Here is a 57,250-nt window from a genome sequence, read left to right as displayed (position 1 = left end):
GTGTTCAGCACTTCTACCGTCTGGCCTGACATGGTGGTCAACACATCCCCCGGACGCATGGAACGGCCATCCGGCATGTTTTCACAGCCCGCCAGCACGCCCACCACGTTCAGCGGCAGATTCAGCTCCGCCACCATGCGCATCACGCCATAAACCGAGGCAGCGCCGCACATGTCGTACTTCATTTCGTCCATGGCTTCGGCGGGTTTGATCGAGATACCGCCGGAATCGAAGGTCAGACCTTTACCGACCAGCACAATCGGACGTTCGTCCGGATCGCTGCTGCCTTTGTATTCAATCACCGACATCAGCGATTCATTCTGCGAACCGGCACCGACGGCGAGATAGGCATTCATACCCAGCTCTTTCATCTGCTGTTCGCCAATCACCCGGGTGGTGACGTTTTTGCTGAAGGCATCCGCCAGCTGGCGCGCCTGCGACGCCAGATAAGCGGCGTTACAAATATTTGGCGGCATATTGCTGAGGTCTTTGGCGGCTTTCACGCCAGAGGCGACAGCCAGACCATGCTGAATGGCGCGTTCGCCACTGGTCAACTCACGACGCGTCGGCACGTTAAACACCAGCTTACGCAGCGGGCGACGAGGTTCGACTTTGTTGCTTTTCAGCTGATCGAAGTTGTACAGCGCCTCTTTGGAGGTTTCGACTGCCTGACGCACTTTCCAGTAGGTATTGCGGCCTTTGACGTGCAGTTCGGTCAGAAAGCATACCGCTTCCATCGAGCCGGTATCGTTCAGCGTGTTAATCGTTTTCTGAATAACCTGCTTATACTGACGCTCGTCCAGCTCGCGTTCTTTGCCGCAGCCGATCAGCAGGATGCGCTCGGAAAGAATATTTGGCACATGGTGCAGCAGCAGTGTCTGGCCCACTTTACCCTCAAGCTCACCGCGGCGCAGCAGGGCGCTGATGTAGCCGTCGCTGATCTTATCGAGTTGTTCGGCAATCGGTGACAGACGGCGCGGTTCGAAAACACCAACTACAATACAGGCGCTACGCTGTTTTTCCGGGCTACCGCTTTTTACACTGAACTCCATGCACTCTCCTGAATCTTAAAGACAACGGTCGAAGCTGTCGTTAGAATGTAGCGCGCTCGTAACGCATTAAATTTGTTGCGACGCCATGACATTTAAACGCCGGCGGTCATAATGAGTTAGGGTGGCAATGTGTTGTTTTTTCACCACCCGGACGCGTTTGTCATACTATTTTAGCTGCGATGACGGCCATTGATGAAGAAAAATGGCTGATAAGCGTTGAAACTAGCGATTTTCCTGCAAAAAGACAAGTTATCACAGGCGTACTAAGCGTGATCATCATTAGATATCTGGTTCGGGAAACGCTCAAAAGCCAGCTGGCTATCCTATTCATCCTGCTACTGATCTTCTTTTGTCAGAAGTTAGTGAGGATCCTGGGTGCCGCGGTGGATGGCGAAATCCCGACAAACCTGGTTCTGACATTGTTAGGACTTGGCGTGCCTGAAATGGCACAACTAATCCTGCCCCTAAGCCTGTTTCTGGCGATTTTAATGACCCTTGGGCGGCTGTACACCGAAAGTGAAATCACGGTGATGCATGCCTGTGGCCTGGGTAAAAGCGTGCTGGTGAAAGCAGCCATGATCCTGATGCTGCTCACTTCCATCGTGGCAACCATCAACGTGGTGTGGCTGGGTCCCTGGTCCTCGCGTTATCAGGATGAGGTGACGCAGAACGCGAAAGCCAACCCTGGTGCGGCGGCGCTGGCGGCAGGTCAATTCCAGACCTCCAGCGACGGCAATGCGGTGTTGTTTGTTGAAGACGTAAAGGGCAATCAGTTCGGCAACGTCTTCCTCGCGCAGCTGCGTCCGAAGGGCAATGCGCGTCCTTCCGTGGTGCTGGCCGACAGCGGCCATATGCAGCAACGTCCGGATGGCTCGCAGGTGGTGACGCTGGATAAAGGTACTCGTTTTGAAGGCACGGCGATGCTGCGGGATTTCCGCATTACCGACTTCGTCAATTATCAGGCGGTAGTGGGTTACAAAGAAGCGGTGCTCGATCCTAACGATTCCAGCCAGGCCGATATGCTCACGCTGTGGCAAAGCAAAGATCCGTCGTTTAATGCAGAGTTAAACTGGCGTCTGACACTGGTGTTTGCGGTGCTGGTGATGGCGTTGATGGTGGTGCCGCTTAGCGTGGTAAACCCGCGACAGGGCCGTGTGCTGTCGATGCTGCCTGCCATGCTGCTGTATCTGATCTTCTTCCTATTGCAAAGCTCGCTGCGGTCGAATGCGGCAAAAGGCAAGTTCGATCCGGCGATTTGGATGTGGGTGGTTAACTTCGCGTATCTGGCGCTGGCGATCGGCCTGAACCTGTGGGATACGGTGCCGATGCGCCGCATCCGTGCCCGTTTTAGCCGTGGAGGGCCAGTGTGATGTTTAAGGTACTTGACCGCTACATCGGCAAAACCATCTTTAACACCATCATGATGACGCTGTTCATGCTGGTGTCACTGTCGGGCATCATCAAGTTTGTTGATCAGCTGCGTAAAACCGGGCAGGGCGTGTACACCGCGCTGGATGCGGGTTACTACACGCTGCTCAGCGTGCCGAAAGATATCGAGATTTTCTTCCCGATGGCCGCACTGCTCGGCGCGTTGCTGGGTCTGGGAACGCTGGCGCAGCGTAGTGAGCTGGTGGTGATGCAGGCATCGGGTTTTACCCGCATGCAGGTGGCACTGGCGGTGATGAAAACGGCGATTCCGTTGGTATTGCTGACCATGGCGATTGGTGAGTTTGTTGCGCCGCAGGGCGAACAGATGGCGCGTAACTACCGGGCGCAGCAGCTGTATGGCGGGGCGCTGGTCTCGACGCAAAATGGTCTGTGGGCGAAAGATGGTCGCAGCTTCATCTATATCGAACGCATCAAAGGCGATAACCAGATTGATGGTGTCAGCATCTACAACTTCAACGATCAACGTCGTCTGCTGAGCGTACGCTATGCGGCGACCGCCACCTGGGATAACGCGAAGAAGCTCTGGGTGCTGTCGCAGGTCGATGAGTCCGACCTGACAGATCCGAAGCAAATTACCGGTTCGCAGAGCCTGAGCGGTGAATGGAAAACCAACCTGACGCCAGATAAGCTGGGTGTGGTAGCGCTGGACCCGGATGCGCTGTCGATTCGCGGTCTCTACAACTACAGCAAATACCTCAAGCAAAGCGGGCAGGAAGCCGGTCGTTATCAGCTGAATATGTGGAGTAAAATCTTCCAGCCACTTTCCGTGGCGGTGATGATGCTGATGGCGCTGTCGTTTATCTTCGGCCCGTTACGTAGTGTGTCGATGGGGGTGCGTGTGGTAACGGGTATCAGCTTCGGCTTCCTGTTCTACGTGCTGGACCAGATTTTTGGCCCATTAAGCCTGGTGTATGGTATCCCGCCGATTCTCGGCGCGATTCTGCCGAGCGGTGCGTTCCTGCTGATTAGCCTGTTCCTGCTGTTTAAACGGCGCTGATAGCTGCATCATCCGTAACGGCGCGATAAATCGCGCCGTTACGGGGAATGGCTTAAATGCTCAATCAACATTGGTAGCTGCGACAGCAGATACAAGCCCAGCCCAATCGAACCGCCCACCAGCGTGCCGTTGATGCGGATAAACTGCAAATCACGGCCAATATTCAACTCAATCTGCTGCGACATCTCCCGGGCATCCCAGCTTTTTACCGTATCGCTGATATGGCGCGTCAGAAACTGTGCAAACTCGGGTGCAACGCTGCGCGCGGCATCTTCCAGATGCTGATTCATTGAGGTACGCAGCGCCTGATCGGCCGCTAGCGTTTCCCCCAGCCACAACGCCGCCAGCCGGACCCGTTCCTGCACGCGCGAGTTATCGCTACTCAGATCTTCCTTCAGCCAGCCGCGCAGATCCTGCCACAATTCTCCGATATAACGGTTCAGCGACTCATCTTCCTTTAACCAGCTTTTGATGACGTCGGCACGCTCCACCATGTCCGGATCGTTTTTCAGCTTTGCAATCAATCGTTCCACTGCGCGGTTAAAACCAAGGCGAAATTCGTGTCCCTGATCGAGTGCCACTTCGTCCAGAATCGAATCCACCGCGTTGGCCACCAAATCGGCGCTGTGCTCACCGAGCCACTCAGTCGGCAGCATTTTGGCTTTAATCGGATGCTCACGTTTCAGCCAGCGAACAATTTGCGTGGCGATAAATTCCCGCGTGCCCGGTTTATGCAGCAGGCGCAGCAGTTGTTGTACTGCGGCATCCAGCAGTTCCTGATGACGATTGTTTTTGGTCAGGCTCTCCAGCAGCAGCGCGCCGGATTGCGTGAGATCCACTTTGTCGAGAGCGCGATGCACCGCCCGACGCAGAAACTGCTGAATTCGTGCATCGTCAGTAAGATCGAGAAAGCCGCGCATCACCTGCAACAGATGGCGGCCAATGCGATCGGCGTTACCCGGCGCATTCAGCCACTGCGCCAGCATTTGGGACGGATCATGACGCCGAATCAGCGCCAGCAGAGAATCGGTATCGAGGAATTTTTCCTGCACAAAGCGCCCAAGGTTTTCGCCGATGCGGTCCTTATTGCGGGGGATGATCGCGGTGTGGCGCGAAATAAACGGCACCGGTACGCGGCGGAATAGCGCGACCACCGCAAACCAGTCAGCCAGTGCGCCCACCATCGCCGCTTCCGCAATCGCCTTCACGCCACTCACCCAGAAGTTGGGCGGCAGAAACAAGGTGATGACAAAAATCGCTGCGGCAATCAGCAGCAACGACAATGCCAGACGCTTGCTCCGTTTGAGCTGTTGATGTTTATCCATATACCGCTCCCTAACGACGACGACCTCCCATCAGGCTGCCAAGCACGCCGCGAATAATTTGATTGGTAATTTGCCGTGTGGCGCTCTTCGCCATGGTTTGTACCACGCCATCACGTTTGCCGCCCCGAGGGCCGGTGCTGCCGAACAGGATATCTTTCAGACCACCGAGGATGCCATCATCGACCGATACGCTATTTCCTTTGGCTTCCGGCGCACGGGCCTGCTCAGTGGCAACCTGAAATCCTTGTTGCAGCATTTCAAAGGCAGATTCGCGATCAACTTCAGTATCGTATTTGCCATATAGCGGCGAATGGTTGATCAGCCCGTTACGTTCATCGCTGCTAACAGGACCCATCCGCGAACCCGGTGCAATCACCATTGCACGTTCGACTATCGACGGGCTGCCTTTTTCATCCAGGAAGGAAATCAGGGCTTCGCCGGTACCGAGCGCCTGAATGGCTTCGACGGTATTAAATGCCGGATTGGCGCGCATGGTTTCGGCAGCGGTTTTCACCGCTTTCTGATCTTTAGGGGTGAACGCGCGTAGCGCATGCTGTACCCGGTTCCCCAGCTGGCCCAGCACGCTGTCAGGAATATCGCCAGGATTCTGCGTGACAAAATAGACGCCGACGCCTTTGGAACGGATCAGGCGAATCACCTGTTCCACTTTTTCCAGCAGCACCGCAGGGGCGTCATTAAACAGCAGATGGGCTTCATCGAAGAAGAACACCATTTTCGGTTTATCGAGATCGCCCGCCTCCGGCAATTGTTCATACAACTCCGCCAGCAGCCACAGCAGGCTGGTCGCGTAGAGTTTGGGCATCTGATAGAGCTTTTCAGCGGAGAGGATGTTGATAAAGCCGTTGCCCTGGTCGTCGCAGCGCATCCAGTCGCGGATATCCAGCATCGGTTCGCCAAAGAAATGTTCTGCACCTTGCTGTTCCAGCGCCAGCAGACCGCGTTGGATAGCACCGACCGAGGCACTGTTGATGTTGCCGTATTGCGTCTGGAAGGATTTGGCGTTGTCGCCGATATATTGCGTCATGGCGCGCAGGTCTTTGAAATCCAGTAGCAACAAGCCCTGATCGTCGGCGATGCGGAAGATGATTTGCAGCACGCCACTCTGCACCTCATTAAGGTTAAGCAAACGCGCCAGCAGCAGCGGGCCGAGATCGGACACCGTCGCGCGTACCGGATGGCCTTTCTCGCCAAAGATATCCCACAGCATCACCGGATTACGTTGTGCCTGCCAGTCGGTAACCCCGATCTTCGCGAGGCGCGCCAGCAGCTTCTCCGAGCCTTCGCCTTCTGCGGCCACGCCGGTCAGATCGCCTTTCACATCGGCCATAAAGACCGGCACGCCAATCGAGGAGAACGACTCCGCCAGCTTTTGCAGCGTGACCGTTTTACCGGTACCGGTTGCACCGGTAATCAGGCCATGGCGGTTGGCCATCTGCGGTAACAGATGGAGTTTCACTTCCGGGGTTTGTGCAATCAGCAGCGGGCTGGTCATGATTTTTCTCTTTCAGGCAAATGGTTATGCCTGAAAGAATAGCAAAGGTGCGCCAGCCGCTACGTAACAGATTAGTGTTTTTCTACCGTATCGAAATACAGCAGGCTGACGCCGATCCCCTGTTGCACATGGTCGATATTGTTGCGCACCGCCACCTGCTGTGCCCCTTGCAAGGTGATGACAAACGGTGAGTTTTGCTGCAATGACTGCTGCAACTCGGTGTAAAGCTGACGGCGTTTGGCGGCATCGCTTTCTCCGGCTGCGGCACGGGTTTTGGCGCTTAAGTCCGGGATTTCCCAGCCAACGCGCCAGGCCAGGGTTTTGGAGCCGCCAGGAACGTTATAAGCAAAGGCGCTGGCGTTGGTATTGGGATCGACATAGTCCGCTCCCCAGTAGATAAAAATCGACTGGAAATCACGCCCACGCATTTTGCTCCACAGCTCCGATTCCGCCACCGGTTGTAGCTCAATCTGAATATCCGCTTTGGCAAAACTGGCCTGTAGCGCCTGGGCTACATCGATATACGGTGGCTGATTGATCACCGTCAGTGAGAATCGGGTGCCGGGCTGGATACCGCCCTGGCGCAGAATCTGTTTGGCTTTCGCCACATCGTAGTGGAACGGCTGGTTCTCCAGCGCGCCGTCAAAGCCCTGCGGCAGAAAGCTTTGATGAATTGCGTATTGGCCTTTTAACAATTGATCGGCGATGGCGTGATAATCCACCAGCCAGCGAGCGGCCTGCCACAGGGCCGGGTTGCCGAGCGCCGGTTGTGCTTTATTCTGCGTATTGAAACCGAGGTAGTACACCAGGCTGGAGGGGAAGGCATCGATACGCAGATTCTTATCACTTTTCAGGGCGGCGATCTGATCGGGGCCGAGCTGGTAGGCGACATCGACATCCCCCTGCTGAATCAGCAGACGACGCGCACCGGCATCAGCCACGCCTTTCAGCAGAATGCGTTGCAGATGTGGCTGGGATTGTGCCTGGGGGTTAGCGGTCAACACTAATGCCTGCTGTGGCACGTATTGCTGAATCACAAAGGCCGCGCTGCCGGCGGAATGGGTATGCAGCCAGCCATTACCGAGGTCGTTATTGCTGGCATGTTGCTGCACCGTTTTGTTGTCGACAATCGAAGCCACCGGCGCGGTCAGCAGGCGCAGCGCCAGGTCCTGACCAATCGCCGCTGGCCACTGAATTTCCAGCTGGTGGTCGTTCAGCACCTTAAACTGTCCGGCGATATTGTCCGGCGTCCAGCCAAATTCCGCGAGAATAAACGATGGCGCTTTGTTGAGTTGCACAGCCCGGGTGAGTGAGAACACCACATCCTGGGCGGTCACCGGATTGCCGCTGGAGAAATGCGCTCCCTGTTTCAGGTTGAATACCAGGCTGTGCGCATTGCTGCCCGGTTGCCAGGAGGTGGCCAGCAGTGGCGTGAGTTTCTGTGGTGTATCACGGTCCGCCTCAACCAACGTCTGATACAGATTACGCTGGACGCTGTTGCTGATGGTTTCAAAGCTTTCGGCGGGGTCGAAGCTGATAATGCCGTCGAGCGGTACCGCCACAACCAGCGTGTCTTTCGGCGTTGCCGCCTGTAAGGCAAAGGCGCTACCCATTAACGCCAGTAACAAAACGAATGATCGCATTATGGTTATCCTGAGTGATTGATTAACAGACTCTATCGCTGAGGTCGCCAGGGCAAAATGCCGGTTTGTTCTGAGCTGTACCAGAAATTAACAATTCGTTTCGGTGTTCAATTATTTCGCTTATTTTGTGCGCTGCCTGTCATTTTTCAGAAATAGATATGGAGGTGGTGTTTCTATTAAGTAAATAGAATGTTATTAATGAGAATAATTCTCTTGTATGGAAGTGTGATTTCTTTTTATCGATTAATTCACGGTATTATTACGATACGTAAATTGTTTTGGTCATTTGCACAGTCGATTCGTACAAAAACCTGACGTTTGTACGGATAAAACGGAAATTCCCGCCTCGAAAGCGCTTTACCAGCCCGTAACCAAAATTCAACATCATGATGGTTTCTCATCAAAACACATTTTTAATTTAACTCTTACACTTTGAAATATCTGTATGCCTAAGATTGCCAGGTTGTTTACCGATTAATTAAGCCATTAACAAAAATAATTATCTTTCTTAGCAAGTGAGAGTCGTCAGGCCATGCTTCTACAAAAACCGACCACCAGACGTAAATTTCTGCTTGGGTCGCTTTTGGCTTTGCCATTAAGTGACCTGGTATTTAAGGGATTAACTGCGGCCCAGGCTGCGGAAATGGCAGCACCGGAACTTGCCGACTATAAACCGATCTTTTTCAGCGCTGATGAGTGGCAATTTATCCTTGCCGCCACCGATCGCCTGATCCCCGCCGGGGGAAATGGCAAAGCACCCGGAGCACTGGAAACGAACGTACCGATCTTTATCGACCAGCAGCTGCACAGCCCGGAGTTTGGCGATGAAATCTACATGCAGGGTCCGTTTGACGTGCATGCGCCAGCCACCATGGGTTACCAGATCCCGTTCACACCGCAGCAGATGTACCACACCGGTATCAAGCTGGTGAATCAGTGGACGCAGAGCAGCTATCAGAAAGCGTTTCATGAGCTGACGCTGGAAGAGAAAGACGCGGTTCTCACCAAAGTTAACAAGAATGATGGTATCGACTTCGCTGCATTGGGCGAGCCGAACCTGAAAGCCTCCCAGTTCTTTAGCCAACTGCTTGCAGATACCAAACATGGCTACCTCGCTGATCCGATGTACGGCGGCAACAAGGGCATGAAAGCCTGGATTGCCATCGGCTTCCCTGGCGCACGCGCCAGCTTCACCGAGTGGGTTAAACAGCACAACGTACCGTACCCGCTTGGCCCGGTCAGCATTATGGGTGAGCGCGCGTAATTGCGTTTCGCATCAGGTATTTGAGACAGGAATAACATGGCACAGATTACTAAAAAAGAAGTCGACGTCGTTGTCTGCGGCCTCGGCTGGGCAGGCTCGTTAATGAGCATTGAACTGGCGCTGGCCGGTCTGGAAGTTCGCGCGCTGGAGCGCGGCGGTGAGCGCGATTATCCCGAATTCGCCTACCCGAAACCGGCCGATGAATACGCCTATAACGTACGTAACAAGGTATTTGCCACGCCAAAAGAAGTGGCGGTCACCGTGCGTTACAACATGGACCAAACGGCGCTACCGACCCGTAAATGGGGCGCGTTTGCACCGGGTACCGGGGTAGGTGGTGCGGGTATGCACTGGACGGCGGTATTGATTCGTCCGACCCCAACCGACATCAAACTGAAGACCTACGCCGATCAGGCCTACAAGCCGGGCATTCTTCAGGAAGATATGCGTGTAATGGACTTCCCGTTCACCTGGGACGAGATCGAGCCGTATTACACCAAATTTGAGAAGATCTGCGGCCAGTCCGGCAACACCGGTAACCTGCGCGGCCAGATCCTCGAAGGCGGTGACCCGTTTGAAGGTCCACGCTCTGAACCCTATCCGCTGCCAGCGCTGGAAGATACGCTGAACAACGTGATGTTCAAGGAAGCAGCCACCAAACTGGGCTACCATCCGTTCCCGAACCCGTCCGCTTGCGTGTCACGCGCGTGGAAAAACCCGTATGGCAATACCATCGCGCCTTGTAACTACTGCGGTTACTGCTCGAAATATCCGTGCCTGAACTACTCCAAAGCCTCACCGCAAACCGCCGTGATGGACGCACTGAAGCGTATGCCAAACTTCTCTTACGAAGTGCACGCCGAAGTGGTGAAGGTGGTACTGCATGATGATAAGAAAACCGCGAAAGGCGTGATTTACTACGATGTCGATGGCAACGAAGTATTCCAGCCAGCGAAGATCGTGGTGCTCTCCAGCTTCCAGCTCTACAACGTACGTCTGATGTTGCTGTCCGGTATCGGTAAACCGTACAACCCGATCACCGAGGAAGGCGTGGTGGGCCGTAACTATGCGTTCCTGTCCAACGGCGGCGCGACCCTGTTCTTCAAAGACAAAAACTTCAACTCATTCGCGACCGCAGGCGCGACTGGCCAGATGTTTAACGACATCTCCCCGGGTAACTTCGATGGCCCTGGCCTCGGCTTCCTCGGTGGTGCCAAGATCCACAGTTCGCAGGCGACCGGTACGCCAATCGCCACCTCGCTGCCGAAAGGTACGCCGAGCTGGGGTATGGGCTACAAGGAAGGTCTGGAACAGTGGTACAACCATTCGATGAAGATCAGCATCACCACGACCTGCCAGTCGTACCGTGATATCTACCTCGATCTGGATCCGCATTACACCGACCACCGTGGCAATCCGCTGCTGCGTATGACCTTCAACTGGAAAGAGAATGAGTTGAAGCTCCAGCAGCATCTGAAAGGCATCGTGGGCAACATCGCCAAAGAACTGAATCCGGATAGCATGAGCATGAGCTTCCTGCCAATGGGCGCTGACTTTGACCTGACCAAATACGTTTCCACCCACAACGTGGGCGGTGCGGTGATGGGCGACAACCCAAGAACCTCCGCGCTGAACAAGTACCTGCAAAGCTGGGACGTGCATAACGTGTTTGTACCGGGCGGAAACGCCTTCCCGCAGAACTTCCAGGCGAACCCGACCGATACCATCGGTGCGATCACCCTGATGGCGGCACAGGCAATCAAAGAACAGTATCTGAAAAACCCCGGTCCACTGGTACAGGCATAAGCGCATGAAATTAAAATCATTGTTAATTGCTAATGCCGTACTGCTGGGAAGTTTTGCAGTACAGGCGCACGCGGCAGATGATGCTCAACTGATCAAAAAGGGTGAATACCTGTCGCGCCTTGGCGACTGTATGGCCTGCCACTCGGTTGCGGGTAAGCCGGACTATGCCGGTGGCCTGGCGATTGAGTCGAATCTTGGCACCATCTACTCCACCAATATCACGCCGGATAAAGAGCACGGTATCGGTAACTATACCGAGCAGCAGTTCTCCGACGCGGTACGTAAAGGCGTGCTGCCGGATGGCTCGCGTCTCTACCCGGCGATGCCGTACCCGGATTACGCCAAAATCAGCGATGAAGATATGCACGCGTTGTATGTCTACTTTATGCAGGGCGTGAAACCGAGTGCCGAGCAACCGCCGGAAACCAAACTGAGCTTCCCGTTCAGCCAGCGCTGGGGCATGCGTTTCTGGAACTGGGCGTTCACTTCTGATAAGCCGTTCCAGCCGATTGGTGGCGCTTCGGAAGAGGTGAACCGTGGTGCGTACATCGTTGAGAGCCTCGGCCACTGCGGCAGCTGCCATACGCCGCGCGGCTTCGGTATGAACGAGAAAGCACTCGACAGCAGCGATGCGCAGTTCCTGGCGGGCGGTAGCCTGAACAACTGGGATGTGCCGTCCCTGCGTGGTCTGCCGCGCTGGAGTGAGCAGGAGATCGTTGATTACCTGCAAACTGGCCGTAACGATAAAGCGGCAGTGGGCGGCGAGATGAAGTCGGTGATTGAGCACAGCAGCTCGCACATGACCGATGCTGACCTGAAAGCCATCGCGGCGTACCTGAAGTTCCTGGGGGGTAACCCACCGTTGCAGGCGTATAACGTGCAGGCTCAGCAGGCGACGGAAGCGAAGTTGACCGCAGGGAAAAACCTGTCAGAAGGTGAGCGTCTGTATCTCGACAACTGTGGTGCGTGCCACTTTGTCACCGGTAAAGGTGCACCGGGTGTGTTCCCGGAACTGGATCAGGCCACTATCGTGAATGCCAAAGATCCAACCGGGCTGATCCATACCATTCTGGCCGGTGCGCAGCAGCCATCGACAGAGAAGACGGCGTCAACTTTGTTAATGCCTGGCTTCGCTAATCGTCTGAGTGATGATGAAGTGGCGCAGCTGGCAACCTTTATCCGTCAGGGCTGGAGCAACAACGCACCAGCAGTCACCAAAGATCAGGTGACTGAAGTGCGTAAGACGCTGAAGCACGAATAACCGTGTTCTAAACCGCACCTCATCGTAGCGGCGCGATTTATCGCGCAATTACGGTGTGGTGCGGAAATTCACTGATAGGTATGTATCACTTCCAGCACGCCGTTGATAATAAACTGCACGCCCATACACACCAGCAGGAAGCCCATCAGGCGTGAAATCGCCTCAATACCGCCTTTCCCCACCAGCTTCATAATCGCGCCAGAACTGCGCAGCGATATCCACAAAATCACCGAAACTAAAAAGAAGATCATCACCGGTGCCACGGCCACTACCCAGCCAGGGAAATCAACGCCGCTGCGTATCGTTGATGCTGAACTGATGATCATCGCAATGGTTCCCGGACCGGCGGTGCTGGGCATCGCCAGCGGCACAAAGGCGATATTCACGCTTTCGCTATGGCTGTCGCTGGAGTCCATTTCATCCTGTTTATGTTTGGCCTCCACCGAATGGCCAACGGGTTTGGCGGGAAACAGCATACGAAAGCCAATAAAGGCGACAATCAACCCACCGGCCATGCGCAAGCCAGGGATGGAGATGCCAAAGGTATGAAGTACCGCGGTACCGGCATACCAGGCCACCATCATAATCAGGAAAACATAGATGGAGGCCTGCATGGCCTGGCGGTTGCGTTCCTGAAAATTCATATCGCCAGCGAGGCCAAGAAACAGCGCCACGGTGGTGAGTGGGTTAGCGAGGGGCAGAATGACCACCAGCCCAAGGCCAATGGCTTTGAAAAGTTCCAGCATGTCGATTCCTTCTGATGTAGACGCGCCGATGACATATCAGCGCGTGGCACAGTTTACGGAGACAACGTGGCAAATCTTGTGCGGGCGTGTGATTAGTGTTTTGGACGATCCAGCGCTTCAATCAGCTCCGGGAAAAAGTCTTCCAGCAGCTCAGGCGTCATCAGGTCCGGGTATTGAATCAGATGCTCACGAATACGCTCGTTCACATCCGGTATCAGCCGTTGTGCTGCATCATTGGCGCTGATTTTTTTCTGCTTCATCAGGCGCAGGACATCATCCGGCAGGCTGTCCTCATCTTCCGCTTCTTCCACCGCTTCAAGTTCGTCCAGCTCATCCAGCATATCCATCAGTGCTTCAATCTGCGGTGTACGTGACTGGTATTCCTCTGGCTTTTCCTCCTCAAGATAACGCAGCAGAGCGCGTACCGGCGATCCATCTGGCGTGGAGGGTGGCTCGCTGGCAAACCAGTCCAGTAAATCATGCTGGCTCACCTGATGGACGTGATAACCGTTATCCACCAGCTCATCCGCAAGGATATCGGCAGTGTCATGCTCAATCAGGCAAATATGGGTGCGATTGGGGGTGAACTGCTCCAGCCACTGGTAAATCTCTTCAATTACGCTGTCTTCGTAATTGAAGTTGTGGCTCAGGTAGCTGCCGTCCTGCTGATGTACGCAAATGCGAATCAGGTCGGGATCGAAGTAAATCGCAATGTTGATGCCTTTCATGCGCGCTGTCCTATGTGATCCAAAACGCCACTATAACGTTAATGGTGTTGCGGGGAAATCACAGTGCGAGGGAAGGACGTGACAGGCAGCACGGACGTACGATTTTGCCGGGGAAGGGGAGAGCGCGATAAACGCACTGGCAAGGGACAGCTTGCCTGCGCGCCTCGCGCTGCCCCGGAATCAATTACATCCCGATATATTTTTTACCTTGCTTCAATACTACGTCACAGGCTTTGGTTTTCAGTTTCTCGCCCATGGTGGAATTGCTCAGGGTTTCGAGGTTGAGCTGCTGGCCGTTGCCGGCGTTCAGTAAGCCCTGCACGCCCTGCTGATAATCCGTGGTCTGTGCCTGCGCGGTGGTGCTGTTCAGGCCGAGCTTGCTCATTACCTGGTCTTTCACCGACTGCACATTGTTCTTCACCACGTTGTGTTCAACACAATACTGCATCACCCCGGCGGCATTGGTCATGCTGTTGGCGCTCACCGCTTTATCACCGCCGTTCAACAGGCCTGTGATGGAGGAGAGCGACATCCCGCCAGCCTGCGTACCGCTGGTGGTCGTGGTGCTATTCTGCTGGCTCAGCTGTGATGCAGCACTGCTCAGTTGATCCTGCCAGCTCGCCGCCGATGCGCTACCCGCCACCAGCGCCGCCGCCATACCCAATCCCCAAATCACACGTTGTGTTGTTGTATTCATCTCAACCTCATTTTTTCTTTAATGGCTGACTGATGTCAGTTTTGCTTAAGAAAGGGGAGAGCTAAGAAAGTTCCAGGATGCAGGGGAGATTGAGATTGTTCTGGGTTTTAAGCCGGGTGCGAGGGGGAGGAAGAAGGGAAACGCTGCTTTTTTCAACGCTTGGCGCACACTCCCATTGATTCCGGTTGCGTGCCTTGTCTGTAACGGTATAATCCCCAACGTTTTCCGCATCCTCTTCAGTGCCGAAGTGGCGAAATCGGTAGACGCAGTTGATTCAAAATCAACCGTAGAAATACGTGCCGGTTCGAGTCCGGCCTTCGGCACCATACGATGCAATCAAGTCGCTCACGAGCGGCTTTTTTTGTGTCTGGAATTCAGCCTTTGCCCCGCTTTTTCACTCAATCAGAGTCAACCCATATTACGTCGCTTGTGAGTATAGAACCGAGTACATGTGCGGGTTCGATAATGGTTTTATACGCACAGCGAGACATGGAAGGAGAACTATCGTTATCACCGAAGCAACAGGCGGTATGATGGCTGGTCTGGTCTGGTCTGGTCTGGTCTGGTCTGGTCTGGTCTGGTCTGGTCTGGTCTGGTCTGGTCTGGTCTGGTCTGTGGCCCAGGAGCACCAGTTTGTGTTCTGATTGGCGGATTCATTGGTGGTGCGCTTGCAGCATGGGAAATGGGATATTTTTGGAGATAATCATGCAACAGGTTAACGCATTATCATTAGTTGAAAATGTCAGGCAAACAGAGTTTTCTCAGGCGAGTTCTGAAGTCTATTTTGAAAATAAATCAACAGGGATACTTGTCCCTGGAAAGATATTAGAAACAGTTTTTCATATTGATAATGACAGATATCTTATTTTTACCACTGATGATGTTTTGTTTGAGGAATCGCTGACTATTACCCTGCTAAACCTTAATAAAGGCGTGATTGAAGTTGCCCATCTTGGAGGAGAATACACTTCAGGTACTTTTGAAAATGCGAAGGCAGATGAAGACAGCGTTCATTTTCAGTTCATTGATGATGTTAGATGGACGATCAAAATTTCGGAATCGGCTCGTTTTCGCATCCCCTTTCTGGCTGATCCTAAAGGCGTAATACGTTCTTCTGGATTAAAAACATATATGACTTTTTTGACTACCCCCGTGCCGGAAAAAGTGAAATAAACATCGGGATATCAGGACATGGCTTGCCTCCATCCTGCTATCCCCGTCATCCCACCAAAAACCCCATAGCAATCCCCGGCCACTGGTGGCACGATTCTCCCCATCTTCCCCGGCCACCTACCCAGGCAAAACAGGCAAAACCGTGACAACGCGTTCTCTCACGTTCGACTGGCGGATACCCGCCGCAGGATTATTAATCCTGACGTTACTGGCTATCGGCACCACGATGTACGCCCATTGGGGTGCATTTCTCCAGTGGAGCCTTGCCACGCAAATCTCCCTGCACCGCAGGCTGGTAACGTATCTGCTGCAACTCAACGGCCACGATTACAATGGCGGAGTCTGGCTGCTGGGTGGGGCGTTTATTTACGGCGTGCTGCATGCGGTGGGGCCAGGGCACGGAAAATTTATTATCACCACTTACCTCAGCACCAATAAAGAAAGCCTGCTTGCGGCGCGCGTGGTGCCGTTTCTCGGCAGCCTGATGCAGGGTGTCAGTGCCATCCTGTTTGTTTATATTCTGGCAGTGGGTTTCAACCTCGCAGCGGGGGATCTCAGCACCAGCCGCTGGTATGTGGAAAAAGTCAGTGCACTGCTGATTGGGGCTTTCGGCCTGTTTATGATTTATCAGACGCTAAAGCAGCTAAGCCCCCGGAAAATCGTCATTAATACGCTGAAGCCGCTGCATCAACACACTGAACACTGTGGCTGTGGGCAGCATGGGGTAGGAAAAGATCTGAGCCACGCTGACTGGAAAACCCGGTTGGGTGTGGTGCTGACGATTGGTGCCAGGCCTTGCAGCGGCGCGATCATGATTTTGCTGTTTGCCAATACGCTGGGGATTGTCAGCTGGGGCATTGCGGCGGTGATGACTATGTCCCTGGGCACGGCGTTATCCATTTTGTCATTGTCGCTGGCGGTACGTTACGCGCGTAACCGCACCGTTATGTTCTTCAACCGGGACAATGAAAATCTCAGCTGGATGGTCCCAGCGGCAAAAATCGTGGGAGGCCTGATTATCATCCTCTTTGGCACGGTTTTATTTCTTACCGTGGTTCCCATCAGTCCAAACGGAGATTACATCGCCGCCGGGTGCTGACCAATACATCCCCCCAACTCCGCAAGATCCGTCAGGCCAGGCGCTTCCCCGTTCAGGCATAGTCACCGGCAAGGAGAATGCCATGTCAGCCAATAAACCGGATGCTTACCGCCAGCGCTTCAATAAGGTGTTCGATTATATCGACCAACACCTGGATGATGCGCTGTTGCTGGAACAACTGAGCGAAGTTGCCCATTTTTCGCCGTACCATTTTCACCGCCAGTTTACTGGCTACTGTGGTATGACACCGGGGCGCTATATCCAGTTGATGCGTCTGAAACGCGCGTCGTATCGGCTGGCATTTAATTCTGCCGAGAAAATTATCGACATTGCACTGGATGCGGGATTTCAGCACGCCGAGTCGTTCAGCCGGGCTTTTAAACAGGTGTTTGCCATGACGCCGAGCGAATTCCGTCATCAGCCCGCCTGGGTGAGATGGCATCAGTGCATGCCGCCGCTACAGCCAAAACGGAGAGAGAGCATGCCCGTCACAATCATAGATTTTCCCGCCACCCCGGTGGCGATGTTGTCGCATTTCGGTCAGCCAGAGCGAATTATGGAGACCGCTGCGCGTTTTATCGCATGGCGTAAAACCACGGGGTTATCCCCTATTATCAGCAGCCAGACTTTTGGTATCGCGCCCCATGATCCCGCCACCACACCGCCGGAAACCTTCCGCTTTGATATCTGTGGATCGGTAAACTCACCGATTCCGGAAGACAATTCCTTCGGTGTGGTGAATGGGGTGATTCCCGCCGGGCGCTGTGCGCAGTTGCGTCATCTGGGTTCACACGATGCATTAGCAGAAAGTGCATGGACGCTCTATCGGGACTGGTTACCCGCCAGTGGCGAAGAGTTGCGTGATTTCCCGCTGTTCTTCCATTACCAGAATTTTATCCATGACGTCCCTGAGCACCAGCTCATCACTGACATCTATCTGCCATTGAAATGATCAACACTCCCGGCGGCGTGTGCTGTCGGGAGTTTATCGACACGTCCCGCCCATATCGTGGCAGAATAGCTGCCTGACTCATCGGAATTCGCAAGGGGAAAGACGCTATGTCAGATGACATCGAACAGCGCATCTACGAGCTTGTCCGCCGCTACGATGGCGTATATTTGTTTAAGCAAAGAACGCTGACACCGCAGATTGATATTGATAGCGATCTTAACTTTGAGGACGATGAAGCCGCTGCTTTGATGGAGGAGTTTTTTGCCGAATTCAATGTGGCACGCGGTACCTTTGCCATAGAAACCTATTACCCTCCTGAGTTATCCCTGAGCGAAATCCTCAATCCTTTTAATAAGCGTGCCGTGCCGGTGGTACCGGATTTCACGCTGGGTATGTTGATTGAATCGGCAAAGGCAGGACGCTGGTTATATGAATAGCGTTTCGATGATTTAGTCACATGTTCGCCAAAAATTCACTTCTCCCCGTCCAAAAAACTGCGCACACTAGCCACCTTTACCATTATGGAGAGATGGCATGACTTCCCGATACCTGCTGGCGCTCGCGCTGTTCGCCAGCATGGCTGCGCCGCTGTGGGCAGACGACAGCGGCGTTTCTTACAGTCATAAAGACTGGGAGCTGGCGTGCGACAACACGCTGACCTGCCGCGCGGCGGGCTATAGCACCGAGGAAGGTGCGGGTGGATCGGTATTGCTGACGCGTCAGGCGGGCCCGGGCACCTTGGTGAGCGGGGAAGTGGTGCTGGCCGATACCATGGATGAGGAGCCGAAGCCGGTAGCGGCGCTGTCGCTGTGGATCGACGACACTGCTCTCGGTGAGCTGCAAAAGACCGATAACGACGAATGGCGCTTAACCGAAGCACAGACACAGGCCGTGATCACTGCCGTCAAAGGCAGTGGCACCGTCGAGTTTCGCGGCGGCGTTGAACCGTTTGAGCTGTCTGGCAATGGCGCTTTTGCCACCCTGCTGAAAATGGATGATGCGCAGGGACGTATTGGTACGCCCGGTGCGATGATCAGAAAAGGCGATAAGCCGGAGAGCAGCACGCTGGTGGCGGTGGCGGCTCCGGTGATTCAGCAGGTGAAAGTCATCAAAGCCCAGCCGCGCCCGTTAAGCGCACAGGAGCTGTCATCGGTGAAGCCGCAGCTCATCGCTTCGCTTACTGATGATGACAGCTGCGATAATCTTGAGCCGTCTGACGATCAGCCAGAAGCTGGTGCTGAGCCCATCACGCTGACGCCGGTCGATGGCTCACATGTCCTGATTTCCGCCCTATGCTGGCGCGGTGCCTATAACGAAGGTTATGGCTACTGGCTGATGGATAAACGCCTGCAACAGAAACCCGAACTCATCACCGATTCCGCTTCAGACTACAGCGATGGGGTGATTTCGCTGGCACAAAAAGGGCGCGGGATCGGCGATTGCTGGAGTACGGCTGCCTGGGTGTGGGACGGTAAAGATTTCCAGCAAAGCAGTGAAGCCACCACGGGCATGTGTCGCGCTATTCGTGCGGGCGGCCCGTGGCAACTGCCGACGCTGGTGACCAACGTCAAACCTGCGCGATAAATCGCGCCGCTACACGATGTGTGATGATTAACGCTGTAATCCAATATCGCAATGGGCCGTAGCGGCGCAATTTATTGCGCACCTTAATAGTTGTTACTTCATGCAGCACTGCTTGTATTTTTTGCCGCTGCCGCACGGGCAGGGATCGTTACGGCCCACTTTCTCCCCGGCAAAATACGGCACCTGCGGCGCTGGCTCGGGTTGTGCAAGACGCTGTTCCTGCCAGTAATCATGCAGTTGCAACGCTGCCGGGAGAATCGCCTCGATGCTGGCCTCAAACTGTTCCGGTGAGAAGCCGTCGAGTTTGGCGAAATTTTCTTCGCTGCCATGCAAAGCGATGGCATCAAGCGCGGGCTGCTGCGCTTGCGGCAGGGCAGACCAGTCATCCAGCGCGACGCCGCGCATATAACCAAAGCACCACTCTTCCACCACGGTGAATTCCTGGCCTTCCATCTCCCGCGTGCCGAACAACGGATCGAACTGGTCCGGGAATTCGCTTAAACGCTCGGCGATATCGTTCATATGCTGGAACGTCAGGGTCATAAAGCGATCCATTTCGCGCTCGCTGGACCACTTCGGAATATATTTCTGGCCGCCCCACATCGCCACCAGCCATTCGCTCGGCTCGATGTCGTTCGGGCCAGAAAGCAGCGCTGTCAGCATGCCATCGAGTTCGGCGACATCCACCACGGAATGTTCATTGCCGTATTTCTCCAGCATCTCCTCCAGCCAGTTCAGTTCTTTCTCGGTTAACGGGCCCTGGTTCATACGGCATCTCCTGCGTCTGTGCTTATTGGCGGGCGCATTGCCCAACGTCGATAACGCGCGATTATAGCGGCAAGCATAGTGATTCAGCCATCAATTGCCACTTTATGACTATCCATTGCTGAACCTCTCCTAAAAATCATTTCCCATAACATATTGCTCAACATTATTGGCCCTGATTCGCGACCAATGTCAGCGTAAATACCGACACTTGCTGCACAAAGGACGCAACTATCATGGGCATAAGCACCTTGCCAGTACTGGATTTGGCTCTGCTCGAATTACCCACCGCTGAACAGGCAGAACATCTTGCCGGGTTACGGGAAACTGCGCGTGATATCGGTTTTTTCTACCTTGTTAATCACGGCATTAATCCGCAGCTGCTGCAAAATGTGCAGAGTCTCACCCGCGCCTTTTTCGCCTTAGCGGAGACGGAAAAACAGCGGGTGTCGATGATCCATTCGCCACATTTTCGCGGCTACAACCGGGCGGGCGTGGAATATACCCGCGATCAACGTGACCAGCGTGAGCAGTTTGATATTGGCGCTGAACGGGCTGCACTCACGCTGCTGCCGGGGGATCCCGCTTGGAAGCGCCTGCAGGGGCCGAATCTGTGGCCGGAGGCGCTGCCGCAGCTGCGTCCGGTAATTTATGCGTGGCAGCAGGCGATGACCGATGTGGCTCTGCGTTTGCTGCGTGCCTTCGCCAAATCGCTATCGCTGCCCGCCAATGCTTTTGATGCGCTGTACGGCACCCATCCCAATGAACACGTCAAACTGATCCGCTACCCCGGCCAGGAGGCGGAGGCGAGCCAGCAGGGAGTGGGTGCGCATAAAGACTCCGGCTTTCTCACCTTTTTGTTACAGGACGAACAGCCGGGGTTGCAGGTGGAAGTCACGCCCGGCAACTGGGTGGATGCGTTGCCGAAACCCGGTGCCTTTGTGGTGAACATTGGCGAATTGCTGGAACTGGCGACCAATGGCTATTTGCGCGCCACGGTACATCGTGTGGTGTCACCACCGCTGCGCAAGGAGCGTATCTCCGTGGCCTTTTTCCTCGGCGCACAGCTGGATGCCCAGGTGCCACTTTATCAATTGCCTGCCTCACTGGCGGCGGAGGCGCAGGGGCCGACCAGCGATCCTGCTAACCCGCTGATTCGCGAGGTGGGCTGGAATTACCTGAAAGGGCGTTTGCGATCGCATCGCGATGTCGCGCAGCGTTACTACGCCGACACTCTCAATACCGTTAAATCATAAGAACTAAGGAAAACATATGCATAAAAAGGTGATAGCTGGACTGGCGTTATTTTCGCTGATGACTACATGGGCCTCGGCTGCCGCATTACGCGTGGCAGCCGATCCGGTGCCACACAGCGAAATCCTTAACCAGATCAAACAGACGGATAAGCATCTCGATCTGAAGGTGATTGAACTGAACGGCAACCTCAATGCCAACGAGCTGCTGGCGCGTGGCGATGTTGATGCCAACTACTTCCAGCACGTGCCTTACTTGCGCGATCAGGAAAAAGCGCTGGGCGAGAAGTTTGTGGTGGTTGCGACGGTACATATTGAGCCGCTGGGGGTTTATTCGCACAAAATCAAATCGTTGAAGGATATCCCTGATGGTGCACAGGTTGCGGTGCCAAATAATGTCAGCAATCTGAGCCGCGCGCTATACCTGTTGCAGGCGAATGGGGTGATTAAACTGAAGGGGAATGGCGATGCCAGTACGCTGGTGACGACTGCCGACATCAGCGACAATCCGCATCATCTGAAGATTATTGAGATTGAAGCGCCACAGCTGCCGCGTGCGCTGGATGATGCCACGCTTGCGATCATCAACGGTAACTATGCTTTGCAGGCGGGTCTGGTGCCGTCGAAGGACGCGCTGGCGCTGGAACAGGCGAAGGGCAATCCCTATGCGAACGTATTGGTGACGACACCAAAACTGGCGCATGACCCGCGTATTCTGGAGCTGGCGAAAGATCTTGAGTCAAAACAAACAGCTGAATTTATCAACCAGCAGTACAAAGGGTCGGTGATTCCGGTACATCTTTAATTCCTGTCACCACCCGTATTCTGCGGGTGGTTCTGTGTTATATTTCGCCAGATACATCAGCGATGATTTCCCCAACCTGTTAATTTGACTTAAAAATACCTGTGATCTTCCCTTTTATCTCTGAGATGGCTTTGTGATGAGGCTGTTCACGCTACTGGTGATGGCGGTGTTGCTCAGTGCCTGTGGCACTCTGTCGCAAACGTCTGCCCCGGTGAGTGACGACGTTTATCTTTCGCACGTCACCCTCCATGAAAATGTCGATGATATGGTGCGGCATTACATGCAGCAGAAGCAGGTTTCCGGCATCAGCATTGCCATTATCCATCAACGAGGTGCGCCGCAGTTTTACAGCTTTGGCATCACTGACGCGGTGCATCGTTATCCGATCACCCCGGATACCTTGTTTGCGCTTGGATCGCTGAGTAAGGGGATGACGGCCGAAGTGATCATCGAGCTGGTCAATCGTGGCGAACTGCACTGGAATGATACGCTGGCGACTTTGCTACCTGCCTCGGTATCGCTCAGCGCCGATGCCAGACGCATTACGTTGCTTCAGCTGGTGACGCATACATCCGGTCTGCCGCGTCAGAATATGGATTTGCCGATGTTGATCAAATTCATGCGTTATCTTGCCAGCGGTGAAAATTTTTATGGCAACCTCGACAGCGATGCGGTGCTGGAGTATCTGGCCGATTTTCGCGCCCCCAGCCACCCGGCGGCACAATATTCCAATCTCGGCTACGCGTTGCTTGGCTACATTCTGCAACATCGTTTCCATCAGAACATTGAAAGCCTCGCGCAACGCAATCTGTTTATCCCGCTGGGGATGGCCAGCAGCAGTTTCGAAGCAACAACGCTGCGTAATTTCCCCTGGCGAGCGTTGGGTCACGCGGGTGACCAGCCGAAGTTGATTGCCCGTGGACAGCTGGCGCCGGACTGGCAATTTAACAACAACATGATGGCGGCAGCCAGTTTGTACAGTAACGCGCGTGACCTGATCCGTTATCTCGACGCGCATCTTAGCGCGACATCCGATCAGGCGATTAATCAGGCTTTCGCGCAGGTCGGGCAGGATTACCAGCAGCATGGCAACCAGTCGCAGAATATTGCCTGGGTTACCGATCATTATGGTGAGCAGAAAATCACTTATCAGGTCGGTTATATCGGTGGGTATTCCAGCTTTATCGGGTTTGATCAGCACAACGGCAACGCGATTGTGGTGCTGCAAAATGCGTTTAACTGGAGCAACTACCTTGGCATTGCCTTGCTCAGGGATTTGGCGCACAAGGATCGCCAGCCCTGATGTAACATGGTTGCTTGCAATTTTGCTTAGCGGAAAAGCGCATCGGCTGTTGTATGCTGTCGGGCGAAATTTGACGCGCAGGTTACGGGGTGCAAAACGCACCGGGGAACCTTCCGCGTTCTGCACTTGTCAGTACATTGAATCGGTAATAATCAACCAGAGTGGAAATCACCATGCGCAGGACTCACGCTGTACTTCTTTCTGCAGGACTTTTTCTGGGCTCGTTAACCCTGACGCCCGCCGTGCTGGCCGAAGGCGAGCAAACTGATAACGTACCCACGCCACCGCAGGTGGAACAAACCGCACCGGACGCGCAGGTCCAGACTCCGGTTACCGACGCTCCGGCGGCCGCTGCCCCAGCGCAGCCGCAGGACAATGCGGCACAACCCGCAGCACCGAATAATTACGATCTGACCACCATTGTCATCGACTATAAAGAATACAAAGTCGGCGATGTGGTGCCGGATCAGTATCGTGGTAAATCCTACATCATTGCTGAATGGCAGCCGCGTCATCTGCCGGCTCCGCAGGAAAATACCCATTGGGCGTATATCAACGCCAACTACATCCTGATTACCGACGATACTGGTAAAATCGTGATGGCAAAATCAGGTGATATCTTCTTCAAAGGCTAAGTAAGCGCGCTAACTGCGCCACTGCATTGCCAATCTGACTGGTGCTGGTGTTGCCATATCCCAGCACCAGTCCCTGCTGTTTCTCCTCCCCCAGATAAAACCCCGATAACGCACCCGGTGCATAACCCGTTTGTATCAGTTGATCGACCAGCGTGATATCCGCGAGGGATGCTGGTAGCTGCATCACCAGATGCATCCCACATTCTCCGCCGAGTAACGGCACCTTAGCGCCGAATTGTTGCATCAAGGCTGCACGAAGGGTGGCCTGGCGTTGGCGATACAGACGGCGCATTTTGCTCAGGTGACGGCTGAAATCGCCACTGCGCAGGAAGTGCGCCAGCGCCTGCTGCTCCGGACGGTTGCCGCCACGCAGCAGTTCATGCAGCGCCGGGCGTAAATGGGGGACCAGCTGTGCGGGCAGCACCATAAAACCCAGACGCAGGGCAGGAAACAGCGTTTTACTGAACGATCCTACGTAGATGACCGGTGTCTGCGGAGCCATACCCTGCATCGCTGCAATCGGTTCGCCGCTGTAACGAAAATCGCTGTCGTAGTCGTCCTCAATGATCCACGCCTGATGCTTTGTAGCGGCAGCCAGTAGCGTCAGACGGCGTGAGGCACTCATTACCACGCCGGTGGGATACTGGTGGGTCGGTGTGGTGTAGATCAGACGTGGCGGGCGCTGCTGCCAGTCCTCGGGTTGTGGTGCCAGCCCCAGGGCATCAACGGCGACCGGTTCGATACGCATATCACCCGCGCGCATGGCGGCTTTGGCCCCGCGATAGCCCGGTTCTTCTACCCAGCCAGTCTCACCCGGATTACTCAACAACAGTACGCACAATGACAGGGCCTGTTGTGCGCCTTCAGTGATAACAATTTGCTCGGGCGTGCAGCGTACACCCCGCGCCAGAGCGAGATGCTGTGCCAGCGCCTCACGTAATGTTCGCTCGCCGAGAGGATCACCATAGCCCATCAGGGCCTGCGGTTGATGCAGCATCACGCGATTGAAAGCTCGCCGCCACTGGGCCAGAGGGAAGTGTGATAACGCGGGGATACCGGGTCGCAGTGCCATCTCCTGGTTCAGGGTACGGTGAGAGGAACGCAACTGTGTCACGCGTGAGGCCACCCTTATTTCTGCGGCGTTTGCCGGGTCAGGGGAGGGCTGCGGTAACTGCGCGATGGGACTGACACGGCTGCCCTGGCGATCGCTGGTGAGAAAACCTTCTGCCTGTAGCTGCGCCCAGACGGCAATGACCGTGTTACGCGAAACCTGTAGTTCCGCCGCCAGCTGACGCGTGGCGGGCAGGCGTGTCCCTGCCGGCAGCTTACCGGCCAGAATTGCCTGGCGGATGCGCTGAAAAAGCTGTTGTTGCAGGGTTAAGGCATCATCGCAACGCAATGGGGCCAGGAGCAGGGTGCTGAGATCAAAGGTGTTCATGCTGCGCTCACGTGGATCTATCAATTAGTCTGATTGTGGTGCTTTTTAACGAGCCAGCAAAGTGGCAATCTGCTGTTCACACCTCATCCAGCGACAGGGAAAATATCATGTCTCAAAATACCAATGCTTACGGACAACCGGTGGGTTTTGCGTTGCCAGACTGGCAGCCGCGCCCGTGGCCGGAATTTACGACTTTTACCGGTGACTATTGCCGTCTCGAACCACTCAATGCGGAACGGCATGGCCAGGAGTTATATGCCGCCTATGCGCAAACCGGGGATGGCCGGGACTGGACTTATCTGTTTGCAGAACCCTTCGCCACTGAAGAGGCTTATCTGGCTTATGCGCGTCAGATTGAGAATGGACGCGATCCGATGCATTTTGCGGTGATTGACCGACAAACCAACCGGGCTGTGGGTACACTGGCGCTGATGCGTATCGAACCCAATCATGGTGTGCTTGAAATCGGGCATGTGGCGTTTTCCCCCTTGCTGAAGCAAACACGTATGGCGACCGAAGCGCATTTTTTACTGATGCGTTATGCGTTTGAGCAACTGGGTTACCGACGTTATGAGTGGAAATGTGATAGCTGTAATCAACCCTCACGCAAGGCGGCACTGCGGCTGGGCTTCCAGTCTGAAGGGATTTTCCGTCAGGCCATCGTCTACAAAGGCCGCAGCCGGGATACCTGCTGGTTTTCCATTATTGATAGTGAGTGGCCGCAGGTGAAACAGGGATTTGAACGCTGGCTGTCGGCGGATAACTTTACCCCTGAAGGTACGCAGCGCAACCGGCTGGAAGCGATGCGTCAGGCTAGCTGATAAAGATATATTTGCTGGCGGCAAGCACCACGGCACAGGTGGCCGCCATCATCACCCGCTTCAGCCATTGCAGTTCTTTCTTCATACCGATGATGTCCAGATGTAGGGTATGAATCTGGCCATCCGTTTTTTCAAACCGTGCGTCAATTTTATCGAAGCGTTTATCGACCTGGTCGAAACGTTTGTCCACCTGCTCAAAACGTTTATCAACCTGTTCGAAACGTTTATCAACCTGTATGAAACGTTTATCGACCTGATCGAAGCGTTCATTGACGTTTTTTTCAAACAGGTCAACGCGCTCTTCTAATCGGTCAACGCGTTGATTGAGGGCCTGCTGCCCCTGTACCACGCCCTCCATTGCCTGGGCGAGGTCGGCCTTCGTCAGTGAATGTTCCTGCTGCATTTCGGCAAAGATCTCGACCAGCACTTCTGCCTGCCGTTCTTCCACGCCTGCCTGCTGCAGAGATTTGTATGCTTTATGGGTGTTCATCATCGCCAGTGTCATCCATGTTCTCCCTGATCCGTTTCCTTGTGCGGAGGAAACTAACCAGGTTGTGATAATTACGCTATGCAACGATGTTTATTTTGCGCGCCGTCTCGAAAAAAATCAATTAGTACAACGAGTAACGCGATATGAGGCAGGGTTAGCCTGCACCGAAGTGCAGGCGGGAAAGGATTAATTGTGTGCGTATTTGCCGCGGACGCTATTGCCGGATGACGGCGTTTCATCCTCTTCATCGGTGATGGCGGGAACTGACAGGCTGGCTTTCACTCCCCAGAAATAGCAAACCAGTGAGGCGACAATCACCAGGACCATATCCAGTGGCGCGCTAATCACCCCACTGCCACCGTAAGTACCCAGCATGGAAATCACCATCACCGCAATGTAATAGGCCAGCAGCCACCAGGCGCATTGTAAATCACGGCTGAACTGGCTGTTTTTCTTGCCAAAAATGGCGTAACCAATCCAGGCAATAATCAGTATCGGGATGAGGATTTCATTCACCGACCAGCCACTCCAGTAAATCAGCAGGGTACTGGCAACAAACGCCAGCGGGCTGAGAATCGCGGCGACTGGCAGGCGGAATGGGCGCTGCATATCTGGCAGATGATTCCGGAAGGCGCCCAGCGTTACCGGACCGGGCATATAGGTGAAAACGGTCGCCGAGGTCACTGCGCCAATCAGACCACCCCACACCTGAAACTCTGATGGCAGCGTCCAGACGATAGCCAGCAGCAGCGATAACCACAACGCGCCACGCGGTACGCCAGATTTCGCATCCACTTCGCCAAACACCTTGAACAGGTGACCATTGCGCGCCCAGGCAAACAGCACGCGTGCGGCACCGGCCAGGTAGATGTTGCCGGTCCCGGCTGGTGAAATCACCGCATCAATCAGGATCAGGTTAATCAGCCAGGTCAGGCCAAGGCTGCGCGCCAGGTCAGCATAAGGAGACTGGAACACCTGCTTCAGGCCAGCCCAGCCATGTTGCGACAGTAAATCTGTGGGCACCGCACCCATAAAGGCGTATTGCAGTGCCAGATAAATCACGAAACTGACGGCAATCGCGATACCAATTGCCAGCGGTACGTTGCGCTGCGGGTTTTTGGCTTCACTGGCGAAATCCACCGCCTGGCGAAAACCGAGGTAGGCAAACACAATACCTGCGCCGGTCAGCGAGCTGAACACGCCATGCGCGCCGCCTGGGGGAGCCGGTGGAACATCGAGGTTGGGTGCATGGAAATAAAGCAGCAGCGTGCCGATGGTCAGCAGCGGCACGATGAATTTGAAAGTGGTCACAATGGTATTTACGCGACCAAAGAAGCTGACGCTCCAGTAGTTAAGCAGGAAAAATGCCACCAGCAGGCCAATCTGTACGGCAAAACCGAGTCCGGTTGGGCTGCCGTCAGCATGGCCGAGCGCGGGCCACCAGTAGATGGCGTATTGCCGAACCGCTTCCACTTCAACCCCGGCAGTACTGGTGTAGGCCAGCAGTGAGCTGACGCCAATAACAAAGCCGACGATGTTGCCATGGGAATAGTTGGGATAGCGTACAAAGCCACCCGCCCGTGGCAGAGCCGATGATAGCTCGGCGTAGACCAGGCCGATCATCAGCACAATGACCGCCCCTAACACCCATGCCCAACCGGTGTTACTGCCTGCATAACCGGAACTGTTTAGCGCCGCATACAGCCAGCCGGATCCGATCATCGATCCAATGCCAAGTAACGACAGATCGACCAGCCCCAATTTCTGTTTCAGTCCACTTGACGCCATATAATGCCCCTGTGATGTGTTTATCTGAATGGATTTCAGTTTTGCTTATTAAATGTTGTGGCAGGGGGATAAAGCATATCGCGTGCCAAAATTATTTTATTAACGTGATTGTTTTTTTGTGAAATAAACGCGGGTGGTGAATGGCTGAATAATTGGCTTTTGGCTTGATGAATGATGCTAAATAAACTTTCTGACGCAGGATGATGTGCCTGAAATAGCGGAAGCACGGTGCATGGCGCACCGTGATGATCCGAAATATATATTATGATTGTAGTTGAAACATTATGTCATCCCTGGTTGAGAAATGACATAATTCAATTTAACTCTGTGGCTGAGGAATGATTTTAATATCCACCATGCCGATGCCTAATTTACGCGGATCCTGGCCGATGATATTCCCCACATTGGACAGCTGCGGTTCCGGCGGTGAGATAATTAAATTATGGCTGCCACCGGGATTGGTGAAATGCAGGGTCGTAGTCGATACATCGTCCCCCAGGGTGATGTCCTGCTGTTGATCACCGACCCGCACCGGGATCGGCCGATGGGCATTCGGGCCAAAGGCGCGCGCGGTGATCACCACATCAAAACGGCCAGGTAACGGGTCAACATATTCAATGTTGACCTCAGGGGCCAGATTGGCGTTGGACCAGCGTCCCCACAGTTCCGGGCGCGAAATACCGGTAAAACTTTTTACGCTTAGCGGTGCACCGGGCACGTTGAGCATAAAGCTGTCGGCGCTGTAGCGGATAGCGTTGTCTTCGATACGAATTTGCTGCTCGTTTTGCTGATACTGCGCGTCGCTCAGCGGGGTTTTCGGGAAGGTGGCTTTGCCTTTCCACACCGGCTTATCGATACGGGTCACGCTCGGTTGGCCCCCCATTTGTCCCATCGCGACACAAAGATCGCCGGACAGCGCCAGCTGTGGTTGCCACAGACGCGCCATCTTAAAGCAGCGGTCAACCCAGACAAACTTATCGGCAGCGGCAAAGTCCGCCAGTTGATAGCGCAGCGGGGCGGAATATTCGCCTTCTGGCAGTGGCTCCACGCGTTTATCACCGACACGGAAGAGAATGGGCAGCCTGAAGGTGGTTCCGGAGAAACTAAAGGTCCCTTTCTGCTGATCGATGGTGAAAGCATCAAGCTTGCTGGGGAAATTCCACAGCTGAATGATATCCGGTTTCCACGCCAGCACCTTCTGCGCCATGTTATCAAACTGCGCAGACAATGAAGGGCTGCTGAGGCCACTACGACCCAGGCCAATGGCCTTATCGCCGCCGAGAATATCCAGCACGGTGGCACCGTTATCCAGCGTACTCCGTTTACCGTCGATCACTTTGGCCTCAGGCTGATCGCCACGAATCACCATAAACAGGTCATGACGAGGTTGCTTGATCAGATATTGATGGGCGGTGTTGTTCATAGCCAGGTGATCAGACGTCACCACAATGATGGTGTTCTTAAACCAGGGCGAGGCTTTGATGCGTGCAATCAGGCGTGCCACATGTTCCTGCGAACAGGCAACGGCGCTGAAAGACTGGTTAGGTTTACCGTCATAGCTATAGCTTTTATGTTCACAGGTACGGGAAATAAAGCCATCCGGGTGGTGTGTATCAACCGTCAGGGTAAAAAGTGCGAAGCGTTTTTGCTGGCTTGACAGCTCCTCAAACTTTTTAAATACCTCATCCATCACGGTGTCATCGTAATAACCCCAGTTATTACGATAGTTGGGATCGGTCACACGGTCTTTCAGTTCCTGCGCACCGTACATATGGGCCGGGTCAAAACCATGTGATTTCAGGAAGGTGTCTTTACCGGCGAAGCGTAAATCCGCCCCCTGAATAAACCAGTTCTCATAGCCTGAATTTTTCAGGATATCGCCGAGGCAAACATTCTGCGGGAAGAAACTGGAGAGCGCTGCGGAAGCGTTATCCTGGAATGGCGCAAACAGCGGGATACCACACTGTGAGCCGACCATCCCGGCAATGGTGTAATCAGTGCCTGGCAGTTGCTCGGTGTTGCTGAAATCCAGGCTTTGATCTTTTTCCCGGCTTAGTTCGGGAGCAAGACCTGGAAAAGTTTGTTCATTAAAGTAAGTCCGTTCCAGACTTTCGCCATAGATGTAGACCAGGTTGAGCTTTGGCTCGGCAATGACCGACTTGGGTGTTTTGTAATAGGTCTCGAAGTCAGAATCCGCCTGGCGGTTATGGGAGACGATCAAATCTTTGACCTGACGAAATGCCGGGGTGGTTTGTACCGAACCCGCAGCGCAGGCGATAGCCAGCAGACTCCAGCCAAGATGATGCTGCTGTTTACGGCGGCGCAACAGCCAGGAGAGCAGGCAGAACAGCAAAAACAGCGCAATGATAAGCCCGATGCCAGGCACCACGTATTTGCTGATACCCGCACCAGTCAGGCTGTTGGTCAGGGTATAGAGTACCGCGTCATTGATGCCGTCACCGGTAAAATAGTTGCTGGCATACAGCGTGGTATTCAGCACGATAAACAGGGTAAGCAAAACCAAAATCAATACGAACCAGAACTTATTTCGCCCGGCTTTGTAGGAATAGACTGCGATTGCAGCCAAAAAAAGTACAACCGATATGAGTTCGGACAAGATTCAGATCCTCAGGCTAATTGAATACGCATTCCGTGCGTAACGACCCTCTGCGGGGGTTTTCGCGTCAATCTATATTGGCTGTCACATGGCTGCAACATGACCAGTCAGATTTGTGCGGCTGATTTGAATTTGTTTAAAGCGGGTTTAGGCGGGCTATGGTTTGGGCTGGCAGCATAGGGTTGCTGCCAGCAGGGGAGCGGGGATGAGGATCAGAGTTTGCCAGTCAGATACTGTGCTTCGCCATCGGCAAAACTCCAGTCACCTTTGTTATTCGTGATAAAGCTGATCATCAGGTCGTTACCCTGCACGCCACAGTTTTCCTGCAACTCGCGTGCTAACTCTGCCATGAACAGCGTTTTCTGTTCTTCACTTCTTGGGCTGGTGTACACCCGCACCATCACCAGGTTGTCACTGCGTTCAAAGCCGAGGCCAGTGTCCTGGAAAATCATTTGGTATCTTTTATTTTCGTGAACAATCTGATAACGATCGCGTGCCGGGACTTTAAACGCGGTTAAGACGGCGCGGTGAGCGGCATCCAGCAGTGTACGTAATTCTGATTCAGAACGGCCCTGAATAACATCAAACTGGAGTAGCGGCATGATTAAACCCTCGTTTTTGCTCACATGAAAAGAGTAGGATGTGGGGCTATGCTGCCGCGTGCCGCGGCAAAGAAAAAGCGCGCTGCCTGAAATGATTATTTATTATTTTGAACAATCATGATGAAAGAGATAAAAACCGACGCACTTTGGGTGCATCTGCACTGGCTCACGGTGCTGGCCGAACTGGGGAGTTTTACCCGTGCGGCCGAACGCCTCGACGTTAGCAAGGCGGCGATGAGCCAAAAGATTAAAGAACTGGAAGAGATGGCGGGAGTGGCGCTGGTGCTGCGCACTACACGCAGCGTGCGCCTCACTTCTGCCGGGGAAAAGCTGGTGGGGGAGTTACGCGATCCCTTTGCGCGTATTGAGCAAAGTTTTTTCAGCGTGCGTGATGAAGCCGGTCCGGTGCGCGGGCTGGTACGCGTTAGCGCCCCTGTGGCTTTTGCCCGCCAGCAGCTGGTGCCAATTATCGGCGATTTTTTGCGGGAATACCCGCAGGTGCGTTTACAGCTGGATGTGACTGATCGGCTGGTATCGCTCGGTAGTGAGGGGTTCGATCTGGCGATTCGCCATAGTCAGCAGTTGCCGGAAACCCATGTCGCGTTGCCGCTATGTGAAACCCAGACCTTATTGGTGGCATCGCCCGCTTATCTGGCGGAGCACGGCACGCCAGAAACGCCAGAGGCGATGCAGCAACATAACTGCCTGTATTACCCGCGCGGGCTTGAGTCGCCTCAGTGGCGATTTCGCCAGCGCAGCGATGCCAGTGAAACCGTACAGGTCAGAATTCAGGGGAATTTTGCCACCAACAACAGCGAATCGATCCGTGATGCTGCGTTGCAGGGTTTGGGGATTGCCATGTTACCGGATTTTAGCGCCAGCGCGGCGCTGGCCGCCGGTACATTGCAGCAGGTGCTGCCGCAGTGGCAGTCGGTGGATGCGTTTGCCGATCGTTTGTGGGTGGTGCGCCCTTATGCGGCTCAGGTGCCACGGGCGGTCACCACCTTTATTCACTGGCTACGCGCGCACTTTGTTGATGGCTGAAGGGGACGTCAGCGTGACTGGCGCATGCGGTTGCATCAGCTCACCCAACAGGCTGGTGCGATTGTAGTTACCCAGACGCAGATTAAAGTCGAGGTGCAGGCGCTCATGACCGCTCAGTTTGATCACCGGCGGCGGGTTGTGTGGACGCTGCTGAAAGAGTACCGACCGGGCAAAGGCGGCGCTATTCCACCCGCTCAGGCGCTGATAGAAATACGCATTGGCCTGGCCTTTGCGCAAATAGACATTTGCCCGGCGGTATTCACGCATTGCGGCCTGCTGGGCCAGGGAACATAATTGCTGCTCCGGCTCGGCAATTTTTTGTGTCAGCAGATAATAGTCATCACGTTTATTCAGCTCGGCGAAGAAACGTGGCCCGCCGAGATGTTTAATCGGTGCATACTGCTTTTGCCACTCGCGGATATAGGGATTATTGGCGGCGGCGGCAATAAACCAGTTTTCCATCACCGGTGACAGATAATTCATGGTTGAGACTTCACAATAGAAGCCAATCACATCCATGCGCTGCTCCTGATGCACACGATGTACCCAGCTGAGATCTTCAAACAGCAAGGTGCTGCAATCAATGCTGATACCGCCGTAGCGCAACAATAATTCCAGCCGAATCGCTTCACTCTTTTGTTGCAGGGTTAATTCAGAGGAAGTAAAGACAAAATCCGGCAGCACTTCATCAACGTTTTGACGATGTAACAGGTGCACCTGGTGATCAGGATTATCCTTACGGATTTTTTGAATATTTAACATCATCGATGTTGGCAAATATTCATCTTCCCAATACATCCAGACTATTTTTGGTATTTCCGGCAGATCTTTCTTACCGGAAATTAACACCACATTATCCTCTTCGCTCGGATCGTATTCCGGTGCGGGTACGGTATTAAGCTGCTTTTTTTGCAGTAACATCTGGCTGGTAAAGGCAATTTTTTGCCAGTTTTGCCACAGCATACGGGCAGGTTGTAGGCGTTTAGTTGTCATGGTGCACCTGATTATTGTGATTATAGTGGTTGGGGTTTCCCTGATGCTGGCGCCTGGAGCGCTCTTGTTTCCTCACGGCTGTGTGTAAAATACTACACTTGCTTAATAAAACATTCAGGCGTGAGAGGCTATCGTTTTTTTTCTTTTTCAGATAAACCGGAAAATGAATGAACCGCTGCTGATAAAATGAGTGTGAAATAGATCAATTAATGCAGGTTGATTTAATTAAAATTGGATTAAGATTATTCCTAATAAAATAGATTTCCCACCTGACAGAATGCGAGGAAATTAAAAATCCCGTGTCAGGTGAGGTATCAACCCTGTGGTTTTTGTAACGGCCCTGGCCTTAAATAAACGGTCGGTGATAAATGGCACTGCTCCAGTGACGGCTGCTGGCATGTTTTTCGGCCTGCCAGCCGCGCTTACGCAGTTCGCGGGCAATCAACTTATTCATAATGCCGTGGCCAACCAGCAACACAGTGCCGCTATCCGCCAGGGCGATCAGCTTGTCCGCCGCCTGGCAGGCGCGCAGACGGGCACGTTGCACCGATTCCACATGTCCGGCGTAGCCACACAACCACAGCAGGCGTAGCAGCGCCAGCCAGACGTTAAGCGGCAGATGTAATCGCTCAAACGGCAGCAGGGGGATGGCGACTTCGCTAAATACTGCATCTACCGCATGGGGCTGTAATCCCAGCCGCGCCAGCGACGAGCGTGCACGCGGCAGCGGGCTGGAAGCGATCACGTTGGCGAGGCTGGCAATCGCCTGGCTGCGCGGTGGCGGTGAATCGCAGATATCAGCCTGATCATAACCTTCGCACCAGTCGGCCAGCGCGCGCGCCGTAAAGCGCCCGCTCACCGGATGGTCGGGTTTACCGTGTCGCATAAGGATGATGGTCATAACGCTCCTGAATGATTTTCTCCAGTGTAATGCAGATTCCGCAGGACCTGTCAGGTCGGCAGGATTTAAGACAAATTCGCATTTGTCATTAAACCTTAACTGAAATATGCGACAAGAAGCGCGATGCAGGATCAGTCGCCACTTTGCTAATGATAAGTAAAAATCGTCAATTAAGTGCATTTTTGACGTTTTTTTGCTCTCGCGCATTGAATGTAATGTCATGAATTGACGCCATTTTTATCCTTAATCCCTGAGAGATAGTAAAGATAAATTAATTATTTTTGCTAAGATCACTTGATTTATCTACGCGCGTAGATAGACTAATTACACAGTGATAGCTCACGGTGCCACGGAAAAAGTTGGCCTTGAGATGACGCAGTTACATTTGCCTTATTAATGCGATCGGTGAAAAAAACATCGGCAAAGCCTGGCGAATAAGAGAATTCCAACACCAGGGAATCCTTTACTGACCTTTCATCCAGGTTTGCCCACCAAACGTCGCCACCGGGGCGTTCCGCTTGTTGCAAGGGAACCTACCCAGGGAAGGGCGTTTGATTGATCTTCATCTATCAGGGAAATGGTTATGACGGTACATCACTCCGTTTCGCAACAACGCGCACTGTCTTCTTCTTCGGCTGCTGATGAGCGGCTGGCAACCTCTGCTGGCCGCAAAGATTTCTGGCGTGCCACCTTATCCTGCTGGCTGGGTACGGCGATGGAGTATGCGGATTTCGCACTCTATGGCCTTGCCGCCGGTATCATTTTTGGCGATGTGTTCTTCCCCGAAGCCAGCCCGACGATGGCGCTGCTCTCCAGTTTTGCCACCTGGTCGGTGGGTTTTATTGCCCGTCCGATTGGCGCACTGCTGTTTGGCTGGATCGGCGATCGCAAAGGACGCAAAGTGGTGATGATCACCACCATCATTCTGATGGGAGCCTCTACCACGCTGATCGGTTTTATCCCTTCTTACGCCAGTATTGGCCTGTGGGCACCTGCCTGCCTGGTGCTGCTGCGCTTTACCCAGGGGCTGGGAGCCGGGGCTGAACTCTCTGGCGGCACGGTGATGCTGGGCGAATATGCGCCGGTTGAACGCCGTGGATTGGTGTCATCGGTGATTGCACTCGGTTCTAACAGCGGTACGCTGATCGCTTCGCTGGTATGGCTGGCGGTGGTGCAGATGGACCAGCAAAGCCTGCTCGCCTGGGGCTGGCGTATTCCTTTCCTCAGCAGCGTACTGATTGCGTTGGTGGCACTGTGGCTGCGTCGTCATCTGCGTGAAACCCCGGTATTTGAACGCCAGCAAGCTGAGCTGAATGCGCAGCGTCATGCCCAGCTGGCAAGTCCGCTACCGGCAGACACGCGGAGTTTCTGGCAGCGCAGCCGTGCCTTCTGGACCATGGTCGGCCTGCGTATCGGCGAAAACGGTCCTTCCTATCTGGCGCAGGGCTTTATCGTTGGCTATGTGGCGAAAGTGCTGATGGTCGACAAATCGGTGCCCACCACGGCGGTATTTATCGCCTCCATTCTTGGCTTCCTGATCATTCCTTTTGCTGGCTGGCTCTCCGACCGCTTTGGTCGCCGCATCACCTATCGCGGTTTCTGTCTGCTGCTGATGTTTTACGCCTGGCCTGCTTTCCATCTGCTCGACAGCCGTGAACCGGCAGTAGTGATTCCGGTGATGGTGGTCGGTATGGCACTGGCATCACTCGGCATCTTTGGCGTACAGGCGGCCTGGGGGGTCGAGATGTTTGGCGTTAAACATCGTTACACCAAGATGGCGGTGGCGAAGGAGCTGGGGTCTATCCTTTCAGGAGGCACTGCACCGCTGGTTGCGGCTGCGCTGCTGTCGTTTACCGGACACTGGTGGGCGATTGCCGTCTACTTCACGGCAATGGCGACCATCGGTTTTCTGACCACCTTTGTGGCACCGGAAACCCGCGGGCGTGATCTGAACCTGCCGGATGATGCGATCTGACAGCAGGTTAACGCATTGATGTATCGGGCATAAAATGAGGCAGGCTATTGGCTAAATCGTCATCCGGAAATATTACACGCAGCGATGTCGCTAAAGCCGCAGGCACGTCGGTCGCAGTGGTGAGTTATGTCATCAACAACGGGCCGCGTCCGGTGGCGGAAGCGACCCGTCAGCGGGTGCTGGAGGCGATTAAGCAAACCGGCTACCGGCCGAATGCCGTCGCGCGTGCGCTGGCATCGGGCAGCACCAAAACCTTCGGTTTAGTGGTGCCGAATATCGCCAACCCGTTTGTCGCTTCGATGGCCCACATGTTGTTGCAGGAGTCGCTGAATCACGGTCATGTGATGCTGCTGGGCGATGCCGGTGATGATCGTCAGCGCGAGCTGGAGCTGATTCAGGGGCTGCTGAATCGTCAGGTTGATGGCCTGTTTTACAACAGCGTCGATCGCCATCCCTATATCGATTTAATCAAGGCCAGCGGTACACCGCTGGTCATGCTCGATCGTGTGGAACCGCAACCGGGCGTCAGCATGCTGCGGGTAAACGAATGCGAAGCGGCACGTCAGGTGACGGCGCACCTGCTCAGCCACGGCTATCAGCAGGTGGGGATGATCAGTGGTCCGCTGGAGATGCTGAATACCCAGGATCGTATTCAGGGCTGGCGCGATGCGCTGACGGAGTACGGGGTACAGGCTGATGATAGTTTGATTTTCCCCGCCGGTTATTCGCGGCAGGGCGGTTACGAGGCCGCGCAGCAGATGCTGAACAGTGGTCGCGTTCCGCGCGCCCTGTTTGCCAGCAACGAAGGGCAGGCGATTGGTTGCATTCGTGCTTTTTCTGAACATGGCCTGCGTGTGCCGCACGATGTCGCGCTGGTGTGTTTTAACGGTACCGAGCAGTCGGCATTTCATGTGCCGGCACTGACGACGGTACGCCAGCCGTTGCGCGAAATGGCGCAGCGTGCAATTGCCATGCTGAAAAACGGAGATGGCGAGGCGGAGCTGGCGGAGTTTCCTCACCATCTGGAGATCGGTGAGTCCTGTGGTTGCCAACTTAGCAGAAAAAAATAAATAACATCATGAAAAGACTGATTATTGATTGTGATCCGGGGAATGGTATTGCCGGTGCAAACACCGATGACGGCCTGGCGCTGGCCTTAGCACTGGCATCGCCTGCGGTATCGCTGGAGTTAATTACCACCGTCAGCGGCAATACGCCCTGTGCAGTGGGCGCGCAGGTGGCGAAGGACCTGCTGCAACGGCTGGGGGTCAATATCCCGGTGGTGCAGGGGGCAAAGCAGGCGCTGCGCGAAGACCCGGCTCCGTGGCGCGCCCGTCTTGACGGTGTCGAAGATAACGCGCTGGCCGATCTGTGGCGTGGGGTGCGTCAGCCACAGCTGCTCCCGGCAGATGGCAATGATGCTGCGGGAGTGATGGGGCAGCTGATTTGTGATAACCCCGGAGAGTTTACGCTGGTGGCTATCGGCCCGCTCACCAACGTGGCGCAGGCGCTGCAACGTTATCCACAGATGGCGGAAGCGGTGGCGGAGATTGTGATCATGGGTGGCGTGTTCGCGCTGGATGACTACATCAAAGACACCAACTTTGGTCTCGATCCGGAAGCCGCGCATCAGGTACTGCACAGCGGGGCGACGGTGACGCTGGTGCCGATGGATGTCACCACGCAGACGTTGATGACCCATCAGGATCTCAACCGGCTGACGCGTAACGATCACCCGCTTACCCAGTTTGTGCGCGAAACCCTGCGACCCTGGATTGATTACTCGATTCGCACGCGCCATTTGCCCGGCTGCTGGATCCATGATGCGCTGGTGGTGGCCTGGCTGCTGAATCAGCGTGTTGCCGACGGCATGGATTATCATGTCGATGTGGAGCTACGCCCTGGGGCGACACGCGGCAAAAGCTGGCGTTATCGCACGCCGCTGCGTCTGGATGTGGGTATCCCACAAAATGCCGGTGCGCTAGTGCATGTCTTGCACAGCGTGGATAACCCGCTGCTGCTGGATATCCTCGAACAGGCATTCAATGGTCTGAAATAATCAACAACACACGGTCATCCTGTGGCAATGACCGTGTGACATGCTTGCTTACAACCCGAAGCACTCGCTGACAATTCCCCGCCACAGCCCGCCTTTCTGACATGCTATATACAAATAGTTAACATAATAATAACCGGTGCAATCATTCGCACGGTAACGTTCACAAGAATGTCCGGCCAACGATCCGGACGCTGTCAGACAGGATACCCCCTATGTTTAACTGGACTGCAACGCAGCGAAATGTGGCTTTTGCCAGCTTCGCCAGCTGGACGCTGGACGCGTTCGACTTTTTTATCCTGGTGTTTGTACTCAGCGATCTGGCTCAGTATTTCCACACCAGCGTTTCAGATGTCTCTATCGCGATTATGCTCACCCTGGCGGTGCGACCGATTGGGGCGCTGGTGTTTGGGCGTCTCGCGGAAAAATATGGCCGTCGGCCTATTCTGATGCTCAACATCGTGCTGTTTTCACTGTTTGAGTTGCTATCGGCCTGGTCACCCAACTTCGCGGCCTTCCTGACATTCCGTGTGATTTACGGCGTGGCGATGGGGGGGATCTGGGGAGTCGCCTCGTCGCTGGCGATGGAAACCATCCCGGACCGTTCGCGCGGTTTGATGTCCGGTATCTTCCAGGCCGGTTATCCGTGCGGTTATCTGCTGGCGTCGATTATCTTTGGCCTGTTCTTCGAGAGCGTGGGCTGGCGAGGGATGTTTATGATTGGCGCACTGCCGATCCTGCTGCTGCCGTTTATCTATTTTAAAGTGCCGGAATCACCGGTCTGGCTGGCGGCGCGTCAGCGCAAAGAGAGCACGGCATTGCTGCCGATTATTCGCCAGCACTGGAAAATCTGTATCTACATGGTGTTGCTGATGGCCTGCTTTAACTTCTTCAGCCATGGTACCCAGGATCTCTATCCCACCTTTCTGAAAGTGCAGCATCAGTTTGACCCGCATACCGTGAGTATTATCGCCATCAGTTACAACATCGCTGCGATGCTGGGCGGTATCTTCTTTGGATCGCTGTCGGAACGAATTGGACGCAAAAAAGCCATTATGCTGGCGTCATTTCTGGCATTGCCGGTGCTGCCGCTGTGGGCCTTTTCCAGTGGTACGTGGATGATTGGGATTGGCGCGTTTCTGATGCAGTTTATGGTGCAGGGCGCGTGGGGTGTGGTTCCGACCTACCTGACCGAGCTGGTGCCCGCCAACGCCCGTGCCGTGTTGCCAGGGTTTGTCTATCAGCTGGGTAACCTGATTGCCTCGGTCAACGCGACGTTGCAGTCACGGATTGCCGAGGCCCATGGCGGCAACTATGGCTTAGGGATGGCAATTGTTGCCGGGACGGTGGCGGTGCTGATCTGCGTGTTTGTCGCCTTTGGGCGTGAAACGCGCGGCATTCAAATCTCCGGTGCCGTGGCGCGCGAATCGCGTTAGCGCGACTCGCACACATCAATCCATTTTGCCGCAGTGAGATCGGCCATACGCTGCGGTGAAATGCGCACTGCACTATGAATCGATCCTGCTGCGGGCAACACTTCCTCAAAGCCGCGCAGTGACACATCGCAATACACGGTCAGCGGGTTTTCCAGCCCGAACGGGCAGACGCCGCCAACCGGATGGCCGGTCCAGTTCACCACTTCATCGACGCTCAGCATGCGCGCTTTGGCACCCAGTGCGGCTTTCAGTTTGCGGTTGTCGAGGCGCGCATCACCGCGCGTGACGATCAGCACCACGTTATCTTTCACCTTTAACGACAGGGTCTTGGCGATCTGCCCCGGCTCCACGCCGTGGACGCGGGCGGCCAGTTCAACGGTGGCGGTGCTTTCTGGCATCTCGATGATGTCGACATCCGGTGCGTGTTCGGCAAAGAAGTGCCGTACCGATTCCAGGCTCATTTTTTTCTCCGGCAAAAACGAAGCCTAAAAGCTGCCATAAGCCTTTTCTGCTGTAAACGGGAGAAAGGGAGAATCTGTAACAGAATGCGCAGGCTTTACACCGCTTTTAACGTGCAGTTACCACAGCGCTCAACATCGGGAATACGATAGCGCTGGCAGCAGCTCTTGCGTTCCATCTCGCCGTTACGCGAGATCATGGTGCGGTACAGCGGATTGTCGCTGCCATCCAGCAGGGACTGGCTGAAAAACCATGCCTGCTCCAGCTGTGACGCCAGCCCGGCAGGCAGCCGCGTTTTCAGTTCGCTGAGGAACCACCAGAAGGAGAAACCCATGTTGTTCCAGATAAGCCTGGCGTTGATGTCGCCGTGCTGCGTCATGCCGTTCACTGCCGGGATCAACAGCTGCTGAATCAGGCGGTCAATGCGTTGTTGCGGATTCAGGTAGCGTGCGTCTTCATCTTCCTGCACATCAATCCAGAAGGCACAGGGATGGCCGTTTTCATGAAACTCAACGTGGATCAGATGGGGCGCACAGTTCAGCGCCCGCGGCTCCAGCAGCAGCGCCAGCATCAGCGGGGGCAGCAACAGGCCAAAATACCATTGCGCCCACAGCGACTGCAGCGGTTTGGCTTCCTGCTGCACATCGGGATGATTACGGTAGAGATGATCGCTGTAGCGTTGTGTCAGGCGGCGGTAATGCGGGGTGGCAGACCATTCGGCCAGCGTCAGCGTACCTGCCGGAGCGGGCTGGCCGAGTTTGATGGTTTCCAGCATATAGCTGCGCTGCTCACGCATCAGATCTTCCAGCGCGCTCGCAAGCCCGCGGTCGCTCTGCATAAAGATCAACGGATGTTCGCTGAAGCGATGATCCTGACGAGTGATAATGGCCATGCCGATCCTGAATGAAAACGGTAAGCGAAAAACAAATGATAATCGTTCCCGATTAACCTCACAAGACTGTCGGCGGAAGGATTCACCGCCTCAGCGTGGTGAATCCCCGGTTTTTCAGGCCAAATCCTGGCTACTCAGCGCAGTTTTCGGTAAATCTTCCCAGGCAAGAATGGTGTTACGTCCCTGATTTTTCGCCACATACAGAGCACGGTCGGCATTGGATACCGCCTGATCAAAATCGTCAGCAAAAATCGGGGCGATGCCTGCACTGATGGTCACGTGGGTGGAAACCCGCTCATTAAACCGATGGGGAATCTCCAGGTTGAGCACATACTGGCGAATCCGTTCCGCCAGTTTCATGGCAATGGAAGCATTCACGTTGGTCATCAGCACCAGAAACTCTTCGCCGCCGTAGCGGGTCACCACATCCCGTGAGCGTACTGCATCGCGAATCGCTACGGAAACCCGAGCCAGTGCCTGATCTCCCATCGCATGACCATAATTATCGTTGTAAGCCTTAAAATGATCGATATCCAGCAGCAGCACAAAGTGGCTGCCTGCGTGGTTTTCCAGAATGGTATCGAGTCGATTTTTCAGCCCGCGGCGGTTATACAAACCGGTTAGCGGGTCCAGCATACTTAAATCGCTAAAACTTTCTTTTTCTTCATACAGCTGGCGCACCAGACGTCGGGTGAAATGATCGAAGCGGCGACGCATCAGATGGTGTAATGAAAAACCGATCAGCGGCAGGGTGATGGTAAACAGAATCATCATTAAATGCTGACCATCATCCAGTAGTAAAACGGTAAATACGGGCGGCGCGATATGTAAACAGAACGCAACTAAATAATCACTGAGTGCAATAGCACTGACAAAAAATACGCTTAACAGACTGATTATTAAAAAGCTGCCATCAAAATAAAAAACCAGATGGTACTTATGGTCAATGTGCCATGCCCATAATGCACCGAATAACAGCGCAACAGGATTTAATAGCGGGAATTTAAGTTTTGGAATGATTAAACAAACGGTAAGCAAGGTGATGCTAAAGCCCGCCACCAGTGCTGCTGGCAACGACCAGGTGCTGGAACCCTCCCCTAAAAATGGTAACAAACTAAATAGTGAAACAGCGACATTAAGAAACAGAAAAAGCATCACTGAAAGACGATATTTGCTGTGTTTCAATTCATCGTAAGATTGTAATTTCATTATTATTACTCGTGACAGCCCTGAAATATCAAAGCGCTATCCGGCCGAGATATTCTCTCCACCAGGATACTGAGCACATTATTGCTGTGTTTTCAAAATAGTTATCGGCGGCAATTTAGCATTTTCCAGTAGCAGTGTCATCCGCATGGCACCGCGCATAAAAAATCCGCTGCAAGATGAGAAGTATTATCATATGATAATGGGAATACTTATCATTTGAGGGTTGCGCGATGATCATGGCGATGATAGCTGCCTGCGGGTTGTGGGGCGTGAGCTGGATGATGGGCAAACGTCTGGATAGCGGCTGGGGCGTGTTGTTACCGTGCGCGGCGATGCCGGTCTTCGCGTTGTGGGAACCCAGCTTCAGCCAGTGGCGTGTGGTGATGATGGTGGCACTGCTGCTGACGGTGGTGATGTTGTTTCATCATCGCCTGCGTCACTACCTGCTGCTGCCTTCCTGCCTGGCGCTGGCGGGTGGACTGGCTGCGGTATCGGTGAATTTTCACCTGATCTGAAAAGCAGAAACGACAAAATCACGCCAGAGCGTGTTCAGGAATAATGAAAAATCTGAGGGAGATAACACCGGGAAGGATGACAACGTTGGTGCGAAGAGAGGGACTTGAACCCTCACGTCCGTAAGAACACTAACACCTGAAGCTAGCGCGTCTACCAATTCCGCCACCTTCGCATCGAGTTGTCTGTTTATATCATCGCATTGGTGCGAAGAGAGGGACTTGAACCCTCACGTCCGTAAGGACACTAACACCTGAAGCTAGCGCGTCTACCAATTCCGCCACCTTCGCGCAGTGCGCTACGATATAAACTTTGTGGTTTTTGGTGCGAAGAGAGGGACTTGAACCCTCACGTCCGTAAGGACACTAACACCTGAAGCTAGCGCGTCTACCAATTCCGCCACCTTCGCGTACCCGCAACACCTTAGAGTATTGCTAACCACGGAGGCGCATTTTAGAGATTTTACTCAATGCGTCAACACATATTTCGCGACGGTGAAACGATTGCTGCAAAAAGCAACGTTTCTGCCGCCGCGTCAGCCACATCGCTGAATTAACGCGCTTTCGCGCCGCGTCCGTAAACCGCACGATAAACCTTAAAGCGCCCGGTTTGCGCCAGCACTTCATGATTACCGAAGGTTTCATCCAGCACCTGCGGATAGGGCAGGAAGGCGTTGGCGACAATGCGCAGCTCACCGCCGGTGCTGAGATGTTTCAGCGCGCCACGGATCAGCGTATTTGCCGCATCCAGGCTGGTTTGCAGGCCATCGTGGAACGGCGGGTTGGAGATGATCAGATCGAAACGGCCATTCACATCAGAGAAGACGTTGCTGGCAAACACTTCACCTTCGAGACCGTTGGCCGCAAGGGTGGCTTTACTCGCGGCAATCGCGGCGGCATGCACGTCACACAGCCACAGACGCACTTTCGGTGAGTGCTGCGCCAGTACCGTCGCCAGCACACCGCTGCCACAGCCGATATCCAGCACTTTCCCTTTGGTATGCGGCGTCAGCGTAGACAGCAACAGCGCGCTGCCAGCATCGAGGCCGTCGCGGCTGAAGACACCCGGCTGGGTATGGATGGTGAGATCGTCCAGCATGTAGCTGTCACCGAACGCGGCAGCATCAAAGGCCGGTTGCTGCTCCAGCTGGCCGTGATACAGGCCGCAGCGGCGTGCGCTGTCGATCTTCTCTAATTTGGCCCAGGGTTCGATCATGCCTTCCGCGCTGCGGACACCGCTGCGGTTTTCACCCACCACAAAGATATCGCTACCGACCGGCAGCAGAGAGAGCAGGTTTTGCAACTGGAACTGGGCTTCTGGTTTGTTCTTTGGCCAGAAGTAGATCAGGGTATCGCAACCGGCAACATCGTCGGCGCTTGCCACCAGACCATACACCGCGCGCTCTGCGAGGCGACGGCTGAGGTTCTGCCAGTGATGATATTGCTGGGTATGCACGCGGGTTGAAGCGGTTTCCAGCTGGGCGGGCAGGTCATCCTGCAAATCGCCAGCAAATAAAACGTGGCGGGCGGTAAATTCATCACTGTGGCGCAGAATCACTTCGCTGGCCGGGGTTAAAGCTGACATGAATGGCTCCTGTTAAATCAGAGCGGGGATTATAGTGCTTTGTTGGCGCATGTTCGATGGGTTTGCTAGCATAGCGTCGCATTATGGCCGCTCAACGGGTAACAGCATGACATCAAGGCGCGACTGGCTTTTACAGCAAATGGGGATTACGCAGTATCAATTGCGGCGTCCGCGCGTGCTCCAGGGCGAAATAGCGGTGAGCCTTGCGCCCGATACCCGACTGGTGCTGGTGGCCGAACACGCGCCCGCCTTGCACGAACCGCTGGTGCAGGATGTGCTGCGTACGCTGCATCTTCAGCCCGCTCAGGTGATGACGCTCACCCCGGAACAACTGCCGATGCTGCCGGAAAAGGTCGATTGCGCAGGCTGGTTGCTGGGTGTTGACGGCGCGCATCCTTTTAATGGCGTCACCTTCACGACTGCCGCTTTCAATGAATTAATCAGCAGCGGCGCGGCGAAACGCGCCCTCTGGCAACAGATGTGTAATCATGACAGCCATCTCTTTAATCACCCCTGAAGACCAGCCACAACTGCTGGCGATTGAACGCCGCAGCCACGCTTTTCCCTGGAGCGAACAGACGTTTGCCAGCAATCAGGGCGAGCGGTTTTTAAATTTACGTTTTGAAGCGGAAGGCAAGCTGGTGGCCTTTGCCATCACCCAGGTGGTGCTGGACGAAGCCTCGCTGTTCAATATCGCGGTCGATCCTGATTTTCAGCGCCGGGGTTATGCGCGCCAGCTGTTGCAGCATCTGATTGCCGAGCTGGAGAAGCGCGAGGTGATGACGCTGTGGCTGGAAGTGCGCGCGTCCAACTTGCCTGCCATTGCTTTGTATGAGCAGCTGGAGTTTCACCAGGTCAGCCGCCGCCCGAATTATTACCCCACTGCCAGCGGACGAGAAGATGCCATCATCATGGCATTAACGCTGTAGCCCTTTGGCTTAGGAGATCTATGTTAAACGATTGGGACTGCATTATTTTTGATGCGGATGACACGCTGTTTCACTTCGACGCCTATGCCGGCCTGCAACGTATGTTTGCCGGTTATGATGTGCAATTCACCGACCAGGACTACGCCGATTATCAGGCGATCAACAAGCCGTTGTGGGTCGATTATCAGAACGGTGCGATTTCGGCCTTGCAGCTACAGACACGTCGTTTTATCGGCTGGGGCGAGAAGCTCAGCGTAGCGCCGGAAGTGTTGAATCATGGCTTCCTCAGCGCGATGGCTGAGATTTGCCTGCCTTTGCCGGGCGCGGCCAGTCTGCTGAACGCGCTGCACGGTAAGGTGAAAATGGCGATCATCACCAATGGTTTCACCGCTCTGCAACAGGCACGACTGGAACGTACCGGTTTCCGCGATTATTTTGCTGCGGTGGTGATTTCTGAGCAGGTCGGGGTGCCGAAACCCGATCGCGCCATCTTCGATCACACGCTGGAGCTGCTGGGTAATCCGGCGCGTGAGCGCGTGCTGATGGTGGGTGACACGCCGGAGTCGGACATTCTCGGCGGCATCAATGCCGGATTGAAAACCTGCTGGCTGGATCACGGCACGCGCCCACTGCCGCAGGACATCATCCCAGACTGGCGCGTGACATCGCTGGCTGAGCTGGAAAACTTGCTGACTCAGGGATAAAAGTATCTATTCATCATTACGATGATCCTGTGCATGAAGGCCCGCTGAGCGGGCCTTTTTTTATGCTAGAATCTATTCATTAATCTATTCATCAGGGGGCGGGATGGCGGATATCACTTCACAGCTGCTGGATGGCCCGCTGGGCGCGCCCGAACTGGTACGTCGGCTTGGCATCAGCCAGGCGACGTTGTCGCGCCAGTTACGTCAGCTGGACCAAATTGTCAGATGGGGCAAAGCGCGTGCCACACGTTATGCGCTGTTGCGGCCGCTGCGGGGCGAAAGCCGTTTTCCTCTCTATCGGGTGCTGCCGTCGGGGCAAACGGTGCAGACGGGCTGGCTGGTGCGTACCTGGCCGCAGGGCAGCTGCCTCCATCTTGATGCACAGGACAACGGGACGTTTTACGAAGGATTGCCGTGGTTTCTCAGCGATATGCGCCCGCAGGGGTTTCTCGGACGGCTTTGGGGGCGGGAGAATGCGCAATCCCTTGGGCTGACCGAGGATCTGCGCGTCTGGAGTGATGAACAGTGCCTGATGGCGCTGACGGTAACCGGCATGGATATGCCAGGCAATTGCCTGCTGGGCGCTACCGCGTATCAGCGCTGGTTGCAGCAATCGGCTCCCACGGTGTTGAGTGCCGGGCAAAAAATCATGCGTTATCCGCAGCTGGCGCAGCAGGTGCTGGACGGTGATGAAGTGGGATCGTCGGCAGCGGGTGAGCAGCCCAAATTTCTTTGTTATGCCGAAACCTCCTCCGGCCAGCGCCATTGTCTGGTCAAATTTACCGTGGCGCGCCAGAGCGAAAGCAGCCAGCGCTGGCGCGATTTGCTGCGTGCGGAGGATCGAGCGCTGCGGCAACTGGCGGCGGCAGGGCTGGCGGCGGCAAATAGTCAGATTCTCGAACAGGGCGGTCAGCTGTTTCTTGAGGTCCAGCGCTTCGATCGTGAAGGTGAGCGGGGCCGTCGGGGCATGTGTTCCCTTGAGGCGGTCAGTGCCGAATTTTTAGGGCGACAGCAGCACTGGCCGGATGCGCTGCGCGAGCTGGCGCACCAGCAGCGCATTGATGAGGCGTCAGTGCAGCGCGGCACGCTGCAATGGGCGTTTGGTCGCCTGATCGCCAATAGCGACATGCATGCCGGGAATTTGTCATTTTTTACTGATGGCGAGCGGCTGCAACTCACCCCGGCTTACGACATGTTGCCGATGGCGCTGGCGCCGAATTCGCTGGGACATATGCGCGACGAAGTGAATTTAACCCTCGATTTCTCATTGCCGGGTGATGTCTGGCGGGCTGCCAGCGCAATGGCGAAAAGTTACTGGCAGACGATTGCGGCAGAGGGGGCGTTTAGCGACGGATTCCGGCAGATTGCCCGCCAGGCGCAGCAACAGCTGGCTGCGCTGGATGTGACTATCGAAAAAATGGCCTAAGATTTGGTTTCTTCGGTGGCCGTTTCTTCTTCTTTATCTTCCTTCACCGGCGTACTGGCGGTAAGCAGGAAAGGGGATTGCTGCCAGCGGGTACGGCGGTCTCGCAGCAGGGTACGGGTCAGGATGATACCGATCGCCAGCGCCAGCAGCATCATCAGGCGCAAAATATTGGTGGTGTTATCCACCTGGCGTGATTCGGTGACCAGCACGTGGGTATCCAGCGTGACGCGCAAAAAACCCAGCGGGCCATCTTTGCCGTTGAGCGGCTCGACAATCTGGTGGTTGAAGTAACTCCCGGCGCGTTTGCCGTCGAGTGCCAGGCGATCCCGCACATTGATGTTTTCACCGCTATGTGCCACCAGGCTGCCATCATCGTCATAGACGGAGGCATCCAGAATACGGCTGTTATCGGTGAGCTGATTGAGGATGGCTTCAATCTGCGGGCGATTGTCGTCGCTGTTATCCATCAGGGGTTGCAGGCTGAACGCCACCTGTTTGGTCAGGGTACGTGCGAGTTCATCCACCTGTTCGGAGCGTGCCATTTGATGGCCGAGACTAAACCAGGATGCACCCTGCATCAGCACCACTAACAGGGCCAGCGAGATAAGAACAATTACCGTGCGGTGCAGGCGAAATTTCAGTGCCGTTTTAACCATCAGAAACCCGTGTGACATAACAACAGAAAGCCTGGCAATTATGTTGCCAGAACCCGCGCAGACAAGGTAGCCTCTTGCGTGGTTTTGTTGTCCCTACAGGAGCTGTAATGCCAAATCGTCTTACCTGGTGCGATCTGCCTGCCGATGTGTCCCTCTGGCCGGGCTTACCCCTTTCCCTCAGCGGTGATGAAGTGATGCCGCTGGATTACCGTGCCGGTCGGACTGGCTGGTTACTGTATGGGCGCGGGCTTGATAAACAAAAGCTGACCGACTACCAGCATCAGCTGGGGGCGGCGATGGTGATCGTCAGCGCCTGGAATGTCGATGAGTACCAGGTGATGCGTCTGGCTGGCTCGCTGACGCCGCGTGCCATGAAACTGGCGCATGATGCCGGTTTTGATGTGGCGCCGCTCGGCAAGATCCCGCATTTGAAAACGCCTGGCCTGCTGGTGATGGACATGGATTCCACCGCGATTCAGATCGAATGCATCGATGAAATCGCCAAACTGGCGGGCTGTGGTGAGCAGGTGGCGGAAGTCACCGAGCGTGCGATGCGCGGCGAGCTGGATTTCAAAGCCAGCCTGCGTGAACGCGTCGGCACCCTGAGCGGGGCGGATGCTAATATCCTGAAGCAGGTACGCGATACGCTACCGCTGATGCCGGGCCTGACCACGCTGGTGCAAAAGTTGCAGGCGCTGGGCTGGCAGGTAGCGATTGCTTCCGGCGGCTTCACCTACTATGCCGATTATCTGCGTGACACGCTGCATCTGGCGGCGGCCATGGCAAATGAGCTGGAAATCCGCGACGGCAAGCTGACCGGCCAGGTGCTGGGACAGATTGTCGATGCCCAATTTAAAGCCGATACCCTGAACAATCTGGCGCAGCGTTTTGCCATTGCGCCGGAGCAGACCGTGGCCATTGGCGACGGGGCTAACGACCTGCCGATGATTAAAGCCGCGGGTCTGGGTATCGCCTATCATGCTAAACCGAAAGTGAATGAGCAGACGGAAGTGATTATCCGCCATGCTGACCTGATGGGGGTGTTCTGCATCCTGAGCGGCAGCCTGATTCACGAAGAGCGTTAATTAAGGAACTGATTTGGCCAAAGCGGCAAAACGTGCGTTCGTTTGTAATGAATGCGGCGCTGATTATCCGCGCTGGCAGGGGCAATGCAGCGCCTGCCACGCCTGGAACACCATCACCGAGGTACGCATTGCGGCCTCGCCCGCGAGTGCGCGTAACGAGCGTCTGAGTGGCTATGCCGGTAGCGCGGGCACCAGCCGGGTGCAGAAGCTCTCCGAGATCAGCCTTGAGGCGTTGCCACGCTTCTCCACCAGTTTTAAAGAGTTTGACCGTGTGCTCGGCGGCGGTGTGGTGCCGGGCAGTGCCATTCTGATTGGCGGCAATCCCGGTGCCGGGAAATCGACGCTGCTGTTGCAGGTGATGTGTAAGCTGGCGGAAGGGATGAAAACCCTGTACGTCACCGGCGAAGAATCCCTGCAACAGGTAGCAATGCGCGCCCATCGTCTGGGATTACCCACCGAAAACCTGAATATGCTGTCGGAAACCAGTATCGAGCAGATCTGTCTGATCGCCGAGCAGGAACAACCGAAGCTGATGGTGATCGACTCGATCCAGGTGATGCATATGGCGGAGATCCAGTCTTCGCCCGGTAGCGTGGCGCAGGTACGCGAAACCGCCGCCTACCTGACGCGCTTCGCCAAAACGCGTGGCGTGGCGATTGTGATGGTGGGACACGTCACCAAAGATGGCTCGCTGGCGGGCCCCAAAGTGCTGGAGCACTGCATCGACTGTTCAGTGCTGCTGGATGGCGATGCCGATTCCCGTTTCCGCACCCTGCGCAGCCATAAAAACCGCTTTGGTGCGGTGAACGAGCTGGGGGTGTTCGCCATGACCGAGCAGGGCATGCGCGAGATCAGCAACCCGTCGGCCATCTTCCTGTCCCGTGGTGATGAGGTGACCTCTGGCAGCTCGGTGATGGTGGTGTGGGAAGGCTCGCGTCCCTTGCTGGTGGAGATTCAGGCGCTGGTCGATCACTCGATGATGGGTAATCCACGTCGTGTGGCGGTTGGCCTGGAACAGAACCGTCTGGCGATTCTGCTGGCGGTGCTGCATCGCCACGGTGGCTTGCAGATGGCGGACCAGGATGTGTTCGTGAACGTGGTCGGTGGCGTGAAAGTCACCGAAACCAGTGCCGACCTGGCGTTGCTGCTGGCGATGGTCTCCAGCCTGCGCGATCGTCCACTGCCGCAGGATCTGGTGATCTTTGGTGAAGTCGGGCTGGCGGGTGAGATTCGTCCGGTGCCAAGTGGCCAGGAACGTATTTCAGAAGCGGCCAAGCACGGCTTTAAACGTGCGATTGTGCCTGCGGGCAATGCCCCCAAAAAACCTATCGACGGGATGAAAGTTTACAGCGCGAAGAAGCTGGCCGATGCGCTGGCGATTCTGGATGAGCTGTAAACCTGGCCCGTAGCGGCGCGATTTATCGCGCTCTTTTGGCCTTACGGTGGCAAAAACCTGCGCGATAAATCGCGCCGCTACGGACAATGTGCACACTATTTTATGCAGGAGGCACGCAGTGTCATCATTTGACTACCTGAAAACCGCCATACGCCAGCAGGGTCACACGCTGCAACAGGTGGCGGATGCCAGCGGGATGACCAAAGGCTACTTAAGCCAGTTGCTGAATGCCAAAATCAAAAGTCCCAGTGCGCAAAAGCTGGAAGCGCTGCACCGTTTTCTCGGGCTGGAATTTCCGCGTCGGCAGAAAACGGTCGGCGTGGTGTTCGGTAAATTCTATCCGCTGCATACCGGGCATATTTATCTGATCCAGCGCGCCTGTAGCCAGGTGGATGAGCTGCATATCATCATGGGACATGACGATCCGCGCGATCGTGAGTTGTTTGAAAACAGCGCCATGTCACAGCAGCCGACGGTCAGCGATCGTCTGCGCTGGCTGCTGCAAACCTTTAAATACCAGAAAAATATCCGTATCCACTCGTTCAATGAAGAAGGGATCGAACCGTATCCGCACGGCTGGGATGTGTGGAGTGAAGGGGTGAAAGCGTTTCTGGCGCAGCAGGGGATTGAAGCCGATTGTGTTTATACCAGCGAAGCGCCGGATGCGCCGATGTATCAGCAGCATCTCGGTATCGAAGCGGTGGTAATCGATCCCAGCCGATCTTTTATGAGCATCAGCGGCGGGCAGATTCGTCAGGATCCGTTCCGCTACTGGGAATATATCCCCACCGAGGTGAAACCGTTCTTTGTGCGCACCGTAGCGGTGCTGGGCGGTGAATCGAGCGGTAAATCGACGCTGGTGAATAAGCTGGCGAATATCTTTAATACCACCAGCGCGTGGGAATATGGCCGCGATTATGTCTTCTCCCACCTCGGCGGGGATGAGATCGCGCTGCAATATTCCGACTACGACAAAATTGCCCTCGGCCAGGCGCAGTACATTGATTTTGCCGTCAAGTACGCCAACAAGGTGGCGTTTATCGACACCGATTTCATCACTACGCAGGCGTTCTGTCTCAAGTATGAGGGGCGTGAACACCCCTTTGTACAGGCGTTGATTGATGAATACCGTTTCGATCTGGTGATCCTGCTGGAGAATAACGTGCCCTGGGTGGCGGATGGATTGCGCAGCCTCGGCAGTTCGGTGGATCGACGCGAATTCCAGTCGCTGCTCATCACCATGCTGCGCGAGAACAATGTTGAATTCGTGCATGTGAAAGAAGATGACTACGACACGCGCTTCCTGCGCTGTGTCGAGTTGGTGAAGCAGATGCTGGGGGATGGTGCCCCACGTTAAGCAAAGCCGGGCATCAGGCCCGGCAAAGATTTTAATGCGTCGCCAGTGCGCGCAGGGTATTCACCCCTTTTTGTCGCACCAGCAGCGCCAGCAATAACATGCCTGCCAGCGCCAGTACACTCGCCAGCACGAAGGCGGTGTGATAGCCGCCACCATACTGAATCAGGAAGCCGGTGATCCCCGGCGACAAAATGCCTGCCAGATTCGCCAGCAGATGGACGAAGCCGCCCGCAGTGCCGATGCGACCCGCCGGGACGATATCCTGCAACAACGACCAGCACGCCTGTGGCGTCATATAGGCAAACACGCTTGCCAGCGTAATCAGCGTCACCGCGCCTGCCAGGCTCTGGCTCCAGGCGGTGAGCAGCACGCACAACGCCGCCACCGCCAGACCGACAAAGATCACCAGCTTGCGCGACAACAGGAAGTTCTGGGTGCGGCGAAACAGCATGTCACATACCACGCCGCCACCGAGAAAACCCACTGTGGCACCGAGCCACGGCAGAATGCCGATGATGCTCATGCTTTTGATATCCAGATGCTGGAAATCGGTCAGGTAGCTGGGCAGCCAGGAGAGGAAGAAATACTGGATGTAATTGAAGCAGAAGAACGCACTGGCGACGCCCAGCACCGGCAGCGAGAAGACATAACGCCACAGCGAATGATTGTCCTGCTGCGGCGTGCTGGTGCTCTGGCTGGCGGGACGCTGCTGCATAATCAGCTGGCTTTCCGCCTGGCTGACGCGCGGATGTTGCTCCGGTTTATCACGGAACAGCAGCAACCAGCAGGCGACCCAGACAAAGCCCAGTGCGGCAATCACCACAAAGGCGATACGCCAGCCATAATTCAGCCCCACCAGTCCGACGATCGGTGCGGCAATCGCTGCCCCCAGCGGTTGTCCGGCATTGGTAAAGCCGACGGCCCGGCCCACCTCCTGGCGTGGGAACCAGTTGGCAATCGATTTATTGGTGGTGGTGCCCATCGGGCCTTCGCCAATGCCGAACAGCATACGGACGATCAGCAGATGGCCAAAGCCGGTGACCAGCGCCGTTGCGCCGCAGAACAGCGACCAGATAGTGGCAGCCCAGGCGTAAACGCGGCGTGGACCAAAGCGGTCCGCACCCCAGCCACCGAGGAAGCAAAACAGGCAGTAGCCGATAAAGAAGCAGCTGAACAGGATGCCCATCTGCGCATCATCAATCCCCAGATCCTTTTTCACCAGCGGAGCCATCACTGACAGGGCCGCGCGATCGAGATAGTTGAGCATACCGGCACAGAACAGCAGCAGGGCAATAACCACACGATAGTTTTTAAACATGGCGCTGTACTCCCTGTTGATCAATCTGCTGATGGGTTAACCGATATTCCCGCAGCACCTGTTCATCGGGCTGATAACCGAGGCCAGGGCGCTGGCTCAGGGTAAAGCTCACCTCGGCAGGCAGGTCGGGATAGAGTGGGACGGCAAAATCGATCCATGGGATCTCCATTTTGACGCTCTCCGGCAGCACAGCCACCAGATGCGCCGTTGCCAGCATCCCTGCGCCGTAATAGAAGCAGTGCGGTACCACACGTACACGATATTGTTGCGCCAGTTCGAATACATGCAGGGCCGCCGTGATGCCCCCCACTTTGGTGACGCTGGGTTGCACCACATCGACGGCACCACTTTCCAGCAGATTGACGAAACCAAAATCGCCATCGACATTTTCCCCCGCCGCCAGCGGCACACCCACACAGCGTAGCTCCGCCAGACCTGCAAAATCATCCGGTGGCCAAATCGGCTCTTCCAGCCAGCCCAGTTGCAGCGATTGCAGGGCATCAGCCTGCTGGCTGGCCTGTTCGCGCGTCCACGGGCAATTGACGTCCACCATCAGTTGCACCTCGGCTGGCAGCGCGGCGCGTGCGGCGGCAATGGCGGGCTGGGCGGTTTCATGCAGCTTCATGGTGCGGAAACCCTGCTGGTGGGCGCGCTGCACCTGAGCGGCGACTTCCTGCGGATCGTTGGCGTAACTCACCAGGCTGGCGTAACGCTCTATGCGATGCCGCGTGGCTCCCAGCAGTTGCCACAGTGGTTGCTGGCGCTGCTGGCCGAGCAGATCCCACAGGGCGATATCCATCGCCGATAACGCGTAGCGTACCGGACCGCTGCGACCAAATGCATGTAAGGCCTGCTCGGCGCTTTGCATCAGCGCCGCGATGGCCGGTTGGCTATCGGGCAACTCCCGTTGCAGGAAAAACGGTGCCACCAGGCTGGACAGCGCCTGCTCGGTCACCGGATTCGCCAGATGCCCAAAAGCTTCACCCCAGCCAACCAGTCCGGTGTCACTGGTGACTTTTACCAGCAGCGTTTCCATCCGGCTGAGTGACGGCGAGGCGGCGTTAAAGGTGGTTTCCTGTTCCGCTGGTGGGCGTCGATGCGCATCAAACGGGATCGCGATACGCATCACTTCGATCATAGTTATTTTCATGCCATAGACCTCAATAGGGGTAACGCCCGGCGTGAATAGTTATGAAGAATGCCGGGACTGAGAGAGATAAGTCAGGTCAATAGCGAGTATAAAAAGCGGGCAAAGCGGCGACATCGGGCAACAGCCCAGGAGTGAAAGCGGATTCAGGCGAGTTTTTGGGCCGATCAACGGGGCAGGGTGCAGGCGATCACAAATAGGGTTTTAAAAATCAAAACCGCGCCATAAATCGCGCCGCTACGGAAGAGGCAAATGTCTGTAGCGGCGCGATTTATCGCGCAAAACAAAGGCACCGTTGAAGGTGCCTCATTTCATATATTGGCGTGCTTACTTCGCCATACGTTTGTACTTCATACGCTTCGGCTCCAGTGCATCGGCGCCGAGGGTGCGTTTTTTGTACTCTTCGTATTCGGTGAAGTTACCTTCGAAGAACTCCACTTTGCCCTCATCCTGATAATCGATGATGTGGGTAGCGATACGGTCGAGGAACCAACGGTCATGCGAGATCACCATCGCACAGCCCGGGAACTCCAGCAGGGCGTTTTCCAGCGCGCGCAGGGTTTCGATATCGAGGTCGTTAGTCGGTTCATCGAGCAGCAGCAGGTTGCCGCCTACCTGTAACAGTTTTGCCAGGTGCAGACGACCGCGCTCACCACCAGACAGCTCGCCAACGCGCTTGCCCTGGTCAGTGCCTTTAAAGTTGAAGCGACCGACGTAAGCACGGCTTGGCATTTCGGTGTTACCGATACGCATAATGTCCTGGCCGCCAGAAACTTCTTCCCACACGGTTTTGCTGCCATCCATCGCATCACGGAACTGATCGACTGACGCCAGCTTAACGGTTTCACCCAGCTCGATGCTGCCGGAATCCGGCTGCTCCTGACCTGACATCATACGGAACAGGGTGGATTTACCCGCGCCGTTCGGTCCGATAATCCCGACAATCGCGCCTTTCGGCAGCGAGAAGGACAGATCATCAATCAGAACACGGTCACCATAGGATTTGCTCAGATGGCTGACTTCCACCACCTTGTCACCGAGGCGTGCACCTGGCGGAATGAACAGTTCGTTGGTTTCGTTACGTTTCTGGTATTCGGTGTTGTTCAGTTCTTCAAAGCGTGCCAGACGGGCCTTGCCCTTTGACTGGCGGCCTTTCGCGCCCTGACGCACCCACTCCAGCTCTTTCTCAATCGATTTGCGACGTGCAGCTTCAGACGACGCTTCCTGCGCCAGACGCTGATCTTTCTGCTCCAGCCAGGAGGAGTAGTTACCTTCCCACGGAATACCTTCACCGCGGTCCAGCTCCAGAATCCAGCCAGCGACGTTGTCGAGGAAGTAACGGTCATGGGTGATCGCCACCACGGTGCCTTCGAAATCGTGCAGGAAACGTTCCAGCCACGCCACGGATTCTGCATCCAGGTGGTTCGTCGGTTCGTCGAGCAGCAGCATGTCTGGCTTTTCCAGCAGCAGACGGCACAGCGCGACACGGCGGCGCTCACCACCGGACAGGTTGGCGATTTTCGCATCCCAGTCTGGCAGACGCATCGCGTCAGCCGCACGGTTCAGCTGCGTTTCGAGGTTGTGACCATCGTGCGCGTGGATCACTTCTTCCAGACGGCCCTGTTCGGCGGCCAATTTGTCAAAATCTGCATCCGGATCGGCGTACAGCGCGTAGACTTCGTCGAGACGCTTCAGTGCGCCTACCACTTCGGACACCGCTTCCTCAACGGATTCACGCACGGTGTGCTCCGGGTTGAGCTGCGGTTCCTGCGGCAGGTAGCCGACTTTAATACCCGGCTGCGGGCGCGCTTCCCCTTCGATATCTTTATCAATCCCGGCCATGATGCGCAGCAGGGTAGATTTACCCGCGCCGTTCAGGCCGAGGACACCAATTTTTGCCCCAGGGAAAAAGCTGAGAGAGATATTCTTCAGAATATGACGCTTCGGCGGAACCACTTTGCCGACGCGATGCATGCTATAGACGAATTGAGCCACGTTGTATGGAACTCCTGGTCTGTGGAGGTGAACGTCAGATGCTGAAGTTTAGCCGTTTTCCCGTGGTATTCACAGCCACGCGGCGGTGAAACTCGCCGGAAATGGATAACTGATTGATTCTCACTCAGTCGCCGGACTATGCTGCCTTTTTGCCTTAAAACGGGAGGAGGTGCGATGAGAGTGCTGATTGCTGCGGATGAACATGCCTGGGGCGGATTGATACCGTCGATTCGTCAGACATTACCCGACGTGGAGTTTGTGGCGTCTGCCGGTCATGCGGCGGAAAGTCTGGCGGGATTCGATGCGCTGGTGCCCGGCATGTGCCGGGTGGATGCACGGCTGCTGGCCACCGCCGATCGTCTGAAGCTG

The 57,250-nt window shown here is 55.1% G+C and carries 52 protein-coding genes and 4 tRNA genes (2 of these 56 only partly in view); 30 read left to right on the top strand and 26 right to left on the bottom strand.

All coding sequences use genetic code 11. The features are described from left to right. Nucleotides 1-1,052 carry the 5' portion of a leucyl aminopeptidase gene (gene pepA / locus RCF31_RS10055; protein WP_084872334.1) on the bottom strand. It extends 460 nt beyond the left edge of the window, so 1,052 of the gene's 1,512 nt are visible here — the first part of the coding sequence; its start codon is at nt 1,050-1,052; the stop codon falls past the left edge of the window. A gap of 269 nt (nt 1,053-1,321) precedes the next feature. On the opposite strand from pepA, the gene lptF reads away from it, so the two are divergent. Further along, nucleotides 1,322-2,422 carry an LPS export ABC transporter permease LptF gene (lptF, locus tag RCF31_RS10050; protein WP_416410186.1) on the top strand — a complete coding sequence of 367 codons (1,101 nt, stop codon included), beginning with the start codon at nt 1,322-1,324 and terminating at the stop codon, nt 2,420-2,422. Then, nucleotides 2,422-3,498 (top strand): LPS export ABC transporter permease LptG, encoded by a 1,077-nt coding sequence (gene lptG / locus RCF31_RS10045; protein WP_084872337.1) that lies wholly within the window; start codon nt 2,422-2,424, stop codon nt 3,496-3,498. The genes lptF and lptG overlap by 1 nt, the downstream gene beginning before the upstream one ends. Nucleotides 3,499-3,536: 38 nt before the next feature. On the opposite strand, the gene RCF31_RS10040 is transcribed toward lptG, so the two are convergent. The 3 genes from RCF31_RS10040 to RCF31_RS10030 all read right to left on the bottom strand — a co-directional run bounded on the left by RCF31_RS10040 (nt 3,537) and on the right by RCF31_RS10030 (nt 7,979). Next, complete coding sequence (locus tag RCF31_RS10040) at nt 3,537-4,823, bottom strand: DUF445 domain-containing protein (RefSeq protein ID WP_299457702.1); 1,287 nt, start codon at nt 4,821-4,823, stop codon at nt 3,537-3,539. Nucleotides 4,824-4,833: 10 nt separating this feature from the next. After that, nucleotides 4,834-6,336 (bottom strand): helicase HerA-like C-terminal domain-containing protein, encoded by a 1,503-nt coding sequence (locus tag RCF31_RS10035; protein WP_416410183.1) that lies wholly within the window; start codon nt 6,334-6,336, stop codon nt 4,834-4,836. A gap of 71 nt (nt 6,337-6,407) precedes the next feature. Then, on the bottom strand, nt 6,408-7,979 hold the full coding sequence (locus RCF31_RS10030; protein ID WP_416410181.1) for an ABC transporter substrate-binding protein: 1,572 nt from the start codon (nt 7,977-7,979) through the stop codon (nt 6,408-6,410). Nucleotides 7,980-8,511: 532 nt separating this feature from the next. Between RCF31_RS10030 and RCF31_RS10025 the strand changes: the two genes are divergently transcribed. The 3 genes from RCF31_RS10025 to RCF31_RS10015 are packed head-to-tail and all read left to right on the top strand — an operon-like array spanning nt 8,512 to nt 12,310. Continuing rightward, nucleotides 8,512-9,243: a gluconate 2-dehydrogenase subunit 3 family protein gene (locus tag RCF31_RS10025; RefSeq protein WP_084872347.1), complete on the top strand. Its 732-nt coding sequence runs from the start codon at nt 8,512-8,514 to the stop codon at nt 9,241-9,243. Between the two features lie 36 nt (nt 9,244-9,279). Further along, a complete protein-coding gene (locus tag RCF31_RS10020; protein ID WP_416410179.1) occupies nt 9,280-11,049 on the top strand; it encodes a GMC family oxidoreductase in 1,770 nt (589 codons plus the stop codon). A 4-nt stretch (nt 11,050-11,053) separates the two neighbouring features. Continuing rightward, complete coding sequence (locus tag RCF31_RS10015) at nt 11,054-12,310, top strand: cytochrome c (protein ID WP_313683298.1); 1,257 nt, start codon at nt 11,054-11,056, stop codon at nt 12,308-12,310. A 68-nt stretch (nt 12,311-12,378) separates the two neighbouring features. Here RCF31_RS10015 and RCF31_RS10010 read toward each other — a convergent pair whose 3' ends face one another. The 3 genes from RCF31_RS10010 to RCF31_RS10000 form a co-directional block, all read right to left on the bottom strand. Continuing rightward, entirely contained in the window at nt 12,379-13,056 is a 678-nt protein-coding gene (locus RCF31_RS10010; protein WP_299457689.1) for a MarC family NAAT transporter, read from the bottom strand. Between the two features lie 92 nt (nt 13,057-13,148). Continuing rightward, a complete protein-coding gene (locus tag RCF31_RS10005; RefSeq protein WP_299457687.1) occupies nt 13,149-13,784 on the bottom strand; it encodes a hypothetical protein in 636 nt (211 codons plus the stop codon). A 184-nt stretch (nt 13,785-13,968) separates the two neighbouring features. Continuing rightward, nucleotides 13,969-14,481, bottom strand: a complete 513-nt coding sequence (locus tag RCF31_RS10000) for a DUF2501 domain-containing protein (protein ID WP_416410176.1) — start codon at nt 14,479-14,481, stop codon at nt 13,969-13,971. Between the two features lie 241 nt (nt 14,482-14,722). Here RCF31_RS10000 and RCF31_RS09995 point away from each other — a divergent pair. The 6 genes from RCF31_RS09995 to RCF31_RS09970 all read left to right on the top strand — a co-directional run bounded on the left by RCF31_RS09995 (nt 14,723) and on the right by RCF31_RS09970 (nt 19,289). Next, nucleotides 14,723-14,807, top strand: a tRNA-Leu gene (locus RCF31_RS09995). A gap of 379 nt (nt 14,808-15,186) precedes the next feature. After that, a complete protein-coding gene (locus RCF31_RS09990) occupies nt 15,187-15,654 on the top strand; it encodes a hypothetical protein (RefSeq protein ID WP_416410174.1) in 468 nt (155 codons plus the stop codon). Between the two features lie 142 nt (nt 15,655-15,796). Beyond that, nucleotides 15,797-16,753: a nickel/cobalt transporter gene (locus tag RCF31_RS09985; RefSeq protein ID WP_416410172.1), complete on the top strand. Its 957-nt coding sequence runs from the start codon at nt 15,797-15,799 to the stop codon at nt 16,751-16,753. 82 nt (nt 16,754-16,835) lie between these two features. Then, nucleotides 16,836-17,705, top strand: a complete 870-nt coding sequence (locus tag RCF31_RS09980) for an AraC family transcriptional regulator (protein ID WP_416410170.1) — start codon at nt 16,836-16,838, stop codon at nt 17,703-17,705. Nucleotides 17,706-17,812: 107 nt separating this feature from the next. Next, nucleotides 17,813-18,142, top strand: a complete 330-nt coding sequence (locus RCF31_RS09975) for a DUF1493 family protein (RefSeq protein ID WP_299457649.1) — start codon at nt 17,813-17,815, stop codon at nt 18,140-18,142. A 97-nt stretch (nt 18,143-18,239) separates the two neighbouring features. After that, the gene (locus tag RCF31_RS09970; protein WP_313683364.1) at nt 18,240-19,289 is read left to right on the top strand and encodes a DUF1176 domain-containing protein; all 1,050 of its coding nucleotides are present in this window, start codon (nt 18,240-18,242) and stop codon (nt 19,287-19,289) included. 93 nt (nt 19,290-19,382) lie between these two features. Here the strand turns inward: RCF31_RS09970 and RCF31_RS09965 are convergent, their stop codons facing one another. After that, nucleotides 19,383-20,057 carry a YecA family protein gene (locus RCF31_RS09965; protein ID WP_416410167.1) on the bottom strand — a complete coding sequence of 225 codons (675 nt, stop codon included), beginning with the start codon at nt 20,055-20,057 and terminating at the stop codon, nt 19,383-19,385. A gap of 233 nt (nt 20,058-20,290) precedes the next feature. On the opposite strand from RCF31_RS09965, the gene RCF31_RS09960 reads away from it, so the two are divergent. From RCF31_RS09960 to RCF31_RS09945, 4 genes are all read left to right on the top strand, one after another. Further along, nucleotides 20,291-21,310 carry an isopenicillin N synthase family dioxygenase gene (locus tag RCF31_RS09960; protein WP_416410165.1) on the top strand — a complete coding sequence of 340 codons (1,020 nt, stop codon included), beginning with the start codon at nt 20,291-20,293 and terminating at the stop codon, nt 21,308-21,310. Between the two features lie 16 nt (nt 21,311-21,326). Continuing rightward, entirely contained in the window at nt 21,327-22,112 is a 786-nt protein-coding gene (locus RCF31_RS09955; protein WP_416410163.1) for a MetQ/NlpA family ABC transporter substrate-binding protein, read from the top strand. Nucleotides 22,113-22,248: 136 nt separating this feature from the next. After that, nucleotides 22,249-23,415 carry a serine hydrolase domain-containing protein gene (locus tag RCF31_RS09950; RefSeq protein WP_416413241.1) on the top strand — a complete coding sequence of 389 codons (1,167 nt, stop codon included), beginning with the start codon at nt 22,249-22,251 and terminating at the stop codon, nt 23,413-23,415. A gap of 173 nt (nt 23,416-23,588) precedes the next feature. Next, on the top strand, nt 23,589-24,050 hold the full coding sequence (locus RCF31_RS09945; RefSeq protein ID WP_416410161.1) for an RcnB family protein: 462 nt from the start codon (nt 23,589-23,591) through the stop codon (nt 24,048-24,050). On the opposite strand, the gene RCF31_RS09940 is transcribed toward RCF31_RS09945, so the two are convergent. Continuing rightward, complete coding sequence (locus RCF31_RS09940) at nt 24,040-25,488, bottom strand: PLP-dependent aminotransferase family protein (RefSeq protein ID WP_416410159.1); 1,449 nt, start codon at nt 25,486-25,488, stop codon at nt 24,040-24,042. The genes RCF31_RS09945 and RCF31_RS09940 overlap by 11 nt on opposite strands. 107 nt (nt 25,489-25,595) lie before the next feature. On the opposite strand from RCF31_RS09940, the gene RCF31_RS09935 reads away from it, so the two are divergent. After that, nucleotides 25,596-26,309 carry a GNAT family N-acetyltransferase gene (locus tag RCF31_RS09935; RefSeq protein ID WP_416410157.1) on the top strand — a complete coding sequence of 238 codons (714 nt, stop codon included), beginning with the start codon at nt 25,596-25,598 and terminating at the stop codon, nt 26,307-26,309. Here the strand turns inward: RCF31_RS09935 and RCF31_RS09930 are convergent. The 4 genes from RCF31_RS09930 to RCF31_RS09915 all read right to left on the bottom strand — a co-directional run bounded on the left by RCF31_RS09930 (nt 26,302) and on the right by RCF31_RS09915 (nt 31,806). Then, nucleotides 26,302-26,814 carry a hypothetical protein gene (locus RCF31_RS09930; RefSeq protein WP_416410155.1) on the bottom strand — a complete coding sequence of 171 codons (513 nt, stop codon included), beginning with the start codon at nt 26,812-26,814 and terminating at the stop codon, nt 26,302-26,304. The two genes, RCF31_RS09935 and RCF31_RS09930, sit on opposite strands and share 8 nt — an antisense overlap. 171 nt (nt 26,815-26,985) lie before the next feature. Continuing rightward, nucleotides 26,986-28,587, bottom strand: a complete 1,602-nt coding sequence (locus tag RCF31_RS09925; protein WP_416410153.1) for an APC family permease — start codon at nt 28,585-28,587, stop codon at nt 26,986-26,988. A gap of 319 nt (nt 28,588-28,906) precedes the next feature. Continuing rightward, nucleotides 28,907-31,204, bottom strand: a complete 2,298-nt coding sequence (opgB, locus tag RCF31_RS09920; protein WP_416410151.1) for a phosphatidylglycerol--membrane-oligosaccharide glycerophosphotransferase — start codon at nt 31,202-31,204, stop codon at nt 28,907-28,909. A 212-nt stretch (nt 31,205-31,416) separates the two neighbouring features. Then, nucleotides 31,417-31,806, bottom strand: a complete 390-nt coding sequence (locus tag RCF31_RS09915) for a tautomerase family protein (RefSeq protein ID WP_416410149.1) — start codon at nt 31,804-31,806, stop codon at nt 31,417-31,419. Between the two features lie 120 nt (nt 31,807-31,926). Here RCF31_RS09915 and RCF31_RS09910 point away from each other — a divergent pair, with 120 nt between their 5' ends. Next, nucleotides 31,927-32,850, top strand: a complete 924-nt coding sequence (locus RCF31_RS09910) for a LysR family transcriptional regulator (RefSeq protein ID WP_416413240.1) — start codon at nt 31,927-31,929, stop codon at nt 32,848-32,850. Here RCF31_RS09910 and RCF31_RS09905 read toward each other — a convergent pair. Together RCF31_RS09905 and RCF31_RS09900 are read right to left on the bottom strand one after the other, a co-directional pair. Continuing rightward, nucleotides 32,824-33,843, bottom strand: coding sequence for a glycosyltransferase family 32 protein (locus RCF31_RS09905; protein WP_416410147.1), 1,020 nt, complete (start codon nt 33,841-33,843; stop codon nt 32,824-32,826). The two genes, RCF31_RS09910 and RCF31_RS09905, sit on opposite strands and share 27 nt — an antisense overlap. 346 nt (nt 33,844-34,189) lie before the next feature. Further along, the gene (locus RCF31_RS09900; protein ID WP_299457619.1) at nt 34,190-34,744 is read right to left on the bottom strand and encodes a histidine phosphatase family protein; all 555 of its coding nucleotides are present in this window, start codon (nt 34,742-34,744) and stop codon (nt 34,190-34,192) included. A gap of 583 nt (nt 34,745-35,327) precedes the next feature. Here RCF31_RS09900 and RCF31_RS09895 point away from each other — a divergent pair. The 4 genes from RCF31_RS09895 to RCF31_RS09880 all read left to right on the top strand — a co-directional run bounded on the left by RCF31_RS09895 (nt 35,328) and on the right by RCF31_RS09880 (nt 40,211). Further along, nucleotides 35,328-36,719, top strand: a complete 1,392-nt coding sequence (locus tag RCF31_RS09895) for an MFS transporter (protein WP_299457618.1) — start codon at nt 35,328-35,330, stop codon at nt 36,717-36,719. Between the two features lie 47 nt (nt 36,720-36,766). Next, entirely contained in the window at nt 36,767-37,789 is a 1,023-nt protein-coding gene (locus tag RCF31_RS09890) for a LacI family DNA-binding transcriptional regulator (RefSeq protein WP_416410144.1), read from the top strand. 8 nt (nt 37,790-37,797) lie between these two features. Then, entirely contained in the window at nt 37,798-38,778 is a 981-nt protein-coding gene (locus tag RCF31_RS09885; RefSeq protein WP_416413184.1) for a nucleoside hydrolase, read from the top strand. A 212-nt stretch (nt 38,779-38,990) separates the two neighbouring features. After that, entirely contained in the window at nt 38,991-40,211 is a 1,221-nt protein-coding gene (locus RCF31_RS09880) for an MFS transporter (protein WP_084872442.1), read from the top strand. Here the strand turns inward: RCF31_RS09880 and RCF31_RS09875 are convergent. From RCF31_RS09875 to RCF31_RS09865, 3 genes are all read right to left on the bottom strand, one after another. Continuing rightward, a complete protein-coding gene (locus RCF31_RS09875; protein WP_084872445.1) occupies nt 40,208-40,672 on the bottom strand; it encodes a YbaK/EbsC family protein in 465 nt (154 codons plus the stop codon). The genes RCF31_RS09880 and RCF31_RS09875 overlap by 4 nt on opposite strands. Nucleotides 40,673-40,767: 95 nt before the next feature. After that, nucleotides 40,768-41,562, bottom strand: a complete 795-nt coding sequence (gene fhuF, locus RCF31_RS09870) for a siderophore-iron reductase FhuF (protein WP_416413183.1) — start codon at nt 41,560-41,562, stop codon at nt 40,768-40,770. 114 nt (nt 41,563-41,676) lie between these two features. Next, nucleotides 41,677-42,771: a GGDEF domain-containing protein gene (locus tag RCF31_RS09865; protein WP_416413181.1), complete on the bottom strand. Its 1,095-nt coding sequence runs from the start codon at nt 42,769-42,771 to the stop codon at nt 41,677-41,679. 230 nt (nt 42,772-43,001) lie between these two features. Here RCF31_RS09865 and RCF31_RS09860 point away from each other — a divergent pair, with 230 nt between their 5' ends. Then, nucleotides 43,002-43,286, top strand: coding sequence for a DUF1435 domain-containing protein (locus tag RCF31_RS09860; RefSeq protein WP_084872451.1), 285 nt, complete (start codon nt 43,002-43,004; stop codon nt 43,284-43,286). Between the two features lie 86 nt (nt 43,287-43,372). Here the strand turns inward: RCF31_RS09860 and RCF31_RS09855 are convergent. The 4 genes from RCF31_RS09855 to rsmC all read right to left on the bottom strand — a co-directional run bounded on the left by RCF31_RS09855 (nt 43,373) and on the right by rsmC (nt 44,868). Beyond that, nucleotides 43,373-43,459: transfer RNA gene (locus RCF31_RS09855), tRNA-Leu, on the bottom strand. Between the two features lie 28 nt (nt 43,460-43,487). Then, a tRNA-Leu gene (locus RCF31_RS09850) sits at nt 43,488-43,574 on the bottom strand. A 32-nt stretch (nt 43,575-43,606) separates the two neighbouring features. Then, nucleotides 43,607-43,693 (bottom strand) — tRNA-Leu (locus RCF31_RS09845). 143 nt (nt 43,694-43,836) lie between these two features. Further along, nucleotides 43,837-44,868, bottom strand: coding sequence for a 16S rRNA (guanine(1207)-N(2))-methyltransferase RsmC (gene rsmC / locus RCF31_RS09840; protein WP_299457604.1), 1,032 nt, complete (start codon nt 44,866-44,868; stop codon nt 43,837-43,839). 106 nt (nt 44,869-44,974) lie between these two features. Between rsmC and RCF31_RS09835 the strand changes: the two genes are divergently transcribed. The 4 genes from RCF31_RS09835 to yjjJ all read left to right on the top strand — a co-directional run bounded on the left by RCF31_RS09835 (nt 44,975) and on the right by yjjJ (nt 47,927). Then, nucleotides 44,975-45,385: a DNA polymerase III subunit psi gene (locus RCF31_RS09835; RefSeq protein ID WP_313689890.1), complete on the top strand. Its 411-nt coding sequence runs from the start codon at nt 44,975-44,977 to the stop codon at nt 45,383-45,385. After that, nucleotides 45,357-45,797 carry a ribosomal protein S18-alanine N-acetyltransferase gene (rimI, locus tag RCF31_RS09830; RefSeq protein WP_299457600.1) on the top strand — a complete coding sequence of 147 codons (441 nt, stop codon included), beginning with the start codon at nt 45,357-45,359 and terminating at the stop codon, nt 45,795-45,797. Before RCF31_RS09835 ends, rimI begins: the two co-directional genes overlap by 29 nt. 20 nt (nt 45,798-45,817) lie before the next feature. Beyond that, nucleotides 45,818-46,501 carry a pyrimidine 5'-nucleotidase gene (yjjG, locus tag RCF31_RS09825; RefSeq protein ID WP_416413180.1) on the top strand — a complete coding sequence of 228 codons (684 nt, stop codon included), beginning with the start codon at nt 45,818-45,820 and terminating at the stop codon, nt 46,499-46,501. A gap of 103 nt (nt 46,502-46,604) precedes the next feature. Next, complete coding sequence (gene yjjJ, locus RCF31_RS09820) at nt 46,605-47,927, top strand: type II toxin-antitoxin system HipA family toxin YjjJ (protein WP_416413179.1); 1,323 nt, start codon at nt 46,605-46,607, stop codon at nt 47,925-47,927. Here the strand turns inward: yjjJ and RCF31_RS09815 are convergent. Next, the gene (locus tag RCF31_RS09815) at nt 47,924-48,583 is read right to left on the bottom strand and encodes a YtjB family periplasmic protein (RefSeq protein ID WP_416413177.1); all 660 of its coding nucleotides are present in this window, start codon (nt 48,581-48,583) and stop codon (nt 47,924-47,926) included. The two genes, yjjJ and RCF31_RS09815, sit on opposite strands and share 4 nt — an antisense overlap. 107 nt (nt 48,584-48,690) lie before the next feature. Here RCF31_RS09815 and serB point away from each other — a divergent pair, with 107 nt between their 5' ends. From serB to nadR, 3 genes are all read left to right on the top strand, one after another. Further along, nucleotides 48,691-49,668 carry a phosphoserine phosphatase gene (gene serB, locus RCF31_RS09810; RefSeq protein WP_299457592.1) on the top strand — a complete coding sequence of 326 codons (978 nt, stop codon included), beginning with the start codon at nt 48,691-48,693 and terminating at the stop codon, nt 49,666-49,668. Nucleotides 49,669-49,681: 13 nt separating this feature from the next. After that, nucleotides 49,682-51,064: a DNA repair protein RadA gene (radA, locus tag RCF31_RS09805; RefSeq protein ID WP_084872470.1), complete on the top strand. Its 1,383-nt coding sequence runs from the start codon at nt 49,682-49,684 to the stop codon at nt 51,062-51,064. Between the two features lie 118 nt (nt 51,065-51,182). Next, nucleotides 51,183-52,421, top strand: coding sequence for a multifunctional transcriptional regulator/nicotinamide-nucleotide adenylyltransferase/ribosylnicotinamide kinase NadR (gene nadR / locus RCF31_RS09800; protein ID WP_299457589.1), 1,239 nt, complete (start codon nt 51,183-51,185; stop codon nt 52,419-52,421). Nucleotides 52,422-52,452: 31 nt separating this feature from the next. Here nadR and RCF31_RS09795 read toward each other — a convergent pair whose 3' ends face one another. The 3 genes from RCF31_RS09795 to ettA form a co-directional block, all read right to left on the bottom strand. Continuing rightward, nucleotides 52,453-53,739 carry an MFS transporter gene (locus RCF31_RS09795; protein WP_299457587.1) on the bottom strand — a complete coding sequence of 429 codons (1,287 nt, stop codon included), beginning with the start codon at nt 53,737-53,739 and terminating at the stop codon, nt 52,453-52,455. Beyond that, nucleotides 53,732-54,889: a mandelate racemase/muconate lactonizing enzyme family protein gene (locus RCF31_RS09790; RefSeq protein WP_416413176.1), complete on the bottom strand. Its 1,158-nt coding sequence runs from the start codon at nt 54,887-54,889 to the stop codon at nt 53,732-53,734. Before RCF31_RS09790 ends, RCF31_RS09795 begins: the two co-directional genes overlap by 8 nt. 324 nt (nt 54,890-55,213) lie before the next feature. Continuing rightward, on the bottom strand, nt 55,214-56,881 hold the full coding sequence (gene ettA / locus RCF31_RS09785; protein ID WP_299457583.1) for an energy-dependent translational throttle protein EttA: 1,668 nt from the start codon (nt 56,879-56,881) through the stop codon (nt 55,214-55,216). Between the two features lie 174 nt (nt 56,882-57,055). Here ettA and RCF31_RS09780 point away from each other — a divergent pair, with 174 nt between their 5' ends. Next, a protein-coding gene (locus RCF31_RS09780) for a 2-hydroxyacid dehydrogenase (protein WP_299457581.1) crosses the window boundary here: on the top strand, nt 57,056-57,250 show its 5' portion. 753 nt of this gene lie beyond the right edge of the window; the window shows 195 of its 948 coding nt (coding positions 1-195); the start codon lies at nt 57,056-57,058; its stop codon lies beyond the right edge, outside the window.

The sequence above is a fragment of the Pantoea sp. App145 genome, assembly GCF_047947045.1.
Lineage (GTDB): Bacteria > Pseudomonadota > Gammaproteobacteria > Enterobacterales > Enterobacteriaceae > Pantoea.
This window is presented reverse-complemented; position numbering and strand designations above follow the sequence as displayed.

What these genes read in the sequence shown, in the direction of transcription:
- RCF31_RS09835 (WP_313689890.1), top strand. Translation starts at nt 44,975, where the DNA reads ATGACATCAAGGCGCGACTGGCTTTTACAGCAAATGGGGATTACGCAG.
- yjjJ (WP_416413179.1), top strand. Translation starts at nt 46,605, where the DNA reads ATGGCGGATATCACTTCACAGCTGCTGGATGGCCCGCTGGGCGCGCCC.
- RCF31_RS09925 (WP_416410153.1), bottom strand. Translation starts at nt 28,587, where the DNA reads ATGGCGTCAAGTGGACTGAAACAGAAATTGGGGCTGGTCGATCTGTCG.
- RCF31_RS10005 (WP_299457687.1), bottom strand. Translation starts at nt 13,784, where the DNA reads ATGAAAGGCATCAACATTGCGATTTACTTCGATCCCGACCTGATTCGC.
- RCF31_RS10015 (WP_313683298.1), top strand. Translation starts at nt 11,054, where the DNA reads ATGAAATTAAAATCATTGTTAATTGCTAATGCCGTACTGCTGGGAAGT.
- yjjG (WP_416413180.1), top strand. Translation starts at nt 45,818, where the DNA reads ATGTTAAACGATTGGGACTGCATTATTTTTGATGCGGATGACACGCTG.
- RCF31_RS09940 (WP_416410159.1), bottom strand. Translation starts at nt 25,488, where the DNA reads ATGAACACCTTTGATCTCAGCACCCTGCTCCTGGCCCCATTGCGTTGC.
- RCF31_RS09930 (WP_416410155.1), bottom strand. Translation starts at nt 26,814, where the DNA reads ATGACACTGGCGATGATGAACACCCATAAAGCATACAAATCTCTGCAG.
- RCF31_RS09815 (WP_416413177.1), bottom strand. Translation starts at nt 48,583, where the DNA reads ATGGTTAAAACGGCACTGAAATTTCGCCTGCACCGCACGGTAATTGTT.
- RCF31_RS09945 (WP_416410161.1), top strand. Translation starts at nt 23,589, where the DNA reads ATGCGCAGGACTCACGCTGTACTTCTTTCTGCAGGACTTTTTCTGGGC.
- RCF31_RS09880 (WP_084872442.1), top strand. Translation starts at nt 38,991, where the DNA reads ATGTTTAACTGGACTGCAACGCAGCGAAATGTGGCTTTTGCCAGCTTC.
- RCF31_RS09900 (WP_299457619.1), bottom strand. Translation starts at nt 34,744, where the DNA reads ATGACCATCATCCTTATGCGACACGGTAAACCCGACCATCCGGTGAGC.
- RCF31_RS09975 (WP_299457649.1), top strand. Translation starts at nt 17,813, where the DNA reads ATGTCAGATGACATCGAACAGCGCATCTACGAGCTTGTCCGCCGCTAC.
- RCF31_RS09905 (WP_416410147.1), bottom strand. Translation starts at nt 33,843, where the DNA reads ATGACAACTAAACGCCTACAACCTGCCCGTATGCTGTGGCAAAACTGG.
- fhuF (WP_416413183.1), bottom strand. Translation starts at nt 41,562, where the DNA reads ATGGCCATTATCACTCGTCAGGATCATCGCTTCAGCGAACATCCGTTG.
- RCF31_RS09965 (WP_416410167.1), bottom strand. Translation starts at nt 20,057, where the DNA reads ATGAACCAGGGCCCGTTAACCGAGAAAGAACTGAACTGGCTGGAGGAG.
- RCF31_RS09935 (WP_416410157.1), top strand. Translation starts at nt 25,596, where the DNA reads ATGTCTCAAAATACCAATGCTTACGGACAACCGGTGGGTTTTGCGTTG.
- RCF31_RS09910 (WP_416413240.1), top strand. Translation starts at nt 31,927, where the DNA reads ATGAAAGAGATAAAAACCGACGCACTTTGGGTGCATCTGCACTGGCTC.
- RCF31_RS09955 (WP_416410163.1), top strand. Translation starts at nt 21,327, where the DNA reads ATGCATAAAAAGGTGATAGCTGGACTGGCGTTATTTTCGCTGATGACT.
- RCF31_RS09885 (WP_416413184.1), top strand. Translation starts at nt 37,798, where the DNA reads ATGAAAAGACTGATTATTGATTGTGATCCGGGGAATGGTATTGCCGGT.
- RCF31_RS10030 (WP_416410181.1), bottom strand. Translation starts at nt 7,979, where the DNA reads ATGCGATCATTCGTTTTGTTACTGGCGTTAATGGGTAGCGCCTTTGCC.
- RCF31_RS09875 (WP_084872445.1), bottom strand. Translation starts at nt 40,672, where the DNA reads ATGAGCCTGGAATCGGTACGGCACTTCTTTGCCGAACACGCACCGGAT.
- RCF31_RS09950 (WP_416413241.1), top strand. Translation starts at nt 22,249, where the DNA reads ATGAGGCTGTTCACGCTACTGGTGATGGCGGTGTTGCTCAGTGCCTGT.
- RCF31_RS10040 (WP_299457702.1), bottom strand. Translation starts at nt 4,823, where the DNA reads ATGGATAAACATCAACAGCTCAAACGGAGCAAGCGTCTGGCATTGTCG.
- RCF31_RS09915 (WP_416410149.1), bottom strand. Translation starts at nt 31,806, where the DNA reads ATGCCGCTACTCCAGTTTGATGTTATTCAGGGCCGTTCTGAATCAGAA.
- RCF31_RS09865 (WP_416413181.1), bottom strand. Translation starts at nt 42,771, where the DNA reads ATGAAATTACAATCTTACGATGAATTGAAACACAGCAAATATCGTCTT.
- RCF31_RS10010 (WP_299457689.1), bottom strand. Translation starts at nt 13,056, where the DNA reads ATGCTGGAACTTTTCAAAGCCATTGGCCTTGGGCTGGTGGTCATTCTG.
- RCF31_RS10025 (WP_084872347.1), top strand. Translation starts at nt 8,512, where the DNA reads ATGCTTCTACAAAAACCGACCACCAGACGTAAATTTCTGCTTGGGTCG.
- RCF31_RS09860 (WP_084872451.1), top strand. Translation starts at nt 43,002, where the DNA reads ATGATCATGGCGATGATAGCTGCCTGCGGGTTGTGGGGCGTGAGCTGG.
- RCF31_RS09980 (WP_416410170.1), top strand. Translation starts at nt 16,836, where the DNA reads ATGTCAGCCAATAAACCGGATGCTTACCGCCAGCGCTTCAATAAGGTG.
- RCF31_RS09960 (WP_416410165.1), top strand. Translation starts at nt 20,291, where the DNA reads ATGGGCATAAGCACCTTGCCAGTACTGGATTTGGCTCTGCTCGAATTA.
- RCF31_RS09795 (WP_299457587.1), bottom strand. Translation starts at nt 53,739, where the DNA reads ATGTTTAAAAACTATCGTGTGGTTATTGCCCTGCTGCTGTTCTGTGCC.
- rimI (WP_299457600.1), top strand. Translation starts at nt 45,357, where the DNA reads ATGACAGCCATCTCTTTAATCACCCCTGAAGACCAGCCACAACTGCTG.
- rsmC (WP_299457604.1), bottom strand. Translation starts at nt 44,868, where the DNA reads ATGTCAGCTTTAACCCCGGCCAGCGAAGTGATTCTGCGCCACAGTGAT.
- RCF31_RS09790 (WP_416413176.1), bottom strand. Translation starts at nt 54,889, where the DNA reads ATGAAAATAACTATGATCGAAGTGATGCGTATCGCGATCCCGTTTGAT.
- lptG (WP_084872337.1), top strand. Translation starts at nt 2,422, where the DNA reads ATGTTTAAGGTACTTGACCGCTACATCGGCAAAACCATCTTTAACACC.
- RCF31_RS09990 (WP_416410174.1), top strand. Translation starts at nt 15,187, where the DNA reads ATGCAACAGGTTAACGCATTATCATTAGTTGAAAATGTCAGGCAAACA.
- RCF31_RS10000 (WP_416410176.1), bottom strand. Translation starts at nt 14,481, where the DNA reads ATGAATACAACAACACAACGTGTGATTTGGGGATTGGGTATGGCGGCG.
- RCF31_RS09970 (WP_313683364.1), top strand. Translation starts at nt 18,240, where the DNA reads ATGACTTCCCGATACCTGCTGGCGCTCGCGCTGTTCGCCAGCATGGCT.
- RCF31_RS10035 (WP_416410183.1), bottom strand. Translation starts at nt 6,336, where the DNA reads ATGACCAGCCCGCTGCTGATTGCACAAACCCCGGAAGTGAAACTCCAT.
- RCF31_RS09895 (WP_299457618.1), top strand. Translation starts at nt 35,328, where the DNA reads ATGACGGTACATCACTCCGTTTCGCAACAACGCGCACTGTCTTCTTCT.
- serB (WP_299457592.1), top strand. Translation starts at nt 48,691, where the DNA reads ATGCCAAATCGTCTTACCTGGTGCGATCTGCCTGCCGATGTGTCCCTC.
- RCF31_RS10020 (WP_416410179.1), top strand. Translation starts at nt 9,280, where the DNA reads ATGGCACAGATTACTAAAAAAGAAGTCGACGTCGTTGTCTGCGGCCTC.